The organism is Methylocella tundrae (genome assembly GCF_038024855.1).
In the GTDB taxonomy this organism is placed as follows: Bacteria; Pseudomonadota; Alphaproteobacteria; order Rhizobiales; family Beijerinckiaceae; genus Methylocapsa; species Methylocapsa tundrae.
The window spans coordinates 3,666,767-3,723,950 of record NZ_CP139089.1 but is presented as its reverse complement, the minus strand read 5'-3'; the positions used below and the strand labels follow the sequence as shown (position 1 = coordinate 3,723,950).

The window sequence follows — 57,184 nt, the reverse complement described above, 5'->3', positions numbered from 1 at the left end:
TATTGTGAGACATGGATTAGCCCGCAATTAAATCGGGACTGAAAAACGCGGTCGCAAGCATCAGCCCTTCTCCCGCATGAGACGGCTCTTCTCGCGGCTCCAGTCGCGTTTCTTCTCGGTCTCGCGCTTGTCATGCAACTGTTTTCCGCGCGCGAGGGCGATCTCGATCTTCGCCCGGCCTTTGTCGTTGAAATAGATCTTCAGCGGCACGATCGTCATGCCTTCGCGCTCGGTCCCCTGCGCCAGCTTGGCGAGTTCGCGCGCGTGCAGAAGCAGTTTGCGCGGCCGCTTCGGCTCATGGTTGAACCGGTTGGCCTGCAGATATTCCGGGATGTTCGCATTGATGAGAAAGAGTTCGCCGGAGCGGCCGATCGAGGCGTAGCTTTCCGCGATGGTCGCCTTGCCCGTGCGCAGCGATTTGACTTCGGTGCCCGTCAGCATGATGCCCGCCTCGAAGGTTTCCCCTATCTCATAATTATACCGCGCCCGTCGATTGTCCGCGGCTATCTTGAAAAGACTCTCTTTTTTTGGGGCCACTCAAAGCGCCTCACGCATCAAGGAAAGCTCAGGCATCGACAAGCAGCCCGGCATGGATGAGGGCGGCGTTGATCGGCGCATGCGCTTTCTCGCTCGCCTTTAACATAGGCGCGCGAACCTCTTCCGTGATCTTGCCAAGCGCCGCCAGCGCATATTTCGGCCCAGCCGGATTTGGCTCGATGAAAAGAGCCTGATGCAAGGGGCTCAGCCGATCGTTCAGCTTCAGCGCGCGGGCGAAATCATTGCTGAGGCAGGCGTCCTGCATGTCGGCGCAGAACTTCGGCGCAATGTTCGACGTCACCGAGATGCAACCGTGGCCACCGAGCGCCATCACCGCGACCGCAGTCAGATCCTCGCCGGACAGCTGGATGAAATCAGGTCCAAGCGCCTCCCTTTGCTGCGCCGTGCGGGCGAGATTGCCCGTCGCATCCTTGACGCCGGCGATGTTTTTCAGCTCGAACAGCCGCTTCATCGTTTCGACCGAGATGTCGACCACGGAGCGCGGCGGGATATTGTACAGGATGATCGGGATGCCGACGGCGTCGTTGATCGCCTTGTAATGCTGATAAAGCCCCTCCTGTGAGGGCTTGTTGTAATAGGGCGCGACGATGAGCAGGCCATCGGCGCCCGCCTTCTCGGCAAAACGCGACAGCTCGATCGCCTCATGCGTATTGTTCGAGCCCGTCCCGGCGATCACCGGCACGCGGCCCCTCGCCTCCTTGATGCAGGTCGCAATGACGTCGCGATGTTCGGCGTGCGACAAAGTCGGGCTTTCCCCGGTCGTGCCCGCGGGCGACAAGCCATGCGTGCCGCTCTCGATCTGCCAATCGACCAACGCCCGATAGGTCGCTTCATCAAAGGCGCCATCCTTGAAAGGCGTGACGAGAGCGGTGATGGATCCCCTAAATGCCGCCTTTTTCGTCATTATCGCTAACCTTTCACCAATCCGCCCGATCAAGGCCGCATTTTACAGGCTGAGTTTCTGGCGCTGTTTGAGCTGCGCGGACCAGACACATAGACGTCAATGAGCCTTTCGAAAAGGCCCGCCTGACGACAAACCCTCTGCGCTGACTGCGATAATTCGTCCTTTGTTAATAAGGAAGGGTTCAGACTCATCGTTTGGAGCATTGATGACCAGGATTGACCGAGGCATGCTCACGAGGTCATATCTCTTCAGCCCGCCCCGCGTCCGGCTCATCGGTTCGAGCCTTTCCGGTCCAAGGCTCAATGGCGCGAGGCTGGCGATCGGGATCGGCGCCCTCGCGCTCGGCCTCAGCGGGGCCTATGTCAAGCAGAAGGGTCTTGGCTTCTCCCCTTCCGACTGGCCGGAGCCAATCCGCGCGCTCCTTGCCCCCGAGCCGCGATTCGCGCCGCCCGCCGTGCCATTTCTGCGCGAAGAGGCGCCCGACGAGGATGACGCCGACATTGGCGCCCGCCCCGAAGCACCGCCGGTCAATCTGACCACGGCAGCCCATGAACTCGGACGCGACCTCGCCGGGTTCAAGGAAGCGATCTCCTTCTATAAATCCGGCGATCTGGCGGGCGGCGACGCCGCCGCGAAGGCCGCTACGGACCCGATCGTTCAAACGGCGCTCGAATGGATTGCGCTGCGGACATTTTCCCGCGAATCGGGCTTCGACCGTATGCAGGCCTTCATCGCGGCGCATCCCTCCTGGCCAGCGCAGGGCTGGCTGCGCAAACTCAGCGAAGAGGCCTTGTTCGGCGACCGCAAGAAATCGGCTCTGATCAAATCCTATTTCTCGACATCCGAGCCTCAGACGCCGGCGGGCAAGCTCGCACTCGCGCGCGCGCTGAAAGACGATGGCAAGAGCGCTGAGGCCGCCGCCCTCGTGCGCGGCGTCTGGCGCGAGGCCGATCTCAACGCCGCGCTCGAAGCAAAGATCAGAGCCGATTTTGGCTCCTATCTCGAAAAGGCCGATCACAAATATCGCGCCGAACGCCTGCTCTACAAGGAGCAGACGGCAAATGCGATGCGCGCCGCGGTCCTCGCGGGGCCGGATGTCGTCGCCCTTGCCCGCGCGCGCGCGGCTGTCATCGCGGAGGCGCCGAGCGACAAACTCCTCGCCGCAGTGCCTGCCCCCTTGCGCGCGGACGCGGGCTATAAATTCGCGATGATTCAAAAACTGCGGCGTGCGGACAAAATCAGCGAAGCCGTCGCCCTCATGCTGGCGGCGCCGCGCGACCCGATCGTCCTGATCAATGGCGATGAATGGTGGGTCGAGCGCCGTCTCCTGGCGCGAAAGCTCCTCGACGGGGGCGATGCGAAAACCGCGTACAAAATATGTGCGGAACATTCCGCGATGACGCGGGAGATGCAGATCGAGGCCGAGTTCCACGCCGGCTGGATCGCGCTGCGCTTCCTCAACGACCCTGCCCGCGCCGCAGCGCATTTCGACACGCTGATCAAGCTTGCCGCGACGCCAATGTCCAGGGCGCGGGCGGCCTACTGGCGTGGCCGCGCCGCCGAGGCCTCCGCGAACCCGGACGCGGCCGGGACGGCGAAAGCCTTTTATGAGCAGGCGGCAACGCATCCCGCAACCTATTACGGGCAACTCTCGCGCGAAAAACTCGGGCTGAGCGCGGCTCCGATCCGTATGCCGGCGACCGAGGCGGCGGGCGAGGCGCGCGACCCATCCGTCAAGGTGATCGAACTTCTCTACGCCGTCGGCGAGAAAGCCCTCGCCTATCCGCTCGTCCTTGAGGCGGCCCGCCACCTCGAGGACCCCGCGCAAGTCGCCGCGCTCGCGAAAGTCGTCGCGCGGCAGCAGGACGCGCATGTCTCGCTCACTGTCGGCAAGATTGCGAGCCAGCGCGGCATTGCTCTCGATGAGCTCGCCTTTCCGACCTATGGCGTTCCGGCGTTTCAGCCTTTGCCGAATTCGGCCGACCCTTCCGTCGTCTATTCGATTGCGCGCCAGGAGAGCGCGTTCGATACGAGCGCGGTTTCGAGCGCCGGCGCCAAGGGCTTGATGCAGATGATCGCCGCGACCGCGCGAACCACGGCCCAGCGCGCTGGCGTCGCATTCGACGAGAACAGGCTCATCGCCGACGCCGCCTTCAATGCGCAGCTCGCCGCCGCCCATCTCGGCCAACTCCTCGCCGAGAGCCGCGGCTCCTACATCCTCGCCTTCGCGTCCTATAACGCCGGCGGCAGGCGAGTGAAGCAATGGCTCGACGCTTATGGCGATCCGCGCAAGCCGGGCGTCGATGCAATCGATTGGGTGGAGCGCATTCCGTTCACCGAGACGCGGAATTATGTCCAGCGCGTCATGGAGAATCTCAACATCTATCGCATCCGCTTCACCGCCGCGCCCATGCAAAAGGCCGAAGCCGAAGCAAATCCCTAAATCAGCGATCTCGCTCGGCCGAGGCCCGCGCCACCACCCTTTCGATCTGCGCCAGCAAGGAAGAGACGGCATAGGGCTTTGGCACGAAAGCGTCCTCGCGCGGCATCAATCGGGGCTCGATCGTATAGCGGCCGGAGGTCAGAACCACGCCTATTCCGGGCCAGCATTCATGAATGCGCCAGGCAAGGTCGAGGCCATCGAGTGAGCCCGGCATGTCGACGTCGGTAAAGACGACGCTGATATCGGACCGCCGCGTCAGCACGGCCAAGGCCTCATCGGCATTGCAGGCCTCAATCACGACAAAGCCGGCGCTCTCCAGAACATCGACGCCGAGCATGCGCACGAGCGGTTCATCTTCAACGACGAGAGCGAAGCACTGTTGATTGCCGGGCTTTTCCATGCCTCACTAACAGGCCTAATCTGGATCAGTTCCGGTTCGATCATTTTAAGGTAAAAAAATGATTTAACTGCGCACTTTCCCATTGCTACCGCCGCGCGCGCAGATGGCGCCGCAACCAGACGCGTGGATGTTTCATGCCCCTTGCCGAGCCCCTTGCCGAGCCCTCCTTTGAGAGCTGCTTTATCTCCGCGTCCGATGGACTAAGGCTTCACTTTCGCGACTATGGTTCGCCGCTCGACCCCGGCCTGCCAGTCGTGTGCCTGCCGGGACTGACGCGCAGCGCGGCCGATTTCGGCCCGCTTGCGAGCGCTCTCGCCGGCGGCCTTGCCGGAAACAGGCGGCGGCGCGTTCTGGCGCTCGATTATCGCGGCCGCGGCCTCTCCGGCTATGATCGGGACTGGAAAAACTACAGCCTGCCCGTCGAGAACGACGACATACTGTCTGTGCTGACCGCAGCCGGCGTCGAACGCGCGGTTCTCGTCGGAACATCGCGCGGCGGCCTCCATGTCATGCTGCTGTCCGCGACGCGGCCGTCCATCATAGCCGGCGCCGTCCTCAATGACATCGGCCCGGTTCTGGAGCCGCAGGGACTCGCGCGCATTCGCAGCTATGTCGGCAAGCTGCCGCCGCCAAAGTCGGAGGCCGACGCCGTCGATCTGCTGAAGCGATTGATGAGCGAACACTTCAAGGGCCTCCGCGAGGCCGACTGGGCGCTCTACGCCAAACTGACCTTCGCCGATGAAACGGGACGTTTCGGCGGGCGCTATGATCAAAAGCTGATGAAGACGATCGAAAGCATCGATCTGGAACAGCCTGCGCCCGCGCTCTGGGCGCAGTTCGATGGCCTGCGCGCGGTTCCGCTGCTGGCGATCCGCGGCGGCAATTCCGACCTTCTCTCGCCCGCGACGCTGGCGGAAATGGCGCGCCGCCACCCGAATTGCGAGACCTATATCGTCGAGGGCCAGGGTCATCCGCCCCTCCTCATCGACGCTCCTTCCATTCAAAGGATCGCGGCTTTCGTCGCTCAAACGGAAGGATGAAGCGGCAATGATGCCAGCGGAGAGAGTTGCGATGCGCCATGTGCGCGAGATCATTTGCCTGAAGTTTTCCGCCCGGGCGAGGTCGCGACGCGATGCGCCCCCGCTGCCTGCACCGCCCCAATGCCGCCACCCCATTGATCTGAGTCAAGGCGTCAGCATAGGGGTTATGGCATATAAACATTGATTTCATGCAGCGCATGCGCGCGGTTTGAAATCGACTGGAAAGGCCTTGGAATTCCCCGCTCCGGCGTGGGCGTAAGTAGAAGCGGTCTGCGACGTTTAGTTGAAGCATTTTCAAACACCCATCGGCCAGTTTCTCTATCTTCTATTTTGAGCAATACGGATTTCGCTTTGCGCCGGAAGACATGAAGCCAGAGTTGGCAATCGGCGTTAGGCTGTCAGCGATCGGCGCCGCCTCGCCAGCGGCGCCAAATATGTTTTGCCCGCAGGGATCATGATGGTTGCGGCGGCGCGGCTCTTTTCGGGTGGGGAGCGGCGCTGAAGATCGGCCGCCTATAGTGGGGCGCCCGGTCCGCAGTCCTCTTCGTCCCGGAGATGCAGTCCTCTTCGTCCCGGAGATGAAGGCGGCTGCGCTCGATCGCGGAGTTCGCCTCCGCCGCCCAACTATTCGGCCGCCCAATTATCTGGAGAGGTCCCGTGACAGCCTTTGCCCGCGACATGACGCCGACCGTCGACTTGACGCGAGAGAGAGGGACGGGCCCGGTGCGTCGCCAGCGCCCGATCTATGTCGACATGCTGCCCCCGTGCAACGCGGCCTGCCCCGCTGGCGAGAATATCCAGGCCTGGCTGGCGTTGGCGCAGGCAGGCAAGTTCCAGGCGGCCTGGGAAGCGCTGATCCGCGACAACCCTTTGCCGGCGGTGCACGGGCGGGTCTGCTACCATCCTTGCGAGACGAACTGCAATCGCAAGGATCTCGACTCCGCGGTGAACATTCATTCGGTAGAGCGTTTCCTCGGCGATCTTGCCGCGGAACAAGGCTGGGCGATGCCGAGCGACAAGGCCGCCACCGGCAAGCGCGTACTGGTGATCGGCGCCGGCCCGAGCGGCCTGTCTGCAGCCTATCACCTTACGCGGCTCGGCCATGAGGTAGAGATCCACGAGGCGGGACCGTTGCCGGGCGGCATGCTGCACTTCGGCATCCCTGCCTATCGTCTGCCGCGCGAGGATCTGATGAAGGAGATCGGACGGATCGAGCAGATGGGCGTCAAGATCGTCCTCAATCATCGTGTAGATGATGTGTTGGCCGAGCAGCAGGCGGGCCGGTTCGACGCCATCTTCATCGCCATCGGCGCCCAGCTTTCAAAACATGTAGACATTCCAGCGCGCGACGCCGTCAAGGTGCTGGACGCCGTCTCCATGCTGCGCGATATGGAGTCCGGCGCCGCGCCGCGCCTCGGCCGGCGCGTGGTGGTCTACGGCGGCGGAAATACCGCCATGGACGCCGCCCGCACGGCGCGACGGCTCGGCGCCGAGGAAGCGTTGATCGTCTACCGCCGCGACAGAGCGCACATGCCGGCGCGCGAGTTCGAGGCAGACGAAGCCTTGGCGGAAGGCGTGAAGATCAAATGGCTGACTTCAATCAAGGCCATTGATGGGGCCGCTCTCACCGTTGAAGTGATGCGCATCGACGAGGCGGGCCGCGCCCAGCCGACTGGACAGTTCGAGACGTTGCACGCCGACTCCGTGGTGCTGGCGCTCGGCCAGGACGCCGACAGCGGCTTTCTCAGGAAGATCCCCGAGATTGTCTTTGGAGCGGATGGAACCGTTGTCGTCGCGCCAAACATGATGACCGGCCGGCCGGGCGTCTTCGCGGGCGGCGACATGGCGCCGGGCGAGCGTTCCGTCACGGTGGCGACGGGCCATGGCAAGAAGGCCGCCCGCCACATCGACGCCTGGCTGAGAGGAGCCGACTGCGCACATCCCGCCAAGCATCCCATCATCGAGTTTGGCGCATTGAATCTACCAATCTATGCCGACGCCATTCCTTCGACGCAGCAGGAATTGCCGGCGTCAGCGCGGGGCGCGGGTTTCGACGAGGTCGTCAGCGGCCTCAGCGAGGCTGAATCGCTGCACGAGGCCAAGCGGTGCCTCTCCTGCGGCAATTGCTTTGAATGCGACAATTGCTTTGCCGCCTGCCCGGAAGACGCCATCGCCAAGCTGGGTCCCGGACAACGCTATGCGATCGACTATGCTCTATGCACCGGCTGCGCGGTTTGCGTTGAACAATGTCCGTGCCACGCTATGGAAATGGTCCCCGAACGCGGCTGAGGAAATCAATCTAAATTGCTGGAGCCAGAAGCCTGATGGGCGCGAGAACGACAATGGACGGCAATACCGCGGTGGCGCATATCGCCTATCGCATCAATGAAGTATGCGCCATTTACCCGATCACCCCCTCATCGACCATGGCGGAACTCGCTGACCAGTGGGCGGCGGAAGGGCGCAAGAACATCTGGGGCGCCGTTCCTGTGGTGCAGGAGATGCAGAGCGAGGGAGGAGCCGCTGGCGCTGTCCACGGCGCGCTTCAGTCGGGCGCCATGACGACGACCTTCACGGCCTCGCAAGGCCTGCTTCTGATGTTGCCCAATATGCTGAAGATCGCCGGCGAGCTGACATCCACCGTGTTTCATGTCGCCGCGCGCTCTCTTGCGACCTCAGCTCTGTCGATCTTCGGAGACCACTCCGACGTGATGACCGTTCGCACCACAGGATTCGCGCTGATCTCTTCCGCCAATGTGCAGGAGGCTCATGACACGGCGCTCATAGCCGAGGCCGCGACCCTTGAAGCGCGGGTCCCTTTCCTGCATTTCTTCGACGGCTTTCGCACCTCGCATGAACTCAATACGCTTGAGCTTGTCGGCGACGATGACATCCGCGCCATGATCTCCAACGATCTCGTGCGCGCCCATCGGGCCCGCGCGCTCAACCCCGAGAACCCATTCATTCGCGGCACATCGCAAAACCCCGACACCTATTTCCAGGCGCGCGAGGCGGTCAGCCCGTTCTACGCCAGGACGCCGAAGATCGTCGAAGACGCTATGGCGCGCTTTGCGGCCGTTACCGGACGGCGCTACGGCCTCTTTGAGTATGAAGGCGCGCCCGACGCCGAACGTGTCCTTATCCTGATGGGCTCCGGCGCCGAGACGGCCCGGGAGACGGTCAAGGCGCTGGTCGCGCGCGGCGAGAAAGTCGGCGCGCTCCAGGTGCGGCTCTATCGCCCCTTTTCAGCGGAGCATTTCCTTGCCGCGCTGCCGCCGTCGGTCGGCGCGATCGCGGTTCTGGAACAGACCAAAGAGCCCGGCGCCACAGGCGAACCGCTCTACCTCGACGTCATCGCCACGCTCGCGCAGGGCGTTGGAGACGGCCAGCGATCGTCGATGCCGCGCGTCATCGGTGGCCGCTATGGCATCTCGTCAAAAGACTTTACACCGGCGATGGTGAAGTCCGCGCTTGATCAACTCGCCAAGCGTGATGCGCAAAACAAGTTCGCAGGACGCAACAGCTTCACCCTCGGCATTGATGACGACCTCTCCCACAGCAATCTCGCGGTGGACCCAGGCTTTTCGATCGAGCCGGACAACACCACCCGCGCGGTCTTTTACGGCCTTGGCGCCGATGGCACTGTGGGCGCGAATAAAAACAGCGTGAAGATCATCGCCGAGGATGCGGGGCGCTACGCGCAGGGCTATTTCGTCTATGATTCCCACAAATCCGGCGCACAGACGGTTTCGCATCTGCGGTTCGGCCCAAACCCGATCAAGGCGCCCTATCTCATCGTCTCCGCAAGCTTCGTCGCCTGCCATCAGTTCAGCTTTCTCGAACGGCAGGACGTGCTGCGCGTTGCGGCGCCGGGCGGCGTCTTTCTCCTCAACAGCCCCTATGGGCAAAACAACAGCTGGGATGCGCTGCCCCGCTCGGTGCAGCAGCAGATCATCGACAAACGATTGCGCTTCTTTGTCATCGACGCCTCAAAGGTCGCCCGCGACGTCGGCCTTGGCGCTCGCACCAACACTATTCTGCAGACATGTTTCTTCGCTATATCCGGCGTCTTGCCGCGCGAGACGGCGATCAAGCATATCAAGGAATCCATCCGGCACAGCTACGGAAGCAAGGGCGAAGCGGTCGTAGCCAAGAATTTTGCCGCGGTCGATGAGACATTGGAGCGCCTTTTCGAGGTCACAACGCCGCTTTTCGCAACCAATCCGAAAGACCGGCCCCCCATCGTTGCGGCCTCCGCCCCCGAGTTCGTGCGGCGCTTCACCGCCCGGATGCTGGTTGGGCGCGGAGACGATATTCCAGTGAGCCTGATGCCGCCGGACGGCGCCTTTCCTTCCGGGACGAGCGCCTATGAGAAGCGCAATATCGCCGAGGCCGTACCAGTCTGGGAGACTGATCTTTGCATCCAATGCGGACAATGCAGCTTCGTCTGCCCGCACAGCGTCATTCGCGCCAAATATTACAATGAGGCGGCGCTCGCGGGGGCGCCATCCAGCTTCAAGTCGGCGCCGATCAATGCGCGCGGCTACCCTGAAGCGCGCTTCACCCTGCAATTCTATGTGGAGGACTGCACCGGCTGCGGTCTTTGCATTGAAGCCTGCCCGGCAATCAGCCCGCGCGAACCGGGCGTCAAGGCAATCAACCTCGCGACCAAGGAGCCATTGGTCGCAACGGAACGCGCCAACATCGCGTTCTTTGAGACATTGCCGGTCAATGATCGCGCCCGCGTCGATTTCGCCAATGTTAGAGGCGTGCAATTTCTCGAACCTTTGTTCGAGTTTTCCGGCGCCTGTGGCGGATGCGGCGAGACGCCTTATCTCAAGCTGCTCTCGCAATTATTCGGCGACAGGGCGCAGATCGCCAACGCCACCGGCTGCTCATCGATCTATGGCGGCAATCTCCCGGTGACGCCCTGGACCAAGAACCACGAGGGGCGCGGGCCAGCCTGGTCGAATTCGCTGTTCGAGGACAATGCGGAGTTTGGGCTCGGCTTTCGGCTGGCCGCCGACAAGCATCTCGAAATCGCCCGGACCCTGCTGACAGAGCTCGCCCAGACGGTGGGTGAAGATCTCGCCGCGGATATACTAAGCGCGCCGCAAATCCATGAATATGAAATCCGCGCCCAGCGCATCCGCGTCGCCGAACTCAAGACGCGATTGCTAAAACTCGAGGGCGAGGCCGCGCAAGATCTTTTGTCGGTGGTCGACCATCTCGTGCGGCGCAGCATCTGGATTGTCGGCGGCGATGGCTGGGCCTACGACATAGGCTATGGCGGCCTCGATCACGTGCTGGCGAGCGGGCGCAACGTCAATGTGCTGGTGCTTGACACAGAGGTCTATTCCAATACCGGCGGCCAGGCCTCGAAAGCGACGCCGCTCGGCGCGGTCGCGAAATTCGCCGCGGCGGGCAAGCGTGTGGCGCGCAAAGATCTCGCGCTGCAGGCGATCGCCTACGGCAATGTCTATGTGGCGCAAGTCGCCATGGGCGCCAATCCACAACAGACGCTGGATGCGTTCCGGGAAGCCGAGGCTTACGATGGGCCCTCGCTCATCCTCGCTTACAGCCAGTGTATCGCGCATGGCATAGACATGCGCTTTGGCATGAAGCAGCAGGACCTTGCAGTGGCCAGCGGCTATTGGCCCTTGCTCCGCTTCAACCCCGCCATGCGGACGGCCGGCAAAAACCCATTCCAGCTTGATTCTCCGCGCCCGACGATCGCGTTCAAGGATTATGCCTATAATGAGATCCGCTACTCGTCTCTCGCCCGGACGCTTCCGGATGAAGCGGCGGCGCTGCTTCTCGACGCCCAGGCCGCGGTGATCGACAAATATCAGCAATATGAGGATATTGCCGCGCGAGACGGCAGCCGGTTCGTGCCCGGCGTCGGCGTCGTCGTGAAACCGGCGTCTTAACGGAGGAGAGGCCGATGGATTTGACGACGCGCTATATGGGACTTCATCTCAAAAATCCATTGGTGGCGTCCGCTTCGCCGTTGACCCGCGAACTTGACGGCCTCCGGCTGCTTGAGGACGCAGGCGCGGCCGCCCTCGTGCTGCCTTCGCTGTTTCAGGAAGAGATCGAGGCCGAGGTCGCCCGTTACGATCGTCTGACCAGCGCCAACGAGGATAGTTGGCCAGAGGCGACCAGCCAGTTTCCAGCGTTGGTTGAGGCCAAACACGGCCCGCATCACTATCTGTGCCTCATTCGCCGCGCGAGCGAGGCGGTCGATGTTCCGGTCATCGCCAGCCTGAATGGCGTCACGAATGAGGGCTGGATCTCCTACGCCAAGCTGATCGAGGAGGCCGGCGCGAAGGGGCTCGAACTCAATATCTATTTCATTCCCGCCGATCTCACGCAAACGGGGCGTGAGGTCGAGCAACGCTATATCGACATCCTTGCCGCGGTGCGGGCGACGGTGTCGATCCCGATAGCCGTCAAACTCAGTCCTTATTTTAGTTCAATCGGCAATATGGCGTTGGCGTTGCAGGACGCGGGCGCCGACGCCCTGGTGCTGTTCAACCGCTTCTATCAGCCAGATCTCGATCTGACGCGATTGCAAGTGATGACCGACCTCAGGCTCAGTGAGCCGAGCGAGATCCGCCTCCCTCTCCTTTGGCTCGCCGTCCTCGCGGGCCGTGTGAAGCTCTCTCTTGCCGCCAGCACGGGCGTCGCCAGCTCCAACGAGGTCATAAAATATCTTCTGGCCGGGGCCGATGTTGTGATGGCGACTTCGGCGCTGCTGCGGCACGGCCCCGGCCATATGGCGACATTGCTCGCCGGGCTGGAAAAATGGCTCGCGTCACGGGAGTTCAATTCACTGGACCATGTCAGAGGCCTCATGAGCCAGCGCAAGCTGAAGGACCCGCAGGCCCTGGAGCGCGCCAATTATATCGAAATTCTGGAAGGATACAGCCAGCATTGATTTACGCGCTGATGCAAGGACTGCGTTTGCGGAGCGGCCGCGATCGGCTGCGCAGTTGGAACATCTGTCTGACTTCAAGGAGTAGGTCAAATGCGTCGGCGGCAATTTTTCTCGAAGACGTTAGCCGCCGCAGCGGGACTGAGCGCCGGCGGCTTCCTGCCAGCGGCGGCTCAGTCAACAGCGTCGGCTGCGCCGGCCGTGCCGGAAGGGCCGGTGACGCTCTATTTCGAGTTTCGCGTTGCCGATCCGGAACATGAAGCAGCCATGGCGGCTTTGACGGATTGCGCCTCGGCATGGCGCCAAGCGCCGGGCTTTTTGAGCCTGATGCTCAAGCAGATGAGCGGCGACTCAACCATGGTGAAGAACTATCCTGAAGCTTACAAGGGAGTTCTCGCGGAAGCCTATCTCGACGGCGTCAGAGATCACTCTCAGCCGTATTTCTATTCGCTCTTCGTGCGCTTCGCTGCTTACGCGCAACTTCAAGCATCGCAGATCAACGAGGAATTCGACCGCACGGTTCTACCCTTTCTCCATGCCGTAAAGCAGACGCCGACCGGCTTCGCCAAATCCCCCCAGCCCATGAGCGTCTATCGCGGTGTGTTTCAAACCATCGCCGCCGGCAACCGTGCAGGCATTTACACAACAGCCGCGGAAATGGCGGACTTCTTGCGTCATCCGGTCGAAGCCCCCGAGAGCAACACTTTGACGGTCGAGAACCACGTCATGGTCGCGGATGCCGGACACATTGAATGGGAAAAACTGGTTCTCCCGCTCCTCAAGGTAGCGCAGGAGACCCACCAGCCGAGTGATGATCCCAATGGCGTCGGTCAGCCGGGCAGCAAGTCCAATCGCCTCTACCGTAAGGCGCTGTCGACCGAGATCCTTCGCAATGCCTTGCCGGATGGCGACCTACGCGCCTATCTCATGCACGGTGTGTGGGAATCCGTCTGGGACCATGAAAACTCCCATCTCGATCCGCGCTTTCAGGCCGCCGCTGGTCCCGTGGGAGCCGGCGTCGAAATCGGCCCCGTCGAGCCATTCTATCTGACCCGCCTGCTGGTCAAAGCCTAAGCGAGCGATATCCGTCGCCATGCTATAATATAAAATTGATATCCGACGATATTCGATCAAAGAGATACAAGAAAGGATCCCGCGATGGCGGCTCAGATCCCATCAAAAAGACTGTCATTCCTCGATCGTTACCTGACGGTCTGGATTTTCGCCGCCATGGCCGGCGGGATCGCCCTCGGATCGCTTTTCGCGGGCTTGCCGAGCTTTCTCAATAGCCTCTCATTCGGCAGCACCAACGTACCTATCGCCATCGGCCTGATCCTGATGATGTATCCGCCGCTTGCGAGAGTCCGCTACGAGGAGCTGCCCGAGGTTTTCAAGGACTGGCGGGTTCTGACCCTCTCACTTGTACAGAACTGGCTAATTGGGCCCGTCCTGATGTTCGCGCTCGCGGTGCTGTTCCTGCGAGACTATCCCGAATACATGACGGGGCTCATTCTGATCGGGCTTGCCCGCTGCATCGCCATGGTGATCGTTTGGAACCAGCTCGCCGGCGGCGACAATCAGTATGTGGCGGGGCTGGTCGCTCTCAACTCGATCTTCCAGATCATCTTTTTCAGCGTTTACGCGTGGTTCTTCCTGACCGTGCTTCCACCCCTCGTCGGTCTTGGGGGCAGCGTCATCGACGTCGGCTTCTGGACGATAGCCGAAGCGGTGCTGATTTATCTCGGCGTCCCCTTCGCCGCCGGCTTCCTGACCCGGCTCATCCTGACCAGGCGCAAGGGAGTCATTTGGTACGAAAAGCAGTTCCTGCCGAAGATCAGTCCCATCACGCTCGTCGCGCTGCTTTTTACCGTCCTCGCCATGTTCAGCCTCAAGGGCGGCATGGTACTGCAACTGCCCTTCGACGTGCTTCGCGTCGCAATCCCGCTCGCGCTGTACTTTGTCATCATGTTCGTGATCAGCTTCTGCATGGGCAAGCTGATCGAGGCGGACTATCCCCGCACCACGGCGATCGCCTTCACGGCGGCAAGCAACAATTTCGAGCTCGCCATCGCGGTCGCCATCGCGACGTTCGGACTCGCCTCGCCCGTCGCCTTCGCCACCGTCATCGGCCCGCTGGTGGAAGTGCCGGTTCTGATCTCGCTGGTCTCGGTCGCCCTTTGGCTGAAGCGGCGCTGGTTTGACACAAAGCAATTTGGAATAACCCCGCGTGGGTTAGAATGAAACTATGAGCATGCACAAGATCCTCATCCTGCGTGACGCTTGGCGTCATTCCTTCGTTCTCTGACTTGTCGCAAGCGCGCGAAGCGTGATCGAGTTTGCTACCGCGCCGTGACAGGACACGTACGTTCCACCGTCCATTCTTGGCGAAGATACAATTATGCCCGCTGCACCAACCGCGAGCCGTCGGGGCGCACGAAATGAGCGACGAGGCCGAGCGCGCGCACCACAGGCGCCGTTGCTTCCGGCGGCATCACCGTAAAGGCAGTGGAGAGCGCATCCGCCTCGGTCGCCGTGTCGGCCTCGATCGAGACCGACAGCCAGCGCCAGCTGGTTCGGCCGCTCCAGGGTTCGAAGATGTGGTTGAAGTTGCCTGCCGCGTCGAACACGGCGCCGTAGCCGCCTGAGGTTGCGACCGCGCGATCGGCAAGCGGGATGCGTTCGACGATCTTTCCGGGCGCGCGCGGGTCTTCCAGTCCAACCGACCAGGAACCGCCGTCGGGATGAGCGCCGAGCGCCCGGGTCTCGCCCATGTCCACCAGCGCGTGCTCCACTCCGCCGCCGCGCAGCAGCTCCACCACCCGGTCGGTCACGTAGCCCTGACCAATGCCGTTCAGCGTTATGCCCATCCCCGGCCGCGCGAGCCGCAGCCGCGCCGGATCGACCTCCAAAGCCCCCTCGTCAACACGGGCGATGGTCGCGGCGATGGCGTCGGACGCAGGGCCGCCGGGCGCGGCGTCGGGCCGAGAGAAATGTTTGGCGTAGAGATCCCACAGCGGCTGCACCGTCACATCAAAGGCGCCGCCGCTGATCGCGCCGTAGCGTTGGCTCTCAGAGAGCACACGCACAAGATCGAAGGGAGGATCTACGAGCACACCGTCACGATTGAGGCGGCACAGTGCGCTGTCCGCCCGATACAGGCTCAAAATACGCTCCAGGCGTTCCACCTCCGCGAGGCTCGCCGCGATCAGACGGTCCGCGGTCGCGGGATCGGGGTGATGAATCTGCAAGGTGGCGTCGGCGCCAAGGGCGGACCCGGTCCAAACACGCAGAAGCGGAGCGGCCTGCGCCGAGCGCGCACAGGGCAGCAATGGAAGGCCGCCGGCGGCGGCGGTAATGGCGATAAATCTACGGCGGGTGGTTCCCATCACGGGCGTCCTTGAGTTGCGGGAAGTATGTAGTCGCTCGGCACGTCGGCGAAGCGCACGACCCGGCCCCCATTAGCCTGGGCGAAGCGGTGTGCTGCGGCTTCATCGCCGAAGGGGATCGTCTCGTCGGCGCCCATGCCGCCGAGGCGGCGGCTGCCGATCACATAGGACGCCTGATGCGCCTCCACCCACATGCCAGGCTCCGGCTGGTCCCAGTCCTTTGCCCGCGCCATGTCGTTGACATAAATTGCCGAAATCGACTTCGGCATTTCAGGAAGCATGGCGAAGGCGAAGGCGTCGCGGACGGTTGAGAACCAGTACGGATCGGCCACGCCACGGACGAAAATCTGGGCTTTGGGTCCGGCGTGCTCGCGCAGCGCCATACCACAAAATTGGGCGACTGAGGCGTCCGTCACCTCGCGCGGGAGCGGCAAGTCGGCGGCCTTGTCCTCCTTGCAGGCGGTCAGGGACAACAGAGCAAGCACGATAAATATATGCCTCACACCTGCCTCCGCGAGAAAAGGGCGATCGCGACGGCCAGCGGCACGACCGTCCAGGCGACGAGCGCGCCGAGCAGGGCAGCAGGACCGAGCCCTGTGCTGGCGCCGAGGCCGGCGACGCCAGCGAAGCCGCTGACATCGGTAGTGCTTGTCAGATTGAGCAGCCGGTAAGCGTCGGCCGGGTTGAGCAGCAAAAGCACGTTCAACACCTTGGACGTCACAGCGCGGCCCTGATCAGCCACCAGCACGCCGAGAAGCGCCATATCGTAGAGCAACACAAAGATAAGCCAGACGCCAATGGCGATGCCGCCGGCCGTGCCATGATCGCGCACGAGCGTACTCACCAGATAGCCAATCGCGATGAACACGCCGCCAAGCAGCACCGAAGACGCGACCATGACCACGAACGCGCCCCATGCGCCGGGATCGGCGTTGCCGGCCCATTGTAGCGCTAGCCCAGCGATTCCATAGCCGGTCACGGTGGCGAAGCTCAGGATGCCAAGGTGGCCAGCGAACTTCCCCAGCATGACCTGCCAGCGCGCCACCGGATAAGCGAGCAGCAGCGCCATCGTGCCACGATCCACCTCGCCGACGATCGCGTCGTACGATAACAGCAGGGCGATCAGCGGCACTAGAAAGATAGTGAGGCTGGACAGGCTGACGATCGTGACGGCAAGCGCGCCGACCCTTACCGTGCCGGTTGGCGCCGCGCCGAGGAAGGCAAGCGTAAGCGCCAACGCGGCCAGCAGCACGGTGGTGGCGAGCACCCATCGGTTGCGCATGCCGTCGCGCCACTCCTTGCCCGCGATGATGAGCACCTGTCTCATGCGGCTCCGCTCTGGAACGCGGCATATAGGTCGTCGAGCGACGGCCTGATAATCTCGATCTCACGCGCTGTCTCAGGCAGCCCGCGCAGCACGGATGCGACCTCGTTTTCCTCGCAGGACAGTTCGAGCACGCCGTCGGATACAGGAGACCAGCCAGCCCAGGCATCCGCCGCTCGGTTCGCCGCTGCGGGCGGCGTGCACGGCAGGCGCAGCCGGATGCGTGGCCGGATGGCGGCGAGGCGGCGCAGATCGCCGATGCCGCCATCAGCGACCTTGCGGCCCTGATTCATCACCACAACCCGGTCGACCTGCCCCTCCAGTTCGGCGAGCGCATGGGAGGACAAAAGCACCATGGCGCCATCGCGCCTGAGATCGCGGAGGATATCATAGAAGCTCTGGCGTAGCGCCGGGTCGAGTCCCGTGGTTGGTTCATCCAACAGCAGCGCGCGCGGCCTGCCGAGAAGGGCCTGGGCCAGACCGAGGCGCTGGCGCATGCCTTTGGAATAGGCGCCGACGCGGCGATGCGCCACAGCCTCGATGCCCACGCGTTCGAGCAGCGCCGCATTGCCGGCGACCGGCTGGCGCTTCAGCCGCGCATAGAACGCAAGCGTTTCGGCGCCGGTCATCGATGGTTGCAGGGCGACGTTCTCGGGCAGATAGCCAAGCTCGCGCCGGGCGCGCCCGCCCGAGCCAGCCGAGGGGTCCTCGCCCAGGACTTGCACGCTGCCAGCGCTCGGGCGCACCAGCCCGAGCATGATCTTGATCAAGGTGCTCTTGCCGGCGCCGTTATGGCCGACGAGGCCGACGCATTCACCGGCTCGCAAGGTCAGGTCAACATTGCGCACCGCCTCACGCTGGCCGTAGCGGTGGCTGACGCCGCGAATGACGACAGCGGCATCCATCACTGAGCCAGCCGCGCCAAAGCCGACGGACGCGGCGGCGCCATCAGCGGCGCAGTGTCAACGACACCGCCAGGATGGATCGCCGGAAATTGCGACTGCGCCCAGCGCACGACTTGTACGGCGGGGCTGTTCAGCAGCAGCTTGGCGGCCGGCGCGCGCCACAAAATCTGATCCATAAGATCGTTTGGCCTGTAGGCGGTGTCGGCGATCCCGTCGCCGTTGAGATCGAAGGCGGGGTTGTCACTGTAGTAGTTGCCGCGCCCCTGCACAGACCAGTCAAGGCGACGCGTGCCGACATACATCACCTGGATGCGGTTGTGGACGAAGGAGTTGCCGGTAATCTCGTTGCGTTCGGAGCCGGCGGTGAAATGGATGCCGACCTCGCAGCCCTCGAACCAGTTGCCCGCGAAGCGGTTCTTGTTCGCATTGTAAATGAACACGCACTTCTTGCCGCCACGCACGACATTATCCTCGATGCGCGAGTCATTGGCATAGTTGAACAGCAGGCCGTGATCACGATCATCTTCGGAGACATTGTCGTGAACGCGCAGCCGATCAGAGTACATCAGTACGTACCCGACGCCGTTGCCGGCCGAGAAGTTGTCGTCAACCTCGCTATCGTTGGTATACATGAAGTGCACCGCGAACCGCAGGTCGTGGAAGCTATTGCCTCGCACAAGATTGTGGCTGCTGGTCACCGAGAACACGCCATCGCGGCCCGAGCGGATGTCATTGTCCACGATCTGCGAGCCGGGGGTGCGCCACAGCGAGATCGCCGGGCCGCGCTCGCTAATGCGCAGCGTGCGCAGGCCCTGGATGCGGTTGCGCCGCACCATTGCATCGCGCGGGCCGTCCAGATAAATCGCGATCAGATTGTCCTCGAAGACGTTGTCCTCGATCACGGCGCGGTCAGCGCCGGCATCGAGAAACACCGCCGAGTCCTTGCCGATCAAACTGAGACCGGAGCCGCGAATAATCAGCCCGCGCAGGACGTTGCCGGGCGCCCTGACCGTGATCGTGCTGCCCGTCCGGCCGCCCTCAATGACAGCGCCAGCCGCTCCTTGCAGGGTCAGATTCGGAATGGCGATCACGACGCTTCCGCGATGGACGCCCGGCGCGAGCAGCAATGTGTCGCCGGGGGCGGCGCGGGCGATCGCCTCGCCCAGCCCGTCCCCTGCCGCCACGTCGAGCATAGCCGCGCGCGCTGGCTCGCAGACCATGGTCGCCAGCAGAAACATAAGCAGCGCGCGGGCCGAGCGCATGGTCAGGCCGTCTTCCGATGCACGATCATCCGCCCTGACATTTCCATGTGCAAGGCGTGGCAGAACCACTGGCAATACCACCAGTGCACGCCGGGCCGGTCAGCAATGAAGGTGACCGAAGCCGTCTGCATCGGCGAGATCTCCATCATCACCCCATAGCGCACGATGGTAAAGCCGTGCGTCACATCCTCGACGTCGTCCATATTGGTGACGACGACGGTGACCTCGTCGCCCTCATTCACCTCAAACTGGTCGAGGCTGTAAGTTGGAGCGTTGGAGTGCATATACACCCTTACCTTATTGCCGTCGCGAATGACGTTGGCCGCTTCTTCCAGGTTGACGCCGTCCTTCTCGGCCTGCTTGCGCGCATCCTCCCACATCGGATCGTCGCGTTTCCAGATCGCGATGGGGTTCACCTTGGACCGATGTACGATGAGCACATCATGCGGTTCGGCGAAGGCTGGACCGTCATGCACCAGGATCATCTTGCCAGTAGAGATGTCGATCAGCTGATCATTCTCTGGATGCAGGGGCCCGACAGGCAAGAATCGGTCCTTGGAGAATTTATTGAGCGATACGAGCCATTTGCCATCGGCTTCCTTGGTCTCGCCCATCGACGTGTGGTTGTGACCAGGCTGGTAGTGAACATCGATCTTCTGCAGGATCGGGTCTACCTTCTCCCCCGCAAAGGCGCGCTTGGCCTTATCGATGTTCCACATCACCATCTGGCTATCGATGAAGGTAGTGGTGAAGGCGTTGCCGCGGCCATCGAACGCGGTATGCAGAGGGCCGAGGCCGACTTCTGGTTCGGCGACGATCACGTCGCGGGGCTTGATCTTGTCGTCGAACAGATCGTCCAGCTTGCGTACGTCCATGACGCTGACCGTGGGTGATAGCTTCCCGTTGATAACGACATGAATGCCATCCGGTGCGGTATTGACGCCATGCGGAGAGTTTGGGATAGGGATGTAACGGGTGTATTTCGATCCGTGCCGGCCATCGACCACAGGCACGCCGCTCATCTCCTTGTAGTCGCCGCTCTTCACCGCCTCCTCGATCCGCTTGATATTGAAGATCGTCACCCAGGCCTGCTCGTGATCCGTCATTTCCGCTAGCGTGGTGCCCTTGTTCGGATTGTAACAGGTCGAGAATGCGTACTTGCCCTGGTAGTCGCAGTCGGTGTTGTCGAGGTTGCCGTCGACCAGCACCTGCCACGCCACCTTCATCGTGTCGCCGTCGACCGCCGTATAGACCGACCAGTAGTTGTTCTTCGGGTCGTCCAGCACATGACCATCGTTAGGAATAGGGATCACGTGCTCGCTGTTGGCGAATACATAGCCGGTTCGCGGATATTTCTGCGGGCGCAAGCCATGAATGTCTGAGGCGTTTGGAATCTCGATGATCTTGTCGGTCTTCATCACGTCGCAGCGGATGCGTGCGATCCGGCAGTTGGCTTTATCATTCACGAAAATGAAGCGCCCATCATAGGTGCCGTCGGTGAACGACATGTGCGGATGGTGCAGATCGCCGTTCTGCCACACGCCGCCCCGGCTTTCCAGGAATTTGCGGGTCTCGGGCAGCAACCCTTCGGTGAGGATCTTCTTGCTCTCATTGGTGAGGCCCCAGCCCGTGGCGCTGTCGCGGTTGAAGACCGGGATGCGCATCAACTCGCGACCGGATGGGAGGACTTGAATGCGCACCTCGCCGGTCTGGCCGCTGCTGTTGAAAGCGTAATATTCATCGAGGTCGCCGGGCTTGACCTCGGTGCTGGCCACCGTCGAGCGGCTCTGTGCGAGCGCCTCGCGCATCGCGGCGACCGATGCGCCGCCGCCAGCCAGACCAGCCAGTCCGGCCACGGTCGCTGTGGCGCCGAGGACGCCACGGCGGCTGAGTCCGTCTGTCGCCTCACCCTTGCCATTTGGCTCGGCGTTCTTACCGCGTAAACCGTCGTCGGTTTCGTCAATCATGGTGTCTCTCCTGATGCGCGGCTCCGCACTGCGGGGCTGGGTTGCTGGGGATGCGGCCAAGACGCGGTCATGGGGCCGCGCTCTCGTCTGGTGCTCGCGCCGAAATCTTCGGTCGCGGGGGAAGATCGATCGGCGAGGCGGGCGCGTACCGCTCGCGCTTCAGTCGGCGCTGGATCATCACCGGGCATTTCTGATCATGGTGGTAGAGCATCTGACAATGCAGGCATTGGATGCACTCGTTCGGGTTGATATGCCCTTCAGGATGAATCGCCTGCACCGGACATTCGTTGCCGCAGCGCTGACAGGGATTGCCGCATTCGCGGTAGCGGCGCAGCCAGTCGAAGAGCCGCAGCCGCGCCGGGATCGCCATCGCGGCCCCGAGCGGACAGACATAGCGGCAGAACGCGCGTTCCACGAACAGGCTCGCCGCGATGATAGCGCCCGCATACAGCACGAACGGCCAGCCACGCGCAAAACGCAAAATGATCGCGGTTTTGAACGGCTCGACCTCGGCGGCCTGCTCGGCCGTGCCAAGGGCGCTGAGCGAGATGCCAAATAGCACGAGAAAAACGATGTATTTGAGCGCGGTCAGGCGCTGGTGAACACCGAAGGAAATTTTGAGTTGCGGTATTTTCAACAGTCTGGCGGCGCGGTTGGCCAGTTCCTGCAAGGCGCCAAATGGACACAGCCAGCCGCAATAGGCGCCGCGATTCCAGAACAACAGCGAAGCGGCGGTTGCAAACCACAGGATGAAAATCAGCGGCGCCATCAGAAAGTAGTCCCAGCGGAAATCCGTGCGCAGGGCGCTGAGGAAGGCGAGCACATTAACCACGGACAACTGGGCCTGCGCGTACCAGCCGATCCAGACCAGGGTGAACACCATGAAACCTAGGCGTAGCCGATCGTAGAAGATCGGCCGGCGCACCAGCCAGTCCTGGAAGAAGAAGATCAGCGTGAGCAGCCCGAGGGCGCCCAGCAGAATCCCGATCTGAACCATCTTGGCGCGCCACATGATATGCCACATCGGCGGTTCGGATGGTTCGGGGGCGATCGACGGCGCCGCCGCCGCGGCGGCAACCGCCGCTGACGCCTGCGCGGGTTTCAGATAGGCCTGCGGCAGTTCGTAATTCACGTCGAAGGTGAGGAACGATTTGTCGCGAGCGCCGAAGGCGCGCTGCACAAGGAGTTGCAGCCGCCACGGCTGCGTCACGTCCAGCGTGCTGCCCTCGGGCACGCCAAACAGGTCAATGTCGCGGAACTCCGGCGCCCCCGCCGCTTTGATTTCTCCGAGCCGCTGATGTGTGCGGTCGTGGAAATGGATGCTGGAATCGCCCTGCACCACCTCGATCCGGTCGAAGATGCCGCCGCGGACATATCCAGTTCCCTTGAAGGAATAAGCGCCGTTGCTGGCGATAAGGATCGCCTGCTGGCCGGGCTTGAGGCTTCGTTGCAGGTCCGCGTAGCGGACATCCCCCAGCAGGCGCCGCCCGATCGCGGGCACCGATACGGGGGCAAAATACATGTCGATGAAACTGTCATTCGGATCAGGGGACTCGGGATTATCCTCCGCGTGCTGCTTCCCAGCGCGGCCGAACGCGGCATTCACATCGCCGACCGTGAGCGACAGCCGCCGCACCGATCCGTCGCCGAGGAGCCCGGTCCAGTCCGCCGGCGCCTCGTGAGACGGATCGATCTCACGCAACGCCGCCGCCGGGGCCTGCGCGGGTCCTCCCACGCCCTCCGCGCGCGCCACCTTGATGCCGGAGCGGATCATGCTCTCGGCGATCACGGTCACCGTCACGGTCGCGCCGCTTACGATATCCACGGGCGGACGCTCGGATGGGCCCCCCGTGGCGAGGCGCAGCACGTCACGTCCAACATAGCCTTGAATGAAGGCGGCGATGCGCTCTGGCGGAATGCCGATCAGCACGATTGGCTCGTGATGAGCCATCAACCGGGCGCCGGCGATCTTGCCGTCTACCGTCAGCCCCACCAGGATCTGGATCGGCTGGCCTGAATAGCCGGTAGAGTTCACCCAGTCCGCATTGACGAATGCGTAGCCGACCAGCCGCTCGCCCGCCAGCACCTTCGCGACCGGCGGATTTCCCTGCGGCAAGGCATAGTGATCCGCGCCGGGCACTAGTTCGCCTGCTGGCACCTTGCTCATGAACTCTGTCAGGCGGCTGTCGGCGGCGCGGCATGGTCCGATCGCAGCCGCTATCGAAAGCAACAACAGCACCATGCACGAACGGATTGCTGGTATTAGCAAAGCATATTCCCCGTGCGAGAAAACATAAACTTGACGCTGGCGACCCGGTTAACGGCCACTCTACCATTATAATGTTCCGTGCTCCGTATTATGACACAAACAGAGCGCGTATTTTGAACTAGCTTAGGATGCGCCGATAATGGCATGGCGGATCGGTTTCGGGGGATGGAAGATGAGCAGAACGGGACAGCTGCCCGCGCCGGTAAAGTCGGTCGATGAACTCCTGGCGGTGGCTGAGGCTTTGGAGCAGGAGGCCGCGACGCGCTACCGCGCCCTTTCGGCGCGCATGGGGCGGCAGGGCGACACCGAGATGGCTGCGCGGTTCGATTTTCTCGCCGGGATCGAGGAGCGCCATGCAACCCATGTCGCAGATCGGGGCAGAACGATGCTGGGTCACGCGCCCGACCCCGCTTGCGCGCGCTGGGAAGTGCCGACCGGTTACGACGAGGAAGAAGCGAGCGGCGCCTCGCTCAGCGCCTATCAAGCGCTTGCCTTCGCCGTGCGCAACGAGGAGCGCGCCTTCGCCTTCTACACCTACGTCGCCGCCGAGGCTGAACATCCCGACCTCCGCGCGCTGGCCGAGGAACTGGCGCGCGACGAGTTGGAGCATGCCGCCCTGCTGCGTCACTGCCGGCGCCGCGCCTTCCATGCCGACCGCCCGGTCTTCATCGAACATGTGGCGAGCGTGGACGCCCTGCGTATTCTCGCAAGGCGTTGGGATAGTGAGGCTTCGGCAGCCCACGCGGCGCTCGCCAAGGCCCTCGACGAGGCCGGCGAGAGTGCGGATGCGGCAATTTTCCGGCGCCTTGCCGAACAGGAGAGCGGCGACAATGCCGGCGCCGCGACCGTACCGAAGCTGCGCAGCGCCGCGGACGGGCTGCGATTGCTCGAGGAAAGCTTCGACCGGTACGCCATGATCGTTGAGCGGGCGGACGACGAGCGGGTCGTGGCGGAGGCGCAGCGTCTCGCCGGTGAGATAGTTGGCCGCCTCGCCCTGGCCGGGGGCGCGCGGAGCAATACGCTGCTCGGCGCCAGATCCGACTGACGCCATTTGGAGACCTCCGGCGTCGGCCGGCCGCCAGCCGACCGGCGACGCCCTGGGGCTGGACGTTGTTCTCATCGCGGACGCGCGCGACCGGAGGTCATAGGCGACTTTTCGGACGCCCGAGCGCCACCTGCGCGGCGTCGCGCACGCACAGCTTCTCCTTGGCGCGCCGAAGTCGGTGGCTGGCGTCTCAGAGGCTCGCAGATATGCGCCGCGTTCGTCGTGCTCGGCCAGCGCCACCGCTGTCGTCCGCGGCGTCAGCGGGCGGCCGCCCCAGCGCCTCAATGCGAAGAGGACCCTCTCATGTTTGCGCACATACGCTTGCTGTTTGGTGGCGACCAAGCAACTCATGGTTTTCTCTGTGATGTCCGGTCCTGCGCAAGACAGGGATGGCGGCCGCTGGACGATCCTGCAGATCCCGATGCATGATGACATTGATTTGGATCAATGCACTAAATGATTTAATCGCGATATTAACGTGAGATACATCACATTAGAGCGCATTCTGGCCCCGGCAGGGGAAGGAAGACAGTCGAATGGAAATGGATCTGCCATCCGATCGACCGCACGGCGCAGCCCCGGCTGTCGCGCCCGTAAATGCTCCAGATCCGGCGTCTTGGTCTTCCGCGCGTGAGGCGCTCCAGGAGATTGCCTGGCTGCATGAGGTTCAACCTGAAACGCTGGATGCACTGGCGGCGGAGGCTCTGCTGCATCGCGTGCCAGCCGGAAGCGTGCTGCTCGAGCAAGCGGAGACGCCGGTCTTTGCGCAGTTCCTCCTCGCCGGCAGCATCGAGCTTTTAGGCATACGCAATCAGGTCGAGACCCTTATCGAACTGCTGCTGCCGGTAGATCTCGTCATTCCCGCCGCCGTCATCGGCGATCAGCCCTATCTGATGCGGGCGCGCGTCTATGAGGAAGCCCACCTTCTTCTGATCCGGGCGGAAGCGTTCCGGGAGGCCATCGCGTCGGATCACGCCTTCTGCCGCGCGATTCTGGGCCGGCAAGCCGCGCAGTTCCGGCGCCAGGTGCGCATGCAGAAAAACCTGAAGCTGCGCTCCGCGGAAGAGCGGGTCGGCTGCTATCTCGTCGCGCTATTCGGACAATCTCATACAGACATCGTCCGGCTGCCGCTCGAGAAGCGCCTCATCGCCTCGCAGCTCGGCATGACGCGCGAGACGTTCTCGCGCGCCCTGGCCGGGATGGCGAAGTTCGGAATGCTCATCCGCGGCGACGTCCTGCACATCGAAGACGCGGCCGCGGCCCGCGCCCGCTTCCCGCTCGATCCGCTCATCGACGGTCCTGAGCCGATCAAGCCTTTTCAAGACAGGAAGGCCTGACGATGAGCCGGCAGAACTGCTTCTGGCAGCTGTTCAAAATCGCACCTCTAGACGCGCCATGAACGTCGCCGCAAAAGACCCGGTGAATCGCGCGACGCCGGCCCTTCTGACGCAGGGCTTCCGGCCATTCTTTCTGGCGGCCGGCCTCTGGTCGGCGGGAGCGCTCGCGCTCTGGATCGTCATGCTTGTCACGGGATCCGCGCCGCCGAGCCGCTTCGATCCGCTCAACTGGCACATTCATGAAATGCTCTTCGGCTTCGTGATGGCGGCCATCGCAGGCTTCCTGCTCACCGCCATCCCGAACTGGACCCGGCGGCTTCCCGTCAGCGGCGCGCCGCTGGCGCTGCTGGCCGCGCTGTGGCTGCTCGGCCGCATCGCCTGTCTGGTTTCATCGCTCGTTCCGGCGTGGCTCGCCATCGCCGCGGATCTGTCCTTCCCGGCGCTTCTGGTTGGGGTCGCCGCTCGCGAGATCGTCGCCGGCCATAACTGGCGCAATCTGCCGATGGTCGCGCCGGTGACCGTTCTCGGCGTCGCCAATCTCTTGATGCACCTTGAGGCTGCCGGCGTCGCCGTCCCAACAGGGCTCGGATGGCGTCTCGGACTTGCCGCCGTGATCGTGCTGGTTTCAGTGGTGGCGGGCCGGATCGTGCCGAGCTTTACCCGCAACTGGCTGGCCAAGCGCCCGGGCGCCAATCTCCCCGCCGTCTCCAAGAGCATCGACCGGGCCTCCCTCGGCGTCCTGCATGCGGGCCTGTTCGGCTGGGCGTTCTTTCCGACTTTCGGCGCGATCGGCCTTGTGCTTCTGCTCGGCGCGGCGCTCAACTTCTGGCGTCTGCTGCGCTGGCGCGGCGGCGCGACGGCTGCGGAGCCGCTGCTCATCATTCTCCATATCGGCTATGCGTGGCTGGTTCTCGGCGCCGCCTTGCTGGGTCTTTCCATGCTCGATGCCGATCTGCCGCAAAGCGCCGCCATTCACGCCCTCACGGCGGGGGCGATCGGCACAATGATTCTGGCGGTGATGACGCGCGCCACGCGCGGCCACACCGGACGCGATCTGGCGGCGGATAGCGCCACACGCCTGATATATATCCTTGTCAGCCTCGCCGCGATCACACGCGTCGCCGCCGCCCTCCACGCGGGCTGGACCATGCCGCTTCTCATCATCTCGGCATGCTTCTGGATCGCCGCCTTCGGAGGGTTCGTTCTGAGCTACGGGCCGATGCTGATCGGCGCGCGCGACGCGCGGTAACGACGGAGCGCTTGCTAACAGGGCATCAACCTGTCGAAGCGCTGACCAGATCAGAGTTCGGTGTGTCCGCACCGAAACCGACCGAATTGGATCGTCTGTAGTTAAGCTTTTGTTTTAACGAATGATGCGGGTCCGAAAAGTCTCCAACTTTTCGGCATCATGCGCCAACACGAACACGAAAGCGGCGTTCGGCGCGCCAACGGGCGCCGGCGCCGCCCTTTGATCAGCCGCGCAATTTCGGGTTTTCGACCGTCTGGATCACCTCGAACCCCTCGAATTCGGGATGGCCCAGTGTGAGCGGCTTGCGTTCGCCAGCGTTCTGATGCGCCGCGCGAAACTGTTCGGATTTTGTCCAGGCGAGAAAATCCTCCTGGCTCGCCCAGATCGTGTGCGACGAATAGAGCACATGGTCTTCGCGCTCCGGACCGCGCAGCAGATGAAATTCGATGAAGCCTTTCACCTCGTCGAGACGCGAATCACGCGTCAGCCATACATTTTCGAAGGCCTTTTGCTCGTCTTTAAGAACTTTGAAGCGATTCATCGCGATGTACATATGCTTTCTCCGCGTGGGGTTCTCGGGCGTCTCCCCTCGCATATCGCATTTTTCCAAGGCGCGCACGGCGCTGCCCCCAGCCGGATCACATCGCCGCGGAGATGGCGCCGGTCAAGATGGTGCTGCAATTCGCTTGCACCCTGCCAGCCGCATTGTGATGGAGGAGCGCGCGGTGGCCAAAGGAGGATTGTTCGCCGGGCTGATCATGGCGGCGCTGTCGCTTGAGCCCGCTCTCGCCCGCGATTTGATCCAGCCGCCGCCGGAAATCGACGCGGCTTTTGCGCCTTCCCGGCCAAGGCCGGTTATCAAGAAACCTCATTTAGCCAAAAGAGTTGCGTCAAAAGACAAAGCAGCGACGCCCGCGGCCGCTGTCGCCGGTCCGTCTCGTCCTGCCGATCCGGCAGAGCCCAGCCTATCGAAAAAGGCATTCGCCGGGCGAGACGATCCGTTCAGCGTGGATATGAACTGGAAGGCGAACAATGAGCCAATTTATGGCGGCGTGAGCACATCGGGCGTGATCGAGCGCTATAACGAGACCGTGAACGGCCAGTCTCTCGGCTCCGGCGCCGAGGTTGGCGTCAAATATAAATTTTAGGCTTTTGCTCGCATTGCTCATCAACTTGATGCGCGCGCCGGAATCCCGGCCGTCCTCGCCGGCTTTCGGGGGGCTTGACGCTGGCTTGGCGCTTCGTTTTCCTGTATCCGTCGACGCTGTTTGGACAAATTGATCTGCTAGCGACGTCCGATGTCGTGCGGGGAATTCGCGGCAGGATAACGTCCAGGACATCGCAGAAAGCGAAACCAATACCGTATGGAGCAAGCTTAAGTTGAGCGCCGCGGATCCCGACGCCGCCGACATCAAGGCCGGCGCGCTCGCAAAGGCGCATGCCACCGCTCTCGAGAAGGCGGCGAGCGCTTCGGAGGAATGGCGGCGCGCAGCGCGAAGCCTTCGTCTTGCCAAAGGCAGACGGGTCGCCCGGCCGTCTTGGGCCGTTGGCGCGCGAATCGGCTACCATAGCTTCGCTCAGGTGCGCCGGTCGCGCAGCGCGCTCATCGGATTTTTCGTTCTGTTCGTCGCGCCCGCGGTCTCCTCCGTCGCCTATTTCTCGCTGATCGCGTCCAGCGAATACACGTCCGAGGCGCGTTTTGCGGTGAGGGGAGGCGAGCGCGTCTCAACCGACGCCATCTCCGCGCTGACCGGCCTTGCCTCCTTCACGCAGGTCCAGGATTCCCTGATCGTCGTCAATTATCTGAAAAGCCAAGCCATCGTCGAGGCGCTCGAACAGGACATCGATCTTCGCGCTCTTTATTCCAGCCATTCGATTGATTGGCTTTCTCGCTTCAACGCCGATGATTCGATCGAAGACTTTGTCAAATATTGGCTCTCTCACATGAAGGTCTCGGTCGAAGCGCCATCCGGCATTGTGACCGTCAAGATCAGCGCCTTCACGCCGGACGAAACGCTCAAGATCGCCAATGCGACAGTCGATTTGAGCGAACGTCTGGTCAACGGGCTTTCCACTCGCGCTCTTAAAGACGCTGTCGACCAGGCCGAGAGCGAACTGGCGCGCGCGGAGGGGCGCCTCAGCGCGGCGCGCGTGGCGCTGCGGGATCTTCGCAACACGCAGGCGACCCTCGATCCGCGCCGCACAGCGGAGGGGATCGCCAAACTAGTGTCGGAGCTGCGGCTTGAGAAAATTCATCTCGAGCAGGATATAACGGGCGCCGAACGCGGCAATGTCAACGCCAATGCGCCGCAGGTGCAGATCATGCGGGCGCGCCTCGACATTATCGGCGAGCAGATCGCCAGCCTTGAGGAAAAAGTGACGTCGCAGGACGGATCGCAAGGCGAAACGCTGTCCGGCAAGATCACCCGCTTCGACGAACTGGAGCTCGAACGCCAGATCGCCGAAAAGCAATATACCCTGGCCGCGGCCGCCCTCGAGCGAGCGCGCGTCAATGCTGAAGGAAAGAAGGTCTATCTCGCGACGTTCGTCCATCCGGTTCTCGCGCGAGATACGACCTATCCGCACCGATTCCTTTTCAGTCTCCTCAGCCTCGCCGCGTCGGCTTTGCTTTATGTCGGCGGAATGGCTGCGTGGCGCGCGGCGCAACGCAAATATGGAGTATGAAGCGCAGATGATCCGGCTGGCAGGCGTCACAAAAATCTACAAGACGGAGAACCACCGCAAGATTGTGCTCGACAATGTGAGCTACACCTTCGACACGCGCTACTCCTACGGCATTTTCGGCCCGAACGGCGCCGGCAAGTCGACGCTTCTGCGCTTGATCGCGGGCACGGAGCTGCCCAACTCCGGCCACGTCAAACGCGACATCACAGTGTCCTGGCCGCTCGGTTTTGGCGGCGGCTTTCATCCAGCGATGACGGGCCGCGAGAACGTTAAATTCGTCAGCCGAATTTATGGCGCCAACACGCAGCGCGTGATCGAATTCGTCGATTACTTTGCCGAACTCGGCAATTATTTCGACATGCCTGTCGGCACCTACTCGTCCGGCATGGGCGCGCGGCTGGCGTTCGGCCTTTCGATGGCGATCGACTTCGAGTGCTATCTCGTCGACGAAATCACCGCCGTCGGCGATTCGCGCTTCGCGTTGCGGGCGCGCCAGGCCTTTGACGAAAAGCGCGGCCGCAGCAGCATGATCATGGTGTCGCATGATATCGGCACCGTCAAAGCCTATTGCGAACGAGGGCTGGTGCTTCACCGCGGCCAGCTGATCGCCTTCGGCGACCTCGACGACGCCATCGAGTTCTACCGCAAGGTTCACTGAAGCGAGAGCCGGCGCAACCCGCTGCAGCGTCCCTGTCGTTTGGACCATTACGCGCTACGCGCGATGGCCCGCCGCCAGCGTCGCGGCGCCGGCGTCACGCAGACGCGCAGCCGCTCGCAGCAAGGTAAGACATTCGACCGTCGCCGCCATGTCGAGCGCGCTGAAGCCGTCCAGCGTCTCGACGGCAATGTCGGCGCCGGCCAGAAGAAGGCGCTCGACGACGGACGCCTTTCCCGTCGATGAGGCATACATCAGCGACGTCGCGCCATTGTCGTTTCGGTTGTTGATATCAACGCCTGCTTCGACCAGCGCGTCGATGACATCAAGATGCGCGCCGACGCATGCAAGCCAGAGCGCGTTATTGCCATCGTTATTCTTCAGGCCGAGTTGGGCGCCAGCGGCGATCAGCCGGCGCACGATGTCACACCGGCCCTTGTGGCTTGCCTTCATCAGCGGCGTGGAGCCGTTGTCGATCGCGGCATTCACGCCGCCAGCCGGAAATCCATTTTCAGCGAGCCAGAGCCGCACCGCATCATCGAGGGGAACGCCGGGCGACGCGCGCAGGGTTTCGCTCCAGGCCTCATATCCTCCATCAAGACTATAGACATCAAGAAATCCAAAGTCGGAGAGGATCCGCGCATATTCCTGGCTGGCGTTGCCATGATAGCAATAGATCAGGACCGGCTTGTTCTTCGGCGTGGTCTCGATCACGGTTGAAAGGTTGAAGGTCGAGACATTATGGGCGCCGTCAATGCGGGCTCTGCGAAAGCTGTCCGCGTCGCGAACATCGAGGACGAGGGCGCCTTGCGTGAGGAGACCCTGCGCGTCTTCGACGCCAATTCGCCGGAAGGGCATACGCTCTCTCATGACATTGCTCCTCAATTTGCAGCGCAACGAGCTTCCCGGCCCCGCGAACCAATCCGAAATCTATTCATTCATATTGGGCAGGAGGACCACCTCGGCGGGCGCTCCGGGACCCTGGCTCTCAAAAAAATCCAGGCCGCTTATGAGCGACAGCCCCGCGCCATTTTCCATCAGGACGACGGCGTCCTCCGGCATTTTGGCGAGCTGTTCGAGGAGCTGAGCAACTGTCATATCCGATGGCCCAATTATCACGCGTCAGAAATCTGAACTCCGGCGGCATCGAAGCGCAGGGTCACAGCGTCTTCGTCAAGCATGTTGATCTCCGCGCGGCTCAACAGGCCGTTGTCGTGATATTCATAGCGGTGGGCGAGCTCCACTTCTCCATAGACCACTTTGTCGAAGCCAATCAACAAACCTGCCTCATCGAAATAGGCGCGAATGAAGGTGTTGCGGTTTGACAGCCCCTCTTCAGGAATCGGATTGACCAGGTTGAGCGGCAGCTTGACGCCACTGTAGGAAACGAAAAACCGATGGTTATGGTGCGTTTCCGCCGCCATCATGTACTCCTTGTCGCGCCTTTTGATGCGCGCTTCTCATGACTCTATTGCCTGTCAGGACATTGGCGTGACAGCGCCGCGATCAAACCGCCGGCTTTGTGTCGACGACAGTCTGGCCGCATATGCTTTCCTGGCGAGTACGGCTAAGCAACGGTTTGAAAGCAATCAGTCGGAATCGATCAGCACCACAGGGCCGTCATCCGGCATTTCAAAGGGATTGGGAATTCCGTCATCCTCGACCAGCTTCACGCCGCACAGGCAGATGTCCCCGTCGATCACGGCGAGGGCGACGGGCTCGAGGCTTTGCGCCTTGCAGGGTCCGTCGACGCACAGGCCCGTGTCGATGTCGAACATGGCCCCATGCTGGCCGCATTCGAGAAGTTTCCGATCCTGGGTAAAGAAGGTTCCCGGGCCCTTATTGAGGAGCACGCCCTTGTGCGGACAGGCATTCACATAGCCGAGATATTCATCCGCAGCCGTATGGATGACGAAGATCGGAAACGTCTCGGGGTCGCCGGCGTCATTGATGCGGGACAGGCTGAACGCCTTGGCGGCGCCGGGCGCGATGGCTGCCGCCTCGCAGATGACGAAGACGTCGATGTCGTTTGATGCCATGTCTCTTGCCTCTTCGTTTCAAGCGTCCGCGCCATCCGATCGGAGCCCTGATCCCGGGAAATCAACTTCCGCTCATCAGAGCGCCGAAAGAGTCTTTGCTCCCTGGAGTGCGGGATAATTTTCCCGCAGGCGCCGCTCGAGCGTCTTGCACAGGTTCTTGTCGCTCGCGGCTCCGGCGCCCACGAAATCAGTTCCCTGATCCCAGACCTCGAAACAGCAATGGAGAGCGTCTTCGTGGGCCGCGTCCGGAACCATGGTAAGATCATTCAGTTGAACAATTCCGTCCGCCGTCACTTCGAGGCGCCAGCTCCGATCATCCTCGACGGACGCAAGCAGCGCGCTGACTTCGGCCGCGGACCACTCTTGCTTGAGATCGAAGGTCATGTTTGCCCTTGTCATGAATGCAACAGGCCAATCGACAATGTTGCGCCGAGCGGCTGGATGTTCCGAAATCAAGATGAATACAGCAGGAAGCATGCCAGTCAGGGAGCCGCCTCATGGCGCGCCGCAAGGGGAATCGCGTTGCATTGACGCGGCGGCGCTGATCGTCTGGAATCGCGCAGCGCTTTTGTCCGATTTCGGACATTCAACGCGCCGTCCCCCGGCGCCCTATTTCGGTGGCTTGTGAGGAGGCCTTTTTGATTCCGCCGGCTCTGGAACGTTGCTCGAATTTCGCGGTTTCCAGCCGCCGGAAGGAACCGGGCGCAAGCCGGGTTGGAGCATGACCCGGAGACGCGATCGAGTTGGACATTCTGGGAAATTGACATCGAGCTGCCCAAAGGCAATCGCGAGCTGGCGGTTCGCGCCTCGGACGCCGCCGGGCAAACGCGGCCGGCGCTTCCGGACGACCGCTGGAATTTCAAGGGCTATCTCGCTTTCTCCGCGCACGCATCCACGTCAAGGCCGTCTGATCTCGTGATGGCAAGCCATATGGGGTCTTGGATCTCTGCCCCGGTATTTTGTCCAGTAGTCGCGACGAGATGCGCCTCCTGAACCTGCCGCCCCTGAGCCAGAGCCGCCCAGCTGCGCCCGCGGGGTTCCGCCGTTCATCGCCTCGAACAGCAGCCGTCTTGAGCAGCCCGCCGCCAGACCGGCAAATTCCGGCGTCGAGGCGCTGGACAACGGCAGGAAAGCTCCTCTATAAGACGCCTCTAGTCAGCGGCCCGCCGCGCGACGCCCAGGTAGCTCAGTTGGTAGAGCATGCGACTGAAAATCGCAGTGTCGGTGGTTCGATTCCGCCCCTGGGCACCAGCCATCCAGTCACCGATTACCGCCGATCTCTCGATAAACCAAGCACTTGGACGCTCTGCGTCGTTCTTATCAGTTGCGTAAGATACGCCATCATTCGGCCCGGTATCCGGCAACTTTCCCCCGCCGCCTTGCTGACGCCTTGCTAGAAAACAGCCTTCGTGATGCAATCTTTGCGCAGCGGGAGGTTTGTCATGCGTGCAAAAATCACCAAGCGAACGGTGGACGGATTGCAGCCCGGCGAGCGCGATGCCTTCCTGTGGGACACTGAACTCCCGGGCTTTGGGTGCAAAATCACGCCTAAGGGCAGCCGAATCTATATCCTTCAATATGGCCGATCGGGCCGGGACCACAGGGTCACAATCGGCCGGCACGGCATCGATGTCACACCGGAGCAAGCGCGGCTTGAAGCGCAGCGGCTGCGCGGCCCGGTCGCCGCAGGCGAGACACCATCCGCAGCTCGGGAAAAGCGCTCAGAGAACATAAACGTTGCGGAACTCGGCCAGCGGTACCTCGACGAATATGCAATCCCCCCACAAGAAGCCGTCTGGCATCGCCCAAGATCGTCGCAATCTCGAAAACCACGTGATACCGCTGGTAGGCAAGCTGCGGGTGAAGTCGATCGAGCGGACCGATGTCGCGCGGGTAATGCGCGAAGTCGCCCACGACACGACGGCAAAGGACGAGAAAACCAAGCGGCAAGGCAGACGCATAGTCCGCGGCGGCGAGATCGTCGCGAACCGAGTGCAGGCGCTTCTTTCAAAAATGTTCGCGCTCGCCGAGGATTGGAAACTCCGTCCGGAAGGGAGCAACCCCTGCCGGGGCGTCAGGCGATACGCCGAGCACAAAGTGGAGCGGTTCCTCTCCAACGATGAGTTAGCCCGTCTCGGCGCCGCTCTATCTGCAGCCGAATTAGGCTACGACTTGGCCAAGGCGTCATCGACAAAAATGGGTGGGAGGCATAAGGTAGCTGCAAGTAGCGCAACTTCGATCGCGGCGCTACGGCTCCTGCTGTTGACCGGTTGCCGCGTTGGCGAAATTCTGGCTCTTCGCTGGCAACACGTCGATCTTGAGCGACGGTTGCTCTTGCTGCCGGACAGCAAGACGGGCGCCAAGTCAGTTTTTCTCTCGCAGCCTGCGATCGACCTGCTCCTCTCGTTGACCCGGCAGCCTGGGTCCGAGGATGTGTTTCCAGGCGAGCGTTCAGGCAAGCCGATTGTCTCCCTCCGCAAACCGTGGGAGCGGATCTGCACTTCGGCGGCGATCAAGAATGTCCGGCTTCATGATTTGCGCCACAGCTACGCTAGCGTTGGCGCCGCGGGCGGCTTAAGCCTTCCGGTGATCGGGGCGTTGCTGGGTCATGCGCAACCCTCGACCACAGCCCGCTATGCGCATTTGGCCGCGTCGCCACTGCATCACGCAGCTGACGCGATTGGCACCCAGATCCTCGCTGCGATGAGCGGTCGCGGGAAGTCTTCGCCGTCGGGAAACGCGGGGACCTGAGATCAAAAAACTCTTGCCCTCCGAAGGCCAGAGTATCAAGACTTGGCGACGGCATATAGGTCTATTTTGTTAGTTAATTTAAGGGGTTAGAAGCAGAGAGTTTTTTGGAGCGACGTTGACAGGAAGCGTTGCAACCACCTCGGCGGAAACCCCGGCGTAGGCGCTGAGAGGAAAATGCCATGAGGTGATCGGCGACTCGGACCGGCTTCAGCCGCTCCAGAGCATCGTTGACCAGAGTGATCAGCGGAGAGTAGTTCCACGTTACAGGCACCCGTAGCTCAGCTGGATAGAGCGCTGCCCTCCGAAGGCTGATGTCAAGGGTGTTTCGTGAGTGAGTAACTGAAGAAAGGTTCGTGAAAACAGTAGCTTGAGTAATCCTGCAGACGCCGCCAAACCCCGAGAAATTTTCGCGTAAGCACCGCGTAAGCAGTTTTCGGAGAACGGGGGCGGAACAGCGGATAGTGGGGCGTAGTCGCCCGGCGGCCGCGATGTAGGATTGGTTTGTGAAGGCCGAATCCGTTGACCCTCATAGGTCGGTCGGGCTAGGCGAAATTGAGATGCACCCGTAGCTCAGCTGGATAGAGCGCCACCCTCCGAAGGTGGAGGCCACACGTTCGAATCGTGTCGGGTGCGCCACTTCCGAACAAAACTGGGCACTCCTGCCGGATCCGCCCCGCCGCCCATCACCAGCCGCTCAAGAACTGACCGTCGCCCGTGGATGCGGATTTCCGCGTCGTCGACTTCGACCTGGTCGATGACCGAGCGAATGTAGGCGCGGCGGAACGACGTATCCCCCGTCAGCACGTTTGAGCGCATGACCTCGACAAAGGCGGCGATCTTTTCGTCCGTGATCCGGGCACGCGGGTTGGTTTCGGCGACGGCCCGATCAAACGCTATCTGAGCCAGATCGCGCTCGGTCTTTACGGCGGTGATCCGCTCTTTGAGCGTGTGATCACCTGGATCAGCGACCCCGCTTTCGATGGCGGCATAGAAGCGGCCCAAGCGGCTCTGTGCATCGGCGATTTTTGCCTTCAGCTGGGTCAGGCGCGATGCGTGGTCATCGCTCTTTGCAGCCTGCCGGTCCATGAGGCCGCCAAGCAGGCGGCCAATGCGTTCCGGCGTCAGCAGCTGGTCTGCTATCCGCTCGGTCACGAGCGTGTCGAGCTTGTCCATCGGGATTGACCGACCTGGACATGCCGACTTGCCCTGTTGGGCAGCTGTGGCGCAGGTGTAGTAGCGGTAGCGTCCCGATTTGCCGGTCCGAAGCGTCATGCCGCCATTGCAGCTGGCGCAGGTGGCGAGGCCGGTCAGAAGGATGGGCCCGGTGACAACCCGCGGGGGTGTCACCTTCGGGTTTTTCGCCCTGAGCATGGCCTGAACACCGTCAAAGGTGGCTTCGTCGATGATGGGATCGACGGCAACGCGGATCTGGTCCGCTTCGGGCTTGGCTTCCTTCGTCTTCCAGACCTTCCGGTTGAAGTGGTGCATACCCTTGTATGTTTCCCGGATGAGAATCTGATGTAAGGGGCCGATACCCCAGCGCGCGCCGACGCGCGTGCGGTAGCCGCGCTCGTTGAGCCAGCAGGTGACGGCCTTCACACCCATCGGGCCTGACGTGCCGTCCCCTTCACGAAACAACCTAAACATCAGGCGCACGACTTCGGCTTCGATGGGATCGATCGCAAGGCGCTTCTTTGTCTTGGCACCGCGCTGTTCGGCGGCGACAACCGCATAGCCGTATGGCGCTTTCGATCCGTTCCAGAATCCCTGACGTGCGTTTTCCTGCATGGCGCGCAGCGTGTGTTTTGCATTCTCCTTCGACTGGTATTCATCAAATAGGGCGAAGACCTGACGCACCATGACGCTCATCGGATCGTCGCCGAGATCCTGCGTGATGCTGACAAGTTTGACGCCCGCCTTGCGCAGGCTGCGGACATGGTATTCGAGCGCGAAATGGTCGCGCGCGAAACGGCTGAAGGAATGCACGACTACGACTTCAAACGGCGGGGCGTCCGTCGTCGCCATTTCAAGAAGGCGCTGCAGTTCCGGGCGGCGGTCATCCATGCCGCTCGCGCCGGGTTCGGTGAATTCAATGGCGACATCCCAGCCCCGGCTGGCACAGTAGGCCAGCGCCTGCCGCCGCTGATCCGGAATCGACAGGTCGGCTTCGGCCTGCCGGCCCGTTGAAACCCGCAGGTACAGCGCGGCGCGCGTCCCGGTGACCGGTTCCCCTTGTTCGGCTTTGATGGTCACGGACATGGGTGCGCTCTCGCTTATCGTCCCTGTAATCCAGATTTTTGCGGCCCTTGTGAGTCCGCGCTGCGCACCAATGGCGCATCAACAGGTTTTTCGAGGCCGTTCGCAGCGGGTGGCGTGCCTGACATAATGGCATGCACCAGCGGCATCAGAAAAGCCTCGACCGCATCCAGTTCGGCCGCGCCAACAGAAACGTCAGCCGGGAAATCGTCGACGACGCGCCGTGCACGCCTGTCGTCGCCCGCTGCCTGCCGCGAAGGATGTCCGACCTTGCCCATAGGGGCAATGTGCCCATGAGCCTGCCAGAAGGCTTGCCCACGAACAGGTCATTGTCACCGTCGACGCCCATTGTACGGATTCCAGGGATACAATTTTCTTTATTCGTTCGGGTCTCTCCCGCAGGCGGTTCGCGCAGACGGCCTCTCATGTGGGGATGTGTGACCGTTCCCGTCTCGGGATCAACGCGGCTCGCTTCCGCACGTTCGCTTGTGCAGCTCCGCCCCGTAGACCGGCGCGCTTTCGCGCGGCGTTTGATCCCTCATCCTATGGGTCCGGTCCCTGTTGCCCCACGAGGCCGCGATAGCGCGGCCCGCCAGGCAAAGGGGAACGACCATGACGAACACGAAAACTTTCTCAGAAACCGACCTGATCCAGTTCACTGGCAGTGAACATTGGTATCGCCACGCGTTGGTCCGCGACATTCTCTATACCGACGGCGTGAAATATGTCGCCGAGACTGCCGGGGCCTACTGGCTCAACGATGAAATCGCGCTGACGCAGCGCTTCGACAAACGCATCGCAGCCGAAGAGTTTCAGCTCTGGAGGCTGACGGTGAATCCCGATCACAGTGCCACGCTCGTTTGCGAGGACGGCGACGGCGGCAGCGTGTTCACCAGGCTGATCGAATTCACCGATTTTCCGCGCGCGGAGATCAGCTTCTATCTCGTCAACAAAACCATCCTGCTGCCGAGCGAATATTGACGCCTTGCGAGAGGCCGCCCGCAAGCGGCCTCTCGCGTGTGGAATGCCTGCCCACGAACAGGTCATTGTCGCCGTCGGTACGGAAACGATCGTGACAGAGGCCTTCGCCCGTGATGTCTTTTGTGGCGAAGCAGAAGGTTACGCGCCATGAACCTTTCGATTCAGCCGATGCAGTGGACGATATTGCCTGAGCTGCAGAATGCGCCGCTCCTGGACGATGAAGATCTGGCCTGCCTGCGCGATGTGCGCGATGCACTGGCCAGGCACGGCAAGCTGCAAAGGTTCGCGGTCCATCTGGCGCACAAGCATTTCGCGCTTGCGCCGGATGAAATCCTGATCGAGCAGCCCGATCCCGATGGGCGCACGCAGCATGTCACGGTCGGCAGGCTGGCAGATGCGCCGGAAGCACAACCGACCACGTGGTTGTTTGAGGAAGGGCCGGAATTTTTGCTGGCGGATGCCGTCTATTGTGTCTGCGTGTCCGATCCCAACAAGACGGACGCCTGCATCCGGCACGGCAAGAGCAGGTCGCCGGGCGGAGCGTATCAGAAGGACGAGGGTGCGAAGGGCCAGCGGATTTCAGAAGAGAAGGGGCGGCATGAGCGGGGCTTTCCTGTCGGCGGGCATGATGGTGGACGCGAGCGGGGACGGTAATAGTCTGCCTTAGATTGGCGTGCCGGGCTTGCCCGTCGGGCCATACTCGGCTTTTCGCCTCGCCGAGCCCCTAGTCTCGGCCCATGCGGGTGACTGTCCCTCACGCGGGCGTGGAGGGAAAACGGGTTCTGTCTGAACCAGCGCGCGGCGCGCGGACTCACGCGTGAGTGCCCGAAGCAGATCGGCTAGATTAATAATAATCTGGTCGTTCTCCTCGCTGGAATAGGGCGAAACGAGCGTGCCATGCATGACGCTGTTGCGGATCTTTATCCAGGACGCGATTTGTGGGCGAGTACTCACCCCGTCACCCGCCAATGTGTAGAGCGCCCGTTGCACGGAAACGGTATCCACTCTTTTTACCGCAGACGCCGCTGCGTCCTTCAGCCTCGACGCGCCGGTCCACTGGTCGATATGGGCGACCAGAGAATCGATCGCCGCCTGATCGGCGTCGGTTCGAAGCGTGCCCTGCGGGACGAGGAGACGCGCCTGGCCTTCGATGCTGCTGGCCAGTGTCAGTGCCATCACCCACCTCGATCCCTGCGCCGACTGGATCACCTCTTCGTAGAAACTTGTGATCGTGTGGCGTTCCCACTGTCCGGTACGCGCGATCAACGTGAGGAGCCCGGCGTAGAGATCAAAGAAATCACCATCGTCCGTGAGGCGATCATCGCCGATCCAAAGCGCCGTCCATGTGGAGTCGGCGGTCCAGGCAGGCGATTGTCGTACCCAGAGCATGGAGCGACCGTCAGGAAAGCGGCGCTCGACAAGTCGCGGAAACACCAACTGTCCAAAAAGGATGCAGAGCGGTTCGCCGAACCAATTTTCGGCCACGTGAGTCGGAAAATCCGGGGTGCAGACGGCGGAGACGGAAAGTACGTTGGTCTCGCTGTCGAACGCGAACCTGACCGGCACGCCGAGAACATTGACAGTGCGAGCGGCGCTTAATGCGCCGGCTTCATCGTCGCTTCGCACGAAGCGACGTAAAATGATCGTGGCGCTATGGTTTCGGGGAATTAGAAAGCGAGCTTCAGCCCCGCTTTCGCCGGTCGTCGGCCCCTTAACAATAGTGCTTAGCTGGTCACATGTACCAATGAGCACCCACTGATCCCCGTCGCAGTTTACGTCAGGCACCGTCCAGCCACCTGACCACTCAATCCCGTCGGCATCCGTCATCTCCAGGCGGAACCTGTTTTGCGCATCGTAGCGCTCATTCCGCTGACGATTGAGTGCGCGCAGGCTATGGCCCCGATCGACAGGCTGCCCAGTCATGCGGTAACGGAACTCCCGCTCCGACACGATCTCGAACTGACCTTCCCCTTCCGCCAACGGAGCCTCGAAATCTCGGGTCAGCATCACCATTCTCGGACATGGGATGATGGCTGGGCCGAGCAGGAACGGGTTCAGGCGATCGACTTCTGACATGGCATAAATCCTAGCAGGTATTTGGGGCCGCCCGCCAACGGCGACTTTAGGGCGTACTGGGCGCACCACCCGCCGGGCCAAATTCGGTTGACGCCTCACCGAGCCTGGCCGCTGCGACGGGCGCAGCGCGGGGGGCAGTCTCGGCCCATGCGGGTCACTGTCCCTCACGCGGATCGTTTAGCCTTGCGCTGGCTTGCGTGACTTCTTCGGCGCGCTCTTCAGCACATCGCCCAAATCCAGTCCCAAGGCGTCCGCGATTCGCAGGCAGATGCAGGCTTGGGGATCGTTGGCCCTTTTCGATGAGCCCAATGGTCGTTCGGTTGACGCCGGAAATGGTTCCGAGCTTTTGCAGCGAAAGGCCCTGACGGACGCGTTCCTGCTCCATTTTTCCCACAACGAACGTCAATATGGCTTCTGCTTCGCGATAGTTCATCCATAGCAGATTGCCGCATGTTCATAATGTACTGTGATGAGACTATTGCATCACTATTCCATAGATGGTAATTATAATACATTATACTCGACTTAAGCGTTTAATCGACTTTACACATATATTCGGAATATCATTTCTTATGGCACTAAATCTCTCGTTTTCATTGCCATTCCGCTCAACAGTAAGAAATTTATAAATTCGACAATGACAGCTATCGTCGCAATTGCGCTGATGTGCCTTGGAGGATGTCCCTCACGCATTCCATTAGAGAAGCTCGTTACATGATAAAGAAGAAAAGCCCCGTTACCCTTTCCGCCATCGCGCTCGCCCTTATACCTACCGCAGCATGGATTTTGTTCGGCTGCCTCTGGATAGCTCCAACGGTTTCTCTTTACGAGCGCGGTTATGGAAGAGCCTCATCGTGGCTGCTGATATTAGTTCCTGTCTCGATCGGGATTGTAACAATGGCAGTATCAGTCAAGTTATCTCGGACAGGGCGCAATATCTCGCCATTTGTGGTTTCTCTTTTATCTGCCCTCGCTTTCATTGCGTATTTTCTAATTGCTATGACACTGGCGGCAACTTAAATTATTTGGAGGATTCATGCCTAGCTTTTCCCAAAACGGTTTTACAGTAACTCAGACATCGACGGGCGTTACAATCACGCCGTCGGGTGGTGATCCAATTACGGTCACGATAGCCGATTACGCCAGTATGGGAATCGACTTCACCGACTCTGACCTTGCCCCAAGTTTTATCCAGTTTTGAGTTCGCTCCGGCGGATTGTGATGCTCGTTTGAGCGGGGTGAGCAACGGGCGCAGGCGCGGAGCCTACCATCGAGCGCCGCGCCTGCACCCGTTGTGGTTCGAAGGTTGCGGCATATTCGGCCGGGGTGCGCCAGCCGAGGCGAGAGTGAGGTCGCCTGGTATTGTAATCGTCTCGCCAGGCCGCCAACATGGCTCTGGCATGCGGTAGCGACCGGAACAGCGTCTCATTCAAGAGTTCATCCCGCAACCGCCCATTGAAGCTCTCGATGAAGGCGTTCTGAACCGGTTTGCCTGGCGCGATGTAATGCCAGGCCACCAGACTGTCGTCCGCCCAGCGCAAGATCGCGTTCGAGGTGAGTTCGCTGCCGTTGTCGCTGACCACCATCTTGGGCTTGCCGTGCTCATGGATCAGACGATCCAGCTCCCGTGCGACCCTCAGGCCGGAGAGCGAGGTATCAGCCACCAGGCCAAGGCATTTGCGGGTGCAATCGTCGACGACCGCCAGAATGCGGAAGCGGCGTCCGTCGATGAGCTGATCCGAGACAAAGTCCAGCGACCAGCGGTCGTTGGGGGCAAAGGGGATCAGCATCGGCGCTCGCGTCCCGATCGCCCGCTTGCGCCCGGCACGACGCCGGACGGCGAGCTTCTCCTCTCGATAGAGCCGGAACAGTCGCTTGTGATTGACCACATAGCCCTCCCGTCGCAGCAGGACATGCAGGCGGCGATAGCCGAACCGGCGGCGCTCGTGCGCCATGGCCTTCATCCGCTCGCGCAGGGCGCCGTCATCCGTGCGGGCCGTCGCGTAGCGAACCGTCATCCGGCAGCAGTCGATCACCTTGCACGCCCGCCGCTCGCTCATCTCGAAGGCTGATCGAAGATGCGCGACGGCCTCTCGCTCGGCAGCGGGCGTCACCATTTTTTTCCAAGAAGATCTTTCAGCGCCGCATTGTCGAGCATAGCGTCCGCCAGAAGCCGCTTCAGCCGCGTGTTCTCGTCCTCAAGCGTCTTCAGCCGCTTGGCCTCCGACACATCCATGCCGCCGTACTTGGTCTTCCACTTATAAATGCTCGCGTCGCTGACGCCGTGCTTGCGGCACAGATCGGCTACCGAAACCCCGGCCTCGTGCTCCTTCAATATCCCGATGATCTGCTCTTCGCTGAAACGGCTGCGCTTCATTCTCCGGTCCTCATCATGGGCCAGAGCAAACTTCAAACCGGATAAGCCTCAGGGGGCAAGGTCAGTTCATCCGAACCAGATCAGGGACTGGAAGTCGCAATTGCTTGAAGGGGCGGCCGGGGTTTTCGGCGCCGACGCCACGAACGTCCAAGCCGCGCCGGTGGATTTGAAGGCGCTTCACGCCAAAATCGGCGAGTTGGCATTGGAAAACGATTTTTTGGAAGGCGCGCTCATCAAGGCCGGCATGCTGAGCGCAAAGCGATGATCGACCGCAATCACGATCTTCCTATCTCCCGTCAGGCCAAGATCCTAAATATCAGTCGCGGCAGCGTCTATTACAAACCTCGCCCGGTATCGGCCGAAGACCTCGCGCTGATGCGCCGCATCGACGAATTGCATCTGGAATTCCCGTTCGCGGGCAGCCGGATGTTGCGGGATTTTCTGAACCGCGAGGGCGTCGCCGCGGGCCGCCGCCATGTCGCCACGCTGATGAAGCGCATGGGCATCGAGGCGATTTATCGCCGGCCAAACACGTCAAAACCCGCGCCAGGTCACAAGATTTACCCGTATTTGCTGCGCGGATTGAAGGTCGATCGCCCGAACCAGGCGTGGGCGATGGACATCACCTACATCTCGATGGCGCGCGGCTTCGTCTATCTCGCCGCGGTCGTCGACTGGTTCAGCCGTCGCGTGCTCAGCCACCGCGTGTCAATCACAATAGAGGCCGATTTCTGCGTCGAAGCGGTGGAGGAGGCGTTGGCGAAGTATGGCAAGCCGGGGATTTTCAATACGGATCAGGGAAGCCAGTTCACCAGCGAGGCGTTCACCAGCGTGCTGATCGCCAACAAGATCGCAATCAGCATGGATGGCAAGGGCGCCTGGCGCGACAATGTTTTCGTCGAGCGCATCTGGAAGTCGGTCAAGTACGAAGAGGTTTATCTGCACGCCTATGACAGCGTCGGCGTGGCGCGCACCTCGATTGCCCGATATCTAAACTTTTACAATCGGCGGCGCCCGCATTCGAGCCTTGACCGACGCACGCCGGACGAGGCTTATTTCGAACCGACGCCCATCTTGGCGGCGGCCTGAATTTTCCGCCGCCGGGTGCTGGATGCGACTGCGGCCGGGCTTCGCCCTCCCTGCGTCACACCCAACACCCGGCGCCCTCTAACGAAAGCAACCCGGCGGAACGCCACTTATCTTTCGCGGAAAACTGTTTAGACAACCCGAGCCAGCTCTAACACAACTCATTACTCGCGAACAGGCTGCGACTGAAAATCGCAGTGTCGGTGCTTCGATTCCGCCCCTGGGCACCATTTAATCCCTTTCGAAATAATGATTTTTCGCTCTGGCATTTTCCGGCGGCACCCCAGAAGCTCGGTTCCTGTGTAATTCCTGTGTAATTACGCCAGCCGAATAGTTGGGTACCTAACCCCTAAAGTCGTAAGTCGGGCGGGGATCGAACGAAACCGCCGACCGGAGCCGCCAGTCGCTCGACGTGCGCCCTGCTTAATTCGATCCAAGAGCCAGCTTTGCACCTGACAGCAGACATTCGTTGCGAAAGGGCGCGCTTCCGGTTTGCGCCCGGCTCAGTCGTTCCAGGCAGTCTCGTCGTCGCTCGAACGCAGACCTTCGGCGACGTGGAGCGAGGACGCCGCCCCGATCGGGGCGGAATCAAACTCATCGGCGCGCCCGACGCGTTTTTGGTCATCGACTGTCAAATCGCGTTGACTGTCTCTGGCGATTGTCATCAGCCGCGCAACGGTGCGCGAGGAGGTACACGCGCAAGGCTCCGTGTGCCGCGGTAAGCAATTTGAGAAATTTTGTCGCTTGAAAATCCGGGCCGCTACCGGCTGCTGGATCTTGACTGCGGGGACCAAAGTCACGGCTCTGGCTTGTCATGACCCCCATCATAAGATTAATCTCGCAAGCTGGTTCGGATGGCGAAACACGCGTTATTGGACGAATTCGGGAAGGACGCATTAGTCATGATAGCTGACCTTGGTGATTGTCGGCGGCTAGGTGGAAACCAATGCGGCGCGCGGGGCCGCAACATGGCAATGCCATTCAAATGGATAAAGGCGTTCGCGCCAAAATCATGGTCAAGCGCCGGAGTTCTTCTGAAGCTCGGCGCGCTTCTCTCGCACGATCCTGTTTATGTATCCGATGACGAGAGAATTGGCTCCGACTTTGCTGTCTTCGAGCCTGCCGTTGAGCGCCTCGGCCGAGATGCGTTCAATGGCGGCGTCGACCCGCGCGTTTATGGCCTCAAGCTCCTCCAGTGATGTCGCATTCTTGATGCTGTAAGAGATTTCGGGAACGGTCGCCAGCAGCAGAGCTTCCGGGGGGACGGGCCTGAGTAAATGCCAGATCGGCATCAAGGCCGAATAAAGTACGCCGAGAATGATCGGTCCCGTGTACAGCCAGTCCCCGTAGCGCTCCATGAAGGTCTGTTCCTCGCCGTCAAAAAACTCCTTCGCGCCCTTGTGCACCGGGATGATTGCGTCCTTATCGGTGCTCGCTGCCTTGATCAGCGCGGCGACCGGCGCGTCGGGGATAAATCGCTGCCGGTTCTCGAAAATGAAACGGGTCAATTCGGTGGCGATGTCGGAGCGCACGCTTTGGTCGGCGACAAGATAGGTCGTCACTAGCAGCGTCGTCACATTCTCGGCCGGAACCGGCGGCGAACCCCCGAACGCGCCGGACAAAATTTCGCCTTGCTCAAATTCGGGCGCGGCGGCTTCAATCGCCTCGGCGTCATCGATCGACACAAAGCCCATCGACTTGCGGGTCAATCTCCGGACGGACGCCCATCGCTCCGATATCGCGCCGCTCTTCGTCGTCGGGATTATGAATAGCAGCGCGTCAATTTTCTTTGCGTTGATCGCCGCCGCTATCTCGGCGACCACAGGCGGTATGTCGGATAAGAATTTGCCATGGTAGTGCAATCGCGTCCACGCCATGAGTCTGGCGTAAGAACCCGGCGGCCCGACCAATCCCAATGTCTTGTCCGCCAACTCGCGAAAGTTCTCTATCTTCGCCGATTTCGGCGCGATGATCGTGATTGGATCGCTATGCAGGACAGCAATCGATCGGACCCGATCCGGCACGTCTCCTAAATTTCGGATGACGGCGAGTTGCGCTTGCCCCTTTTCAGGCGCTCAAGTGATTCAATCGGCCCGGGGGGGGGCTGTTGGATCGAAAGGCGGATGTGCGATCCGTTGGTCGCTAGAGCTTGAGCCATGGAGGCGATCAGTTCGGCGTCGTCGAAGGTCGACGGCCCGACCGCGGCGGAAAGAATGACCGGGCGATAATAAAAATGCCAGCCCCACGCGGCGAGGCCAGCGATCGACGCGATACAAAGCACGCCAATTGTCCGTCGCAGGCTCGCGCTGAATTTCATAACGCCTCCGAACGGCAAGGAGAGCACTCTGCGTCTGCATGGCTCGGCGGCGATATTGGCGGTTGCTCCCGAGTTGCGCAACATCCGCGAATTCCGGTTCGCCCGACGCGGAGGAAAACGCCCGAGAGTGAGCCGACGCAGTCCTCTCGCCGTTGCAGGGTACCATCGCCGCCGCGGGCCTCTGCCGGTTTTGCTGCCGAACTGCTGCTCCAATCCGCCGGCGCAAGCGGCGATGATCTCGTCCTGGAGTGACCTGCCGCCCACGGCGCTGGCGACAAGGACGCCAGCGATCAACTGTGTCAAAATCCGGATGGTGGCGGATTTTCGGCGGCTTGCGCCTGATTTAGCTAGCTTGCTTCGATTTGCCGTTGCATTTTGGGCGGACAGGAAAGACCGATAGAAAGCGACACATGGCGTCGCGACCGTGGTCATTTCCTGGTCCGAAGGCGAACTCTACGGCGCCAGCACGCCGCCGCTGGCTCGGCCGGTCGTTGTAAGTGACGTCGAGCCGGCAATCTCGACGGGCTGAGCGGGCGGCGGCAGGGGCGCAAGCGTGGGCTGGTCGGTGGGGTCAGTGATTCTGCAGAGCTTCCGGGGCTACAGACCAAACTGGCTGCCCCACGACGCCGTGGCCGGACTCGCGGTCGCAGCCGTTGCGATCCCGAGCGCCATCGCCTATCCGGCGATCGCCGGCCTCCCGCCGCAGGTCGGCGTTTATTCGAGCATCCTCCCGCTGTTGGGCTATGCTCTGCTCGGGCCTTCGCGCCAACTCATCGTCGGGCCCGACGCCGCAACGATGACGGTGCTGGCCGCCGCCCTCGCCAATGTGGCGGCGAATGCGCCGGATGAGCGCGTCGCCGCGGCCGCGGCGGTCGCCCTCGCCGTTGGCGTTTTCTGCCTTTTGGCCAGCTGGCTTCACCTTGGCGTGGTCGCCGCCTTCCTGTCGAAGCCGATCCTGGTCGGCTTTATCAGCGGCGTCTCGATCTCCATCCTGGTCGGACAGATCGGGCGTCTCACCGGCCTGCGGATCGAATCCGAAGGTCTTGTCGCTCCCATTGTGGAGCTGGTCCGGAAAGCCGGTTCGATTCACCTGCTTTCGCTCGCCGTCGGGACGTCGGCGTTCGCCCTGCTCCAGATCTTGGCGGCGCTGCGTTCGCCGGTTCCAGGCCCCCTCGTCGTCGTCGTCTTCGCAGTCATATCCTCCGCGATCTTCCACTTGGAGCAACGCGGCGTCGCCGTTGTCGGAAGCCTGCCGAATGCCTTGCCTACACTGGGCCTGCCCGACATGTCTCATCTATCCTTGTCCGAGGTCGCGCTCGACGCGGCGGCGGTCTGGCTCGTCAGCTTTGGTTCGGGCGTCGTCGCGGCGCGCAGTTTCGGCGCGCGGGGCAAGTTCGAGGTCAACGCCGACGCCGAGCTGATCGGATTTGGCGGCGCCAATCTCGCGTCGGGACTGTTCGGCGGCTTTCCCGTAACCGTCTCCGACTCGCGCACGGCCATCAACATGACTGTCGGTGGGCGATCGCAGGCCTCGGGCGTCATTGCAGCTCTCGCTCTCGCCGCGACCCTTCTCTACCTCAACGAGGCGCTGCGAATTTTGCCGACGCCGGCGCTCGGCGCCATTCTGGTCGGCGCCGCGATCAGCCTCGTCGATGTCGCAAGCCTGCGCGAGATTTGGCGCATCAGCCGCATGGAGTTCGTTTTCGCCCTGATCGGGATGGCGGGGCCTATCAGTCTCGGCGTGCTGCGGGGCGTCGTGATCGCCATTGGCGCGACGCTTCTTTACGTCCTGCTCCGGGAAATGCGGCCGCATGACGCTATGCTCGGCGTGATCCCGGGCCGCCGCGGCTTTTACAAACTGCACCGGTTCAAAGAGGCGCGACCCATTCCCGGCCTCGCGCTCTTCCTTCTTCAGGGCAGCCTGCTGTTCTTCAACGTCGATTACGTCAAGGCGCGGTTCATCGTGATCGCTCGAGACTTGCCTGCCGATGCGCGCTGGTTCGTGCTCGACGCTGGTGCGATTGCCCAGCTCGACTCGACGGCGGCGGCGATGCTGGCGGATGTGCGCGCTCTGTTCGCAGAGAAGGGCGTTGTGTTGGGGATCGCCGAATTGCACAAGGGGCCGCGCGACGTCCTGGAGCGGGCTGGGGTCCTGGACCAGATCGGCGAGACGATGGTTTTCGAGGATCTTGAGGAGGCGGCGACGGCTTTCGACAGGCTGCCTCTTAACGGGCCACCACAATCGCCGTGCTTGCCGTAGCCCTTGGTCGCGTCGGCGCGCGCGAGCGGTTCGCGCGTCCAAAGATACTCCCGCGTGGGCGTCAAGGACGCGCTGACGGCCTGCCGCCGAGAAGCGGACGCCATAACACTATCGCCAAGCAAGTTGCGCTTATTCCACTGCCGCCTGCGGATTAGAACAATGCTGGAGTTTACGAATTATCCGCTCACTGCTGTTTTCATCGGCAGTCTCGCCGCTCTTTTTTTGGCGGGCGAAGCAGGTCACCATTTCGGCGTGCGCGCCGGAGGAGAGGCCAATATCTCTACCTTGGAAGCCGCGATGCTCGGTCTCCTGGCGTTGATGATCGGCTTTACCTTCGCCATGGCGCTGACGCGATTTGATGAACGGCGCGCCGCGCTGCTGGACGAGGCGAATTCGATCGGAACGGCTGCTTTGCGAGCGCGGTTGCTGCCGGCGCCACACGACGCCGAGAGTCTGAAGCTCTTGCGCAACTATGTCCAGATCCGGTTGGAACTCACCAGCCACGTCCCGACGGCAGCCGAAACGCAGGTCGCGATTGCACGCTCCAACAAGATTCAAGAGGCGCTTTGGTCAGATGTCAAGTTGGTTATGGAGAAGAACAATGCTGTGGTGCCGACGGGGCTCTATATTCAAGCATTGAACGAAACGTTCGATAATCAGGAAAAGCGTCTGACTGCTTTACGCAATCGCGTGCCAAATATCGTCATTCTGGCGCTCTACAGCATTTCAATTGTCGCCCTTGGGTTCTCTGGCTACGCCAGTGGCGCCGCGGAACGGCGCTGGAGGTTGCCAGTTTATATCATGGGTCTCCTGATCGCCGCTGTTGTTTTGTTAATTCAGGATCTAGATCGACCCGACGCCGGGCTAATTTCCGTCAGCCAGCAGCCGATGGTCGATACAGCCAATGCCCTCGCGACCTATTAAGCTGTTCGAAATTAGACACCAACCGGCTACTCTGCCGGCGTTCGATACAGTTAATTATTTCTCACGCTCTTTGGTCTGCTGTTGCGCTTCGTGATTCCCGCAGATTATCGATCAGAATGTAGAGACTGACCAGTAGAACCCACGCTGGAAAAATGAATAAAACCCAGTCAAGATAGCCGCTGCCGACAAGTAGCAATGCAGCCAACGCATATCCCAGCAATGCGATCCAGCGGGCCGTGAGGTTGGTCTTTAAAGCCAGAGTCGACGTTGTGATCATAAAGACGCCCGCCATTTTGAGCGCGTAGATTTGCATGACGTTGTATGTGAATGCGCGGGCAAAGGCGAAGGTGGCGGATCCCGGAAGCTCCCCTGACGCGGCTGAATAGGCTAGGATCAATCCCCCCATGGCTGAGGCCGCGACGAACAGCATCCCGAGAAAGATGAGACCGCTGCCGAGGAAAACAGTTGCAAAAAACTGGTCTTCTCGCTGCCCGAGGCGATCTCGTAGAACGCCGAGGAACCAGAAGAAGGCGACGCCCGCAAAAGGAACGAAATTCAAAGCAAGCGACACTCTTCTCGAATGAGTGTGGAGCCACGAGCCAGCCTCAAGCGGGTCGACGGGCACCGAGCGCCACAGCAGCCAGAGGCTGCAAATCAGGAGGATCGAAAAAATGATCCCGGCGATTGCGGCCGCTCGCGGCGTTCTCAGGCCGGGCCGGACGAGTGATGTCCTAGTGTCGACCACGCCGAGGGAAGGATCGTCCACACGGTTTGGCATCATATCCTTGCTCCTAAGGAGCGGCCGTCGAACGACCTCCTTGAGACTTCGGACGCTTCTCGACTCCGCCTGAGGAGGGTCAGCTCCCCCCTGCTCGTGACCGAATTCGGCGCCTTGCGTCTGGCGTTTCCTGCCGGCAGGTCGTCGCTCGCTCAAGCAATTCTAACTGCTCAGTCGGACGAAGCCATCAATTTCAGAAGTTTTCAGGATGCCGGGTTGCTTTCGCGGTCATTCAAGACTGGAGAAACGATATTCAAACACGCCGATCCGATGGCCGAGTTGTATTGCGTTGAGAGCGGGCGCCTCGGATTGTATCGCGGCGACCGACAGTTGCTCGTCGTCGGGCCGAATGGCATTTTCGGTGAAATGTCGTCGATCGAAAATGAGTTGAGCGACGCCACGTCTATCGCCGAGACCGATGTCACGCTGGCCGCAGTTTCTCAGAAGGGCTTTGTTCTGCATTAGCAAGACGCCCAACTTCGCGCTTAAGGGCATGCGCGCTGGCGCGCCAGTTACGCGCAGAGCTGATCGGAGGTATTGACCTCTCGGCCTCGAATGTTAGCGTCAGCACCGCCTTCAGCGTGACGCTACCAAAATGACGGGCGACACATGGATCGTACCAAACATCGTCACCGGGCCGCCCGAAAGCCCGGCGGCGCATGGCCCCATGGGTAACCCTTCGCCGCCTTCTCGTAGGCGAAGCGATATAAAGCGCGCATATATTCCTGGTCGAATTCTACCTTGTGCTCCGCCTGAAAGTCGTCGCCAATGTAAGCGACGTTGAAATTTGCGCCAGCGTGCTGCACCTCCAGATAGATCCGGTAGAGATCGCCAAGGCCCACATAATTGATCATTATCGCGACAGCCTTGCCGGCAATTGGAAGGGTCGCCCGCTGCACGTCACTCCAATCACTAGTCAGGCGTGAATTGCGAATGACATAACAATCGTAGGCCTTTCTGCTGAAGCCTGACTTTTCTTGCGCAACGCGCACGTCGAGACTGGACGGAATTAGAAATGCCTGGCTCACAGCGCCGCCATCGACGTGCATCTCCTGATATGATTTGCCATTGGCGGTTACGTCGAACAACACCGGTGGAAACGCCCCTGGTATGGATGCGGACGCGAGCAGGATTCGACAGATGACATCGGTCGCGCTTGGATGGCCGCTCGCGGCGATCGCGCCGATGTTCCAAAGCACTGGCACGCCGGCGTCGAGATCGGTGGTCTGGATCAGCAGAAGTCGTCCTTTGCCGTATTCTGCGGCGATCTTCGCGAGCAATTCTTGGTTGAAATAGTTTGAAATCAATCCAAGCAGCGGGCTCGTGTCCGCCATCGCGTCCTGCATAAGGGCGGCGAGAGGGAGAAATCTCTTTCTAAAGACTTTCGATGGGTCGATGTTGGTGTAAACGTCAGTGAGAGCCGCATCATATTTGGGGCCAAGGAAGGCGAACGGCGCCGTCAGAGCTCCGGTGCTAACTCCGGTGACCAGCTTGAATTTCGGACGGCCGCCATGTGCGGTCCAACCGACCAGCAGTCCGGCGCCAAAGGCGCCCTTGTCTCCCCCTCCAGAAAGTGACAGGTACTGCGCGTCCGGCAGGGGGGCGCCGCGGCTCAGCCCAAGATTTTTTGCTTCGCGAACGAGCGCTTGCTCCTGCTCGACGGAAATCGCCGCCGGCTGAGAAAGGAAAAAGCGAGCATTTGGGAGGCCGAGCGCAATCGCATCACCAAACTCGGAAAGCGGCACAGACCTGCGATGGCCGCGCTGCGTGTAAGCGGATAAAACCGCTGAAATGGCGGCGCGAATTCGGTTTGCCGAGGGACGGCGCCGTGGGTCGAGTTCGTCTGCACTTGGCATGTTCTCTAAGCCGGATAGGCAAAGTTTATCGGGGACGGCAGTTGCGCGCGGGCGCATCACGAGTCCGACCGCCTGGGCACATTAGCACATCCACGACGAGTTAGGCCAACAGGATCGCCAATGTTATCGGAGCTGAAGCTTCACACCCACGAGCAGCGACAAGGACTCCAAAGCAGAGATCGCGCCTCCCCAGCCAGCCAGTGTTGGTTCAAAACTCGAAACCTCAGAATTTCGCGCTTAAGGTCATGTGCGCGCTGGGCATAGGTCGAGCGTTGAGTTCGTCGATGCGCATCGAGGCTTATTGTTCAATAGCAGGGCGGGTAGGGCGCATATCCGCATAGTGGTCGGGGGTAAACGCCACGACGCACATAGCCTCCCCGATAGACGCCTCCCCGATAGACGCCTCCCCGATAGACGCCTCCACGATAGACGCCTCCACGATAGACGCCTCCACGATACACGCCCCCGCGATGGACGCCTCCATGATAGCCGCCTCCGTGATAGCCGCCTCCACGGTGTCCACCGCGATAAGCCAAGGCGTCAGTTGAGACAGCAGCGATGGAAAGGAATGCAGCTGCGGCAATGGAAATGGTGGTTCTACACCACATGGCGTTTCTCCTCTCGAAGTGCCGCCGGCGTCACAGGACCATCCGCGATTGTTATTTCGCCGACCTACCTAGACTAGGCTCTCTGCTTGGGCAGCGTTGACCGCTACGGCAGCCGCTTGGCGCGGCCCTTGAATGCTTAAGATCTAACTTCTAGCATAAAATCGCTTGAAATCCTAGGACTTAGGCGGGGTCAACGTTGCCACAATCATGCGGCTTTATCCGCCGCTACCGATTAAGCCTGTAGTTTCGCGTTCGCTTGTGAGACTCGAAGATTCAGTGTAGCGCCAATCGAGCACTGAGCAGAAGCTGCGCTTCGAGGAATCATAGGCCAGCGCGCTTGATCGCTCTGATCCGGATCAATGCAACCCAACACGGTGGAGCAACAATGAGTTGCTAGTGAGCGCTCTACGCGATAGAAGTTAATGTAAGAAACCCAGGTTTAGGGTCGCCGGTCACATAAGAGGACCGCTTTAGGGAGGACGGCTTATGAGTGAGAAAATCGACTCGGAAATCGTGTCCCGCCGAAGGGCGCTTTGCCTTTTAGGACCAGCCGCACTAGGCCTCGCTCTTCTGCCTATAGTGCTAACGGTATCAGATGCTGAAGCTCAGACGTATGGGATGCAGCGACGTGCAGCGCGACGCACCGGTCGCCAAATGCACCGTCAGCATCGGCGCACCGGTCACTACTAGTCCCGTCGCTGCCGGGAGTAGTCGAAATTTAAAGCTCGCATCAAGTTGGCTATCCTCGACATCCCCTCGTCACAGCTCTAAACAGCGAAGCCAAACCTTGCGCTTCCCCTCCCCAGCGCTCAATGGTGCTGGGGTCCCCTTGGCGGTCGTACCGAGGGGGCCACCTAACGAATTGTCCAATATCGGCGGGCACACTGGTGCACACGACGGAGCTTTGACGCCGCCGCACAGAAACTTAAATCCAGTCCGAGTTAGTAGCAGGACGGTTAGAAGCGATATTCGCAATAGGGGTCTGCCGTCGCCAGAGCGGCTGTTGCGCGCGATGCTGGAACGGCTCGACACGGACCTGTTGTTTCGCTGGTTCGTCGGGCTCGGCGTCGACGATCCGATGTGGCGCCCGACGGTGTTTTCGAAAAACCGCGACCGTCTGCTGGAAGGGGCCATAGCGGCGCGAAGTTTCTCGCCGCCGTCCTGGCGCGCCCGCGCGTCAGGAAGCTAAACAGCCACCCCAGCCCAACCGGCGGAGAAAATCCCCTGATCGCTCCCGAAAATTTCCGTCGAGAGCCAAGCAGCTCCCGAAATCAGGGCGCTTTTCAGCAGCCTGTTAGTGCGCCGCCTCGTTCTGCGCCTGTCCGCTGTTTTGCTTCGGCTGACCGCGATCGCCGACAAGATCCCAGCGAGTTGCAAAAAACGTATCGCAGATGCCGGGGCTGCCAAAACCGTCGCTGAAGCTGACATTGCTGCGGCGATGATGCTCCGCATGCGCCTTGCTTGTGATCGCGGCGGCGAGCACGTCGATCAGTCGCCCCTTGAGGCCGCTGACGCCGCGCGGCAGACGCGCCGAGAAATCATAGCCTGAATGTTCGTAAAGGCCGCCGATCGCGCCAAGGCTCGCGACGAGGAGTTGAAACGAGACATCCGCGCCGGCCGCGACGACAATGAGCGGCAGAAGATAAGGCAGTACGATCTCAAGGAAGAAATCGGCATAGCCCATATAGCAGGCGCTGATGGCCCTGCTCGCTCCCGTCGAGTGGTGCACGCTATGCCCGAGCTTGCGGATCATGCCAGGCCGATGCAGCAGGAAGCGATGGGCGGCATACTGGACGATGTCGTGGCCGACCCCCATCAAGATCATGGCGGCGAGGAAATGCAGGACGCCCAGATGCGGCGCGCCGACGAAGGCAAGGCCGGCAAATTGCACCAGCATCATCGACGGCAGCAGGATGAAGAACTGGTTGATCAGCACGCGCGGCAGAAGCTCGAAATAGCTTTGCCGCTCCACGGCGCGCATCTTGAAGGCGCGCATCCGGCCCGTGCGGTCGCACCATTCGAACCAGAGGCCGACGCCGTGATAGACGACCATCTGTACTGCAAAGGTCAGAATGGAAAGCGGAAGCCACGAAGGCAGGGAGCCATTCAACTCAGTCACGTCGTGCATCCTTTTGAAGGCGCGTCACCATAGTTTGTCCTTCCGTTTATCCCGCGGCCAAGGCCAAGCGCAAATCCCGCCCGTTTCTTTCGACCCATTACGCCAGTTTTAATTTGATTCAACGCATAAATGCGACGGAAATACCGCAATTTTTATGTCATCACATAACGCATCTCTTTGTTTCAGCATGTGATATTAGATTTATTCTATGAGACGCGGCGGGCGGGCCTTTCGCAGGACCGTCGCCCTTGCCAATCGGCGCAAATAAATTAGGACAGGGCGGTCCGATCGACCGCAAAGGGAATGGAATTGATGAACGCGCCTTCGCCCGAAAAGCAAATCATCGCCCGGGAAACCGCCAAAATGCTGATCGAGGTGGAGGCCATTCTGTTCAACGCGGAAAAGCCGTTCATCTTTACCTCCGGCTGGGCCAGCCCCGTCTACACCGACATGCGCAAGATTATCTCCTATCCGCGCCTTCGCACGCGGCTCATCGATTTCGCGGTCACGACGATCGAGCGCGAGATCGGCTATGAGCGCCTTGACGTCGTCTCCGGCGGCGAAACCGCGGGCATCCCCTATGCCGCGTGGCTTGCCGACCGCCTCATGCTGCCGATGCAATATATCCGAAAAAAACCGAAAGGCTTTGGCCGCAACGCCCGCATCGAAGGGGACCTGCATGCGGGCGGGCGCGCTCTGCTGGTCGAGGATCTCGCTACCGACGGGCGCAGCAAGGTGAGCTTTTGCGAGGCCCTGCGCGAAGCCGGTCAGAGCTGCGACCATGCCTTCGTGTTCTTTTTTTACGATATCTTTCCGCAAACGGCCTCGATCATGGCGGATCTCGGCGTCACCTTGCATTATCTTGTCACCTGGCGCGACGTCCTCGCCGCCGCGCGCGAAAACACCTATTTCAAATCGCAGACGCTGGATGAAGTTGAAAAATTCCTGGGCGCGCCTGCCGAATGGTCAGCCGCCCATGGCGGGGTCTCGGAAATCAAAGGCTAGAGTATGGCCCGAATGTCGAAGACTTTTCGCTGATCACACCCGGTCTTGTGCACCGTCTCGCACGGACATCAGTCTCCTCGGCCCTGGACCGGTCTATTCCGCATCTTGCCGTCGAACGGCAGCGGCTCACTCTGCGCGAAGATCGCTTCGAAGCGGCGCGTGAAAACGGCGGCGGCTTCCGGATTTTCTATGATGATAAGGTCGTTATCCTGCCGCTTTAGCCCGGACGCGGAGAAATTCGCCGCGCCCGTTCGTAAAATACGACCGTCGATCTGATAGCTTTTCAGATGCATCAGCGGCGCGCCGGCGCGCTTCAGCCCGATCTCGACGTCGGGATTATCGAGCAGATCGTCGAAGGGGGGCGTTGGCTCGCGCTCGCCGATGCGGCCGCTGTCGAGGTAAAGACGGACCTTGACGCCGCGGCGCGCCGCGCGGCTCAACGCCTGCATCACCGGCCAGTCCGTCAGCACATAGGCGGCCATATCGACGCTGGTTTTGGCCTGATCGATCAGCGCGACGTCGATGCGCTCAAGATTTTCCGCCGGGGCATAGTGAACCATCGGCGTCGGCTCCGAGGCCGAAACCGCAATCGCAACGAGGGCGAAACCGAGGAGAGGGGAGCCGTGAAAAAGCGCCATGCCGCCTTCGGTGCCTGATTCGCCTGTCACGAGCCTGATGCGAAGTTGGACCGATCCATTTCACAAGGAGCAGTCTTGCCAGCGCGATCGGAGCGCGGCAAAGATCGCCGTGGCTCAATTTGCGTCGAGAGCCGTCTTTTTTTCGGGGAGGACAACATGGGTCGAAGCCTTCGGCACGAACGGCAGGTCCTGAATACGGACGAGATCTCGCTCGTCGAGGCCTCCCACCATCCAGGCCTCGCGGCCCTGTCGGACAAGGATCTCGCAGAGCTTCGCAAGCTCGTGCGCGATAGGCGCGATCGCGCGCGCGACATCGCCGCCCGCCAGAGACGCGAAATTCGCGGCAAGGCCGACCCGCGGGGCGCGCGCGCCGTGACGCAGGATGCGGGCTCGCGCGCGAAAAGAGACGTGCTCGCCGGCGCCATGCAGCGGATCAACAAGGAGGCTGCGCGGCGCGAATCGAGGGCGGCGCGCGACGCCATGAAAGACAGCGTCGCCCGCGCGCTTGAACTGCGCCGCAAGCGCGAAGCGCGGGCCGCGCGCCCGGCCGCCGGCCGCACGCCGAACGAGGGCATGCAGGCGAAGGACAGCGCCCGGACGAAACAGCGCGACCGCGCCAAGCTGGGCGCGGTCAGCCAGCACACCAGGAACATGCAGGCCAAACGCGACAACCAATAGCCGCGCGCCGATCAAAGAGGCGCGTTACGCTGTCCACCCCGGTGGCCCGAACATGCGCCCCCAGCGCTC

General features: G+C 61.4%; 52 protein-coding genes, 2 tRNA genes and 4 pseudogenes (2 of these 58 cut by a window edge). 29 read left to right on the top strand and 29 right to left on the bottom strand.

What is annotated here, in order from left to right; genetic code table 11:
• The 3 genes in view from aroC to dapA are tightly spaced (at most 47 nt apart) and all read right to left on the bottom strand, a layout consistent with a single transcriptional unit that may run on beyond the window.
• Positions 1–13: the 5' end (the start) of a chorismate synthase gene (gene aroC, locus SIN04_RS19385; protein ID WP_341264158.1), read on the bottom strand. The gene continues 1,103 nt to the left of window position 1, outside the view; 13 of the gene's 1,116 nt are visible here — the first part of the coding sequence; its start codon is at positions 11–13; its stop codon lies beyond the left edge, outside the window.
• 47 nt (positions 14–60) lie between these two features.
• Complete coding sequence (gene smpB / locus SIN04_RS19380) at positions 61–537, bottom strand: SsrA-binding protein SmpB (protein WP_134491916.1); 477 nt, start codon at positions 535–537, stop codon at positions 61–63.
• A gap of 28 nt (positions 538–565) precedes the next feature.
• Positions 566–1,462: a 4-hydroxy-tetrahydrodipicolinate synthase gene (gene dapA, locus SIN04_RS19375; RefSeq protein WP_134491914.1), complete on the bottom strand. Its 897-nt coding sequence runs from the start codon at positions 1,460–1,462 to the stop codon at positions 566–568.
• 226 nt (positions 1,463–1,688) lie between these two features.
• On the opposite strand from dapA, the gene SIN04_RS19370 reads away from it, so the two are divergent.
• A complete protein-coding gene (locus SIN04_RS19370; protein ID WP_134492700.1) occupies positions 1,689–3,905 on the top strand; it encodes a transglycosylase SLT domain-containing protein in 2,217 nt (738 codons plus the stop codon).
• Between the two features lies 1 nt (position 3,906).
• Here the strand turns inward: SIN04_RS19370 and SIN04_RS19365 are convergent, their stop codons facing one another.
• Complete coding sequence (locus tag SIN04_RS19365) at positions 3,907–4,305, bottom strand: response regulator (RefSeq protein WP_134491912.1); 399 nt, start codon at positions 4,303–4,305, stop codon at positions 3,907–3,909.
• A gap of 134 nt (positions 4,306–4,439) precedes the next feature.
• On the opposite strand from SIN04_RS19365, the gene SIN04_RS19360 reads away from it, so the two are divergent.
• The 6 genes from SIN04_RS19360 to arsB all read left to right on the top strand — a co-directional run bounded on the left by SIN04_RS19360 (position 4,440) and on the right by arsB (position 14,523).
• Positions 4,440–5,345, top strand: coding sequence for an alpha/beta hydrolase (locus SIN04_RS19360; protein ID WP_341264157.1), 906 nt, complete (start codon positions 4,440–4,442; stop codon positions 5,343–5,345).
• 657 nt (positions 5,346–6,002) lie between these two features.
• A complete protein-coding gene (locus SIN04_RS19355) occupies positions 6,003–7,634 on the top strand; it encodes an NAD(P)-binding protein (protein WP_341264156.1) in 1,632 nt (543 codons plus the stop codon).
• 53 nt (positions 7,635–7,687) lie between these two features.
• Entirely contained in the window at positions 7,688–11,275 is a 3,588-nt protein-coding gene (gene nifJ, locus SIN04_RS19350) for a pyruvate:ferredoxin (flavodoxin) oxidoreductase (protein WP_341264155.1), read from the top strand.
• 14 nt (positions 11,276–11,289) lie between these two features.
• Complete coding sequence (locus tag SIN04_RS19345) at positions 11,290–12,285, top strand: dihydroorotate dehydrogenase-like protein (RefSeq protein ID WP_134491908.1); 996 nt, start codon at positions 11,290–11,292, stop codon at positions 12,283–12,285.
• Positions 12,286–12,375: 90 nt separating this feature from the next.
• Complete coding sequence (locus tag SIN04_RS19340) at positions 12,376–13,356, top strand: hypothetical protein (RefSeq protein ID WP_197732007.1); 981 nt, start codon at positions 12,376–12,378, stop codon at positions 13,354–13,356.
• Positions 13,357–13,440: 84 nt separating this feature from the next.
• Entirely contained in the window at positions 13,441–14,523 is a 1,083-nt protein-coding gene (gene arsB / locus SIN04_RS19335; RefSeq protein ID WP_134491906.1) for an ACR3 family arsenite efflux transporter, read from the top strand.
• 155 nt (positions 14,524–14,678) lie between these two features.
• On the opposite strand, the gene SIN04_RS19330 is transcribed toward arsB, so the two are convergent.
• From SIN04_RS19330 to SIN04_RS19300, 7 genes are all read right to left on the bottom strand, one after another.
• On the bottom strand, positions 14,679–15,668 hold the full coding sequence (locus SIN04_RS19330) for an FAD:protein FMN transferase (protein WP_341264154.1): 990 nt from the start codon (positions 15,666–15,668) through the stop codon (positions 14,679–14,681).
• On the bottom strand, positions 15,668–16,171 hold the full coding sequence (locus SIN04_RS19325) for a nitrous oxide reductase accessory protein NosL (RefSeq protein ID WP_341264153.1): 504 nt from the start codon (positions 16,169–16,171) through the stop codon (positions 15,668–15,670). Before SIN04_RS19325 ends, SIN04_RS19330 begins: the two co-directional genes overlap by 1 nt.
• Positions 16,168–16,995: an ABC transporter permease gene (locus SIN04_RS19320; RefSeq protein WP_134491902.1), complete on the bottom strand. Its 828-nt coding sequence runs from the start codon at positions 16,993–16,995 to the stop codon at positions 16,168–16,170. Before SIN04_RS19320 ends, SIN04_RS19325 begins: the two co-directional genes overlap by 4 nt.
• Positions 16,992–17,897, bottom strand: coding sequence for an ABC transporter ATP-binding protein (locus tag SIN04_RS19315; RefSeq protein ID WP_134491900.1), 906 nt, complete (start codon positions 17,895–17,897; stop codon positions 16,992–16,994). Before SIN04_RS19315 ends, SIN04_RS19320 begins: the two co-directional genes overlap by 4 nt.
• Complete coding sequence (locus tag SIN04_RS19310) at positions 17,897–19,159, bottom strand: nitrous oxide reductase family maturation protein NosD (RefSeq protein WP_134491898.1); 1,263 nt, start codon at positions 19,157–19,159, stop codon at positions 17,897–17,899. The genes SIN04_RS19315 and SIN04_RS19310 overlap by 1 nt, the downstream gene beginning before the upstream one ends.
• Positions 19,160–19,161: 2 nt before the next feature.
• Positions 19,162–21,126 (bottom strand): TAT-dependent nitrous-oxide reductase, encoded by a 1,965-nt coding sequence (nosZ, locus tag SIN04_RS19305; RefSeq protein ID WP_134491896.1) that lies wholly within the window; start codon positions 21,124–21,126, stop codon positions 19,162–19,164.
• Between the two features lie 67 nt (positions 21,127–21,193).
• Positions 21,194–23,368: a NosR/NirI family protein gene (locus SIN04_RS19300; protein ID WP_134491894.1), complete on the bottom strand. Its 2,175-nt coding sequence runs from the start codon at positions 23,366–23,368 to the stop codon at positions 21,194–21,196.
• 199 nt (positions 23,369–23,567) lie between these two features.
• Here SIN04_RS19300 and SIN04_RS19295 point away from each other — a divergent pair, with 199 nt between their 5' ends.
• From SIN04_RS19295 to SIN04_RS19285, 3 genes are all read left to right on the top strand, one after another.
• Positions 23,568–24,440 carry a ferritin family protein gene (locus SIN04_RS19295; protein ID WP_341264152.1) on the top strand — a complete coding sequence of 291 codons (873 nt, stop codon included), beginning with the start codon at positions 23,568–23,570 and terminating at the stop codon, positions 24,438–24,440.
• Between the two features lie 536 nt (positions 24,441–24,976).
• Positions 24,977–25,777 (top strand): helix-turn-helix domain-containing protein, encoded by an 801-nt coding sequence (locus tag SIN04_RS19290; protein WP_134491890.1) that lies wholly within the window; start codon positions 24,977–24,979, stop codon positions 25,775–25,777.
• Positions 25,778–25,835: 58 nt separating this feature from the next.
• On the top strand, positions 25,836–27,026 hold the full coding sequence (locus SIN04_RS19285; RefSeq protein WP_134491888.1) for an NnrS family protein: 1,191 nt from the start codon (positions 25,836–25,838) through the stop codon (positions 27,024–27,026).
• A gap of 223 nt (positions 27,027–27,249) precedes the next feature.
• Here the strand turns inward: SIN04_RS19285 and SIN04_RS19280 are convergent, their stop codons facing one another.
• Positions 27,250–27,579 carry an antibiotic biosynthesis monooxygenase family protein gene (locus SIN04_RS19280; protein ID WP_134491886.1) on the bottom strand — a complete coding sequence of 110 codons (330 nt, stop codon included), beginning with the start codon at positions 27,577–27,579 and terminating at the stop codon, positions 27,250–27,252.
• A 172-nt stretch (positions 27,580–27,751) separates the two neighbouring features.
• Here SIN04_RS19280 and SIN04_RS19275 point away from each other — a divergent pair, with 172 nt between their 5' ends.
• From SIN04_RS19275 to SIN04_RS19265, 3 genes are all read left to right on the top strand, one after another.
• Positions 27,752–28,174, top strand: a complete 423-nt coding sequence (locus tag SIN04_RS19275) for a hypothetical protein (RefSeq protein ID WP_134491884.1) — start codon at positions 27,752–27,754, stop codon at positions 28,172–28,174.
• A gap of 232 nt (positions 28,175–28,406) precedes the next feature.
• Positions 28,407–29,711, top strand: coding sequence for a hypothetical protein (locus tag SIN04_RS19270; protein WP_166796002.1), 1,305 nt, complete (start codon positions 28,407–28,409; stop codon positions 29,709–29,711).
• A 7-nt stretch (positions 29,712–29,718) separates the two neighbouring features.
• Complete coding sequence (locus SIN04_RS19265) at positions 29,719–30,369, top strand: ABC transporter ATP-binding protein (RefSeq protein ID WP_134492694.1); 651 nt, start codon at positions 29,719–29,721, stop codon at positions 30,367–30,369.
• 54 nt (positions 30,370–30,423) lie between these two features.
• On the opposite strand, the gene SIN04_RS19260 is transcribed toward SIN04_RS19265, so the two are convergent.
• The 5 genes from SIN04_RS19260 to SIN04_RS19240 all read right to left on the bottom strand — a co-directional run bounded on the left by SIN04_RS19260 (position 30,424) and on the right by SIN04_RS19240 (position 32,789).
• A complete protein-coding gene (locus SIN04_RS19260; RefSeq protein ID WP_134491880.1) occupies positions 30,424–31,236 on the bottom strand; it encodes an ankyrin repeat domain-containing protein in 813 nt (270 codons plus the stop codon).
• A 60-nt stretch (positions 31,237–31,296) separates the two neighbouring features.
• Entirely contained in the window at positions 31,297–31,464 is a 168-nt protein-coding gene (locus SIN04_RS19255) for a hypothetical protein (RefSeq protein WP_166796001.1), read from the bottom strand.
• 17 nt (positions 31,465–31,481) lie between these two features.
• Positions 31,482–31,790, bottom strand: a complete 309-nt coding sequence (locus SIN04_RS19250; protein WP_134491878.1) for a DUF6156 family protein — start codon at positions 31,788–31,790, stop codon at positions 31,482–31,484.
• Between the two features lie 165 nt (positions 31,791–31,955).
• The gene (locus SIN04_RS19245) at positions 31,956–32,405 is read right to left on the bottom strand and encodes a Rieske (2Fe-2S) protein (RefSeq protein WP_134491876.1); all 450 of its coding nucleotides are present in this window, start codon (positions 32,403–32,405) and stop codon (positions 31,956–31,958) included.
• A gap of 75 nt (positions 32,406–32,480) precedes the next feature.
• Entirely contained in the window at positions 32,481–32,789 is a 309-nt protein-coding gene (locus SIN04_RS19240; protein WP_134491874.1) for a hypothetical protein, read from the bottom strand.
• 330 nt (positions 32,790–33,119) lie between these two features.
• Here SIN04_RS19240 and SIN04_RS19235 point away from each other — a divergent pair, with 330 nt between their 5' ends.
• From SIN04_RS19235 to SIN04_RS19215, 6 genes and pseudogenes are all read left to right on the top strand, one after another.
• Positions 33,120–33,398 carry a hypothetical protein gene (locus tag SIN04_RS19235; protein WP_244605903.1) on the top strand — a complete coding sequence of 93 codons (279 nt, stop codon included), beginning with the start codon at positions 33,120–33,122 and terminating at the stop codon, positions 33,396–33,398.
• Between the two features lie 182 nt (positions 33,399–33,580).
• Positions 33,581–33,656 (top strand) — tRNA-Phe (locus tag SIN04_RS19230).
• A gap of 161 nt (positions 33,657–33,817) precedes the next feature.
• A pseudogene (locus tag SIN04_RS20335) lies at positions 33,818–34,063 on the top strand (Arm DNA-binding domain-containing protein); the annotation flags it as partial.
• Between the two features lie 79 nt (positions 34,064–34,142).
• A complete protein-coding gene (locus tag SIN04_RS19225) occupies positions 34,143–35,156 on the top strand; it encodes a site-specific integrase (protein ID WP_341264151.1) in 1,014 nt (337 codons plus the stop codon).
• Between the two features lie 559 nt (positions 35,157–35,715).
• Positions 35,716–35,792 (top strand) — tRNA-Arg (locus tag SIN04_RS19220).
• Positions 35,793–36,209: 417 nt separating this feature from the next.
• Positions 36,210–36,338: a hypothetical protein gene (locus SIN04_RS19215; protein ID WP_280178187.1), complete on the top strand. Its 129-nt coding sequence runs from the start codon at positions 36,210–36,212 to the stop codon at positions 36,336–36,338.
• A 15-nt stretch (positions 36,339–36,353) separates the two neighbouring features.
• On the opposite strand, the pseudogene SIN04_RS19210 reads toward SIN04_RS19215, so the two are convergent.
• Positions 36,354–37,415, bottom strand: a pseudogene (locus SIN04_RS19210) (recombinase family protein); the annotation flags it as partial.
• 14 nt (positions 37,416–37,429) lie between these two features.
• Complete coding sequence (locus SIN04_RS19205; protein WP_134491870.1) at positions 37,430–37,690, bottom strand: hypothetical protein; 261 nt, start codon at positions 37,688–37,690, stop codon at positions 37,430–37,432.
• Between the two features lie 334 nt (positions 37,691–38,024).
• Here SIN04_RS19205 and SIN04_RS19200 point away from each other — a divergent pair, with 334 nt between their 5' ends.
• Together SIN04_RS19200 and SIN04_RS19195 are read left to right on the top strand one after the other, a co-directional pair.
• On the top strand, positions 38,025–38,393 hold the full coding sequence (locus tag SIN04_RS19200; protein WP_134491868.1) for a DUF6876 family protein: 369 nt from the start codon (positions 38,025–38,027) through the stop codon (positions 38,391–38,393).
• 147 nt (positions 38,394–38,540) lie between these two features.
• Entirely contained in the window at positions 38,541–39,047 is a 507-nt protein-coding gene (locus SIN04_RS19195; RefSeq protein ID WP_134491866.1) for a hypothetical protein, read from the top strand.
• A gap of 9 nt (positions 39,048–39,056) precedes the next feature.
• Here the strand turns inward: SIN04_RS19195 and SIN04_RS19190 are convergent, their stop codons facing one another.
• Entirely contained in the window at positions 39,057–40,469 is a 1,413-nt protein-coding gene (locus SIN04_RS19190) for a hypothetical protein (protein ID WP_134491864.1), read from the bottom strand.
• 154 nt (positions 40,470–40,623) lie between these two features.
• The gene (locus SIN04_RS20330; RefSeq protein WP_423136037.1) at positions 40,624–40,854 is read right to left on the bottom strand and encodes a helix-turn-helix transcriptional regulator; all 231 of its coding nucleotides are present in this window, start codon (positions 40,852–40,854) and stop codon (positions 40,624–40,626) included.
• A 329-nt stretch (positions 40,855–41,183) separates the two neighbouring features.
• On the opposite strand from SIN04_RS20330, the gene SIN04_RS19185 reads away from it, so the two are divergent.
• Positions 41,184–41,489, top strand: a complete 306-nt coding sequence (locus SIN04_RS19185; protein ID WP_134491860.1) for a hypothetical protein — start codon at positions 41,184–41,186, stop codon at positions 41,487–41,489.
• A 167-nt stretch (positions 41,490–41,656) separates the two neighbouring features.
• Here SIN04_RS19185 and SIN04_RS19180 read toward each other — a convergent pair.
• Positions 41,657–42,846 (bottom strand): IS3 family transposase gene (locus SIN04_RS19180; RefSeq protein ID WP_134491270.1). Its coding sequence is split into 2 segments (ribosomal slippage): positions 41,657–42,588 and positions 42,588–42,846, totalling 1,191 coding nucleotides; the frame shifts between segments, so codons are not numbered across the junction.
• Positions 42,847–42,910: 64 nt separating this feature from the next.
• Between SIN04_RS19180 and SIN04_RS19175 the strand changes: the two are divergent.
• A pseudogene (locus tag SIN04_RS19175) lies at positions 42,911–43,935 on the top strand (IS3 family transposase); the annotation flags it as partial.
• Positions 43,936–44,948: 1,013 nt separating this feature from the next.
• Here SIN04_RS19175 and SIN04_RS19170 read toward each other — a convergent pair.
• Together SIN04_RS19170 and SIN04_RS19165 are read right to left on the bottom strand one after the other, a co-directional pair.
• Complete coding sequence (locus tag SIN04_RS19170; RefSeq protein ID WP_166795997.1) at positions 44,949–45,956, bottom strand: TAXI family TRAP transporter solute-binding subunit; 1,008 nt, start codon at positions 45,954–45,956, stop codon at positions 44,949–44,951.
• Between the two features lie 5 nt (positions 45,957–45,961).
• Positions 45,962–46,249, bottom strand: coding sequence for a hypothetical protein (locus SIN04_RS19165; protein ID WP_134491853.1), 288 nt, complete (start codon positions 46,247–46,249; stop codon positions 45,962–45,964).
• Positions 46,250–46,814: 565 nt separating this feature from the next.
• On the opposite strand from SIN04_RS19165, the gene SIN04_RS19160 reads away from it, so the two are divergent.
• Together SIN04_RS19160 and SIN04_RS19155 are read left to right on the top strand one after the other, a co-directional pair.
• Positions 46,815–48,509: a SulP family inorganic anion transporter gene (locus tag SIN04_RS19160; RefSeq protein WP_244605901.1), complete on the top strand. Its 1,695-nt coding sequence runs from the start codon at positions 46,815–46,817 to the stop codon at positions 48,507–48,509.
• Positions 48,510–48,668: 159 nt separating this feature from the next.
• Positions 48,669–49,433, top strand: a complete 765-nt coding sequence (locus SIN04_RS19155; protein ID WP_341264150.1) for a hypothetical protein — start codon at positions 48,669–48,671, stop codon at positions 49,431–49,433.
• Positions 49,434–49,494: 61 nt separating this feature from the next.
• On the opposite strand, the gene SIN04_RS19150 is transcribed toward SIN04_RS19155, so the two are convergent.
• Positions 49,495–50,004 carry a hypothetical protein gene (locus SIN04_RS19150; protein ID WP_244605899.1) on the bottom strand — a complete coding sequence of 170 codons (510 nt, stop codon included), beginning with the start codon at positions 50,002–50,004 and terminating at the stop codon, positions 49,495–49,497.
• A gap of 303 nt (positions 50,005–50,307) precedes the next feature.
• Here SIN04_RS19150 and SIN04_RS19145 point away from each other — a divergent pair, with 303 nt between their 5' ends.
• Complete coding sequence (locus SIN04_RS19145) at positions 50,308–50,676, top strand: cyclic nucleotide-binding domain-containing protein (RefSeq protein WP_134491847.1); 369 nt, start codon at positions 50,308–50,310, stop codon at positions 50,674–50,676.
• Between the two features lie 164 nt (positions 50,677–50,840).
• Here SIN04_RS19145 and SIN04_RS19140 read toward each other — a convergent pair whose 3' ends face one another.
• The gene (locus tag SIN04_RS19140; RefSeq protein WP_244605898.1) at positions 50,841–52,124 is read right to left on the bottom strand and encodes a patatin-like phospholipase family protein; all 1,284 of its coding nucleotides are present in this window, start codon (positions 52,122–52,124) and stop codon (positions 50,841–50,843) included.
• 1,530 nt (positions 52,125–53,654) lie between these two features.
• On the opposite strand from SIN04_RS19140, the pseudogene SIN04_RS19135 reads away from it, so the two are divergent.
• A pseudogene (locus SIN04_RS19135) lies at positions 53,655–53,869 on the top strand (transposase); the annotation flags it as partial.
• A gap of 100 nt (positions 53,870–53,969) precedes the next feature.
• On the opposite strand, the gene SIN04_RS19130 reads toward SIN04_RS19135, so the two are convergent.
• Positions 53,970–54,794: a sterol desaturase family protein gene (locus SIN04_RS19130; protein ID WP_134491843.1), complete on the bottom strand. Its 825-nt coding sequence runs from the start codon at positions 54,792–54,794 to the stop codon at positions 53,970–53,972.
• Between the two features lie 312 nt (positions 54,795–55,106).
• On the opposite strand from SIN04_RS19130, the gene SIN04_RS19125 reads away from it, so the two are divergent.
• The gene (locus SIN04_RS19125; protein ID WP_134491841.1) at positions 55,107–55,799 is read left to right on the top strand and encodes an orotate phosphoribosyltransferase; all 693 of its coding nucleotides are present in this window, start codon (positions 55,107–55,109) and stop codon (positions 55,797–55,799) included.
• A 68-nt stretch (positions 55,800–55,867) separates the two neighbouring features.
• Here SIN04_RS19125 and SIN04_RS19120 read toward each other — a convergent pair whose 3' ends face one another.
• Positions 55,868–56,437, bottom strand: coding sequence for a phospholipase D-like domain-containing protein (locus SIN04_RS19120; RefSeq protein ID WP_134491839.1), 570 nt, complete (start codon positions 56,435–56,437; stop codon positions 55,868–55,870).
• Between the two features lie 156 nt (positions 56,438–56,593).
• Here SIN04_RS19120 and SIN04_RS19115 point away from each other — a divergent pair, with 156 nt between their 5' ends.
• Complete coding sequence (locus tag SIN04_RS19115) at positions 56,594–57,115, top strand: hypothetical protein (RefSeq protein WP_134491837.1); 522 nt, start codon at positions 56,594–56,596, stop codon at positions 57,113–57,115.
• A gap of 24 nt (positions 57,116–57,139) precedes the next feature.
• Here the strand turns inward: SIN04_RS19115 and SIN04_RS19110 are convergent, their stop codons facing one another.
• Positions 57,140–57,184: the 3' portion of a sterol desaturase family protein gene (locus SIN04_RS19110; protein WP_166795995.1), read on the bottom strand. It continues 837 nt past the right edge of the window; 45 of the gene's 882 nt are visible here — the last part of the coding sequence; its start codon lies off the right edge, out of view — the gene reads right to left on this strand; its stop codon occupies positions 57,140–57,142.

Bases quoted from the DNA above. Each gene is read 5' to 3' on its own strand.
- SIN04_RS19370 (WP_134492700.1), top strand. From the start codon at position 1,689: ATGCTCACGAGGTCATATCTCTTCAGCCCGCCCCGCGTCCGGCTCATC.
- SIN04_RS19290 (WP_134491890.1), top strand. From the start codon at position 24,977: ATGGAAATGGATCTGCCATCCGATCGACCGCACGGCGCAGCCCCGGCT.
- SIN04_RS19345 (WP_134491908.1), top strand. From the start codon at position 11,290: ATGGATTTGACGACGCGCTATATGGGACTTCATCTCAAAAATCCATTG.
- SIN04_RS19195 (WP_134491866.1), top strand. From the start codon at position 38,541: ATGAACCTTTCGATTCAGCCGATGCAGTGGACGATATTGCCTGAGCTG.
- SIN04_RS19200 (WP_134491868.1), top strand. From the start codon at position 38,025: ATGACGAACACGAAAACTTTCTCAGAAACCGACCTGATCCAGTTCACT.
- SIN04_RS20330 (WP_423136037.1), bottom strand. From the start codon at position 40,854: ATGGAGCAGGAACGCGTCCGTCAGGGCCTTTCGCTGCAAAAGCTCGGA.
- SIN04_RS19155 (WP_341264150.1), top strand. From the start codon at position 48,669: ATGCTGGAGTTTACGAATTATCCGCTCACTGCTGTTTTCATCGGCAGT.
- SIN04_RS19250 (WP_134491878.1), bottom strand. From the start codon at position 31,790: ATGGCGGCGGAAACGCACCATAACCATCGGTTTTTCGTTTCCTACAGT.
- SIN04_RS19125 (WP_134491841.1), top strand. From the start codon at position 55,107: ATGAACGCGCCTTCGCCCGAAAAGCAAATCATCGCCCGGGAAACCGCC.
- SIN04_RS19330 (WP_341264154.1), bottom strand. From the start codon at position 15,668: ATGGGAACCACCCGCCGTAGATTTATCGCCATTACCGCCGCCGCCGGC.
- dapA (WP_134491914.1), bottom strand. From the start codon at position 1,462: ATGACGAAAAAGGCGGCATTTAGGGGATCCATCACCGCTCTCGTCACG.
- SIN04_RS19365 (WP_134491912.1), bottom strand. From the start codon at position 4,305: ATGGAAAAGCCCGGCAATCAACAGTGCTTCGCTCTCGTCGTTGAAGAT.
- SIN04_RS19280 (WP_134491886.1), bottom strand. From the start codon at position 27,579: ATGTACATCGCGATGAATCGCTTCAAAGTTCTTAAAGACGAGCAAAAG.
- SIN04_RS19295 (WP_341264152.1), top strand. From the start codon at position 23,568: ATGAGCAGAACGGGACAGCTGCCCGCGCCGGTAAAGTCGGTCGATGAA.
- SIN04_RS19285 (WP_134491888.1), top strand. From the start codon at position 25,836: ATGAACGTCGCCGCAAAAGACCCGGTGAATCGCGCGACGCCGGCCCTT.
- SIN04_RS19205 (WP_134491870.1), bottom strand. From the start codon at position 37,690: ATGGGCAAGGTCGGACATCCTTCGCGGCAGGCAGCGGGCGACGACAGG.
- SIN04_RS19265 (WP_134492694.1), top strand. From the start codon at position 29,719: ATGATCCGGCTGGCAGGCGTCACAAAAATCTACAAGACGGAGAACCAC.
- SIN04_RS19320 (WP_134491902.1), bottom strand. From the start codon at position 16,995: ATGAGACAGGTGCTCATCATCGCGGGCAAGGAGTGGCGCGACGGCATG.
- SIN04_RS19340 (WP_197732007.1), top strand. From the start codon at position 12,376: ATGCGTCGGCGGCAATTTTTCTCGAAGACGTTAGCCGCCGCAGCGGGA.
- SIN04_RS19140 (WP_244605898.1), bottom strand. From the start codon at position 52,124: ATGCGCCCGCGCGCAACTGCCGTCCCCGATAAACTTTGCCTATCCGGC.
- SIN04_RS19360 (WP_341264157.1), top strand. From the start codon at position 4,440: ATGCCCCTTGCCGAGCCCCTTGCCGAGCCCTCCTTTGAGAGCTGCTTT.
- SIN04_RS19120 (WP_134491839.1), bottom strand. From the start codon at position 56,437: ATGGCGCTTTTTCACGGCTCCCCTCTCCTCGGTTTCGCCCTCGTTGCG.
- nifJ (WP_341264155.1), top strand. From the start codon at position 7,688: ATGGACGGCAATACCGCGGTGGCGCATATCGCCTATCGCATCAATGAA.
- SIN04_RS19315 (WP_134491900.1), bottom strand. From the start codon at position 17,897: ATGGATGCCGCTGTCGTCATTCGCGGCGTCAGCCACCGCTACGGCCAG.
- SIN04_RS19260 (WP_134491880.1), bottom strand. From the start codon at position 31,236: ATGAGAGAGCGTATGCCCTTCCGGCGAATTGGCGTCGAAGACGCGCAG.
- SIN04_RS19115 (WP_134491837.1), top strand. From the start codon at position 56,594: ATGGGTCGAAGCCTTCGGCACGAACGGCAGGTCCTGAATACGGACGAG.
- SIN04_RS19185 (WP_134491860.1), top strand. From the start codon at position 41,184: ATGATAAAGAAGAAAAGCCCCGTTACCCTTTCCGCCATCGCGCTCGCC.
- nosZ (WP_134491896.1), bottom strand. From the start codon at position 21,126: ATGATTGACGAAACCGACGACGGTTTACGCGGTAAGAACGCCGAGCCA.
- SIN04_RS19300 (WP_134491894.1), bottom strand. From the start codon at position 23,368: ATGGTGCTGTTGTTGCTTTCGATAGCGGCTGCGATCGGACCATGCCGC.
- SIN04_RS19240 (WP_134491874.1), bottom strand. From the start codon at position 32,789: ATGACCTTCGATCTCAAGCAAGAGTGGTCCGCGGCCGAAGTCAGCGCG.
- SIN04_RS19255 (WP_166796001.1), bottom strand. From the start codon at position 31,464: ATGACAGTTGCTCAGCTCCTCGAACAGCTCGCCAAAATGCCGGAGGAC.
- arsB (WP_134491906.1), top strand. From the start codon at position 13,441: ATGGCGGCTCAGATCCCATCAAAAAGACTGTCATTCCTCGATCGTTAC.
- SIN04_RS19190 (WP_134491864.1), bottom strand. From the start codon at position 40,469: ATGTCAGAAGTCGATCGCCTGAACCCGTTCCTGCTCGGCCCAGCCATC.
- SIN04_RS19310 (WP_134491898.1), bottom strand. From the start codon at position 19,159: ATGCGCTCGGCCCGCGCGCTGCTTATGTTTCTGCTGGCGACCATGGTC.
- SIN04_RS19165 (WP_134491853.1), bottom strand. From the start codon at position 46,249: ATGAAATTCAGCGCGAGCCTGCGACGGACAATTGGCGTGCTTTGTATC.
- SIN04_RS19245 (WP_134491876.1), bottom strand. From the start codon at position 32,405: ATGGCATCAAACGACATCGACGTCTTCGTCATCTGCGAGGCGGCAGCC.